The sequence below is a fragment of the Paenibacillus sp. YYML68 genome (genome assembly GCF_027923405.1).
GTDB lineage: Bacteria > Bacillota > Bacilli > Paenibacillales > NBRC-103111 > Paenibacillus_G.
The window spans coordinates 3,994,536-4,052,206 of the sequence record NZ_BQYI01000001.1; the positions used below are offsets into that span (position 1 = coordinate 3,994,536).

Annotated in this window: 44 protein-coding genes (2 of these 44 cut by a window edge); 12 read left to right on the plus strand and 32 right to left on the minus strand. The window is 54.3% G+C overall.

From position 1 onward, the window contains the following. The 5 genes from PAE68_RS17910 to pdxR all read right to left on the minus strand — a co-directional run. A protein-coding gene (locus tag PAE68_RS17910; RefSeq protein ID WP_281889229.1) for an ABC transporter substrate-binding protein crosses the window boundary here: on the minus strand, nucleotides 1-204 show its start. It extends 1,155 nt beyond the left edge of the window; 204 of the gene's 1,359 nt are visible here — the first part of the coding sequence; it begins with the start codon at nucleotides 202-204; its stop codon lies off the left edge, out of view. 43 nt (nucleotides 205-247) lie between these two features. Beyond that, nucleotides 248-1,072, minus strand: coding sequence for a carbohydrate ABC transporter permease (locus PAE68_RS17915; RefSeq protein WP_281889231.1), 825 nt, complete (start codon nucleotides 1,070-1,072; stop codon nucleotides 248-250). A gap of 22 nt (nucleotides 1,073-1,094) precedes the next feature. Then, nucleotides 1,095-1,994: a carbohydrate ABC transporter permease gene (locus tag PAE68_RS17920; protein WP_281889233.1), complete on the minus strand. Its 900-nt coding sequence runs from the start codon at nucleotides 1,992-1,994 to the stop codon at nucleotides 1,095-1,097. After that, nucleotides 1,991-3,076, minus strand: coding sequence for an ABC transporter ATP-binding protein (locus tag PAE68_RS17925; RefSeq protein ID WP_281889235.1), 1,086 nt, complete (start codon nucleotides 3,074-3,076; stop codon nucleotides 1,991-1,993). The genes PAE68_RS17920 and PAE68_RS17925 overlap by 4 nt, the downstream gene beginning before the upstream one ends. Nucleotides 3,077-3,191: 115 nt before the next feature. After that, complete coding sequence (pdxR, locus tag PAE68_RS17930; protein ID WP_281889237.1) at nucleotides 3,192-4,742, minus strand: MocR-like pyridoxine biosynthesis transcription factor PdxR; 1,551 nt, start codon at nucleotides 4,740-4,742, stop codon at nucleotides 3,192-3,194. A 130-nt stretch (nucleotides 4,743-4,872) separates the two neighbouring features. Between pdxR and PAE68_RS17935 the strand changes: the two genes are divergently transcribed. Next, nucleotides 4,873-5,496, plus strand: a complete 624-nt coding sequence (locus PAE68_RS17935) for a pyridoxamine 5'-phosphate oxidase family protein (RefSeq protein WP_281889239.1) — start codon at nucleotides 4,873-4,875, stop codon at nucleotides 5,494-5,496. 98 nt (nucleotides 5,497-5,594) lie between these two features. Continuing rightward, nucleotides 5,595-6,539 carry a glutaminase A gene (gene glsA, locus PAE68_RS17940; RefSeq protein WP_281889241.1) on the plus strand — a complete coding sequence of 315 codons (945 nt, stop codon included), beginning with the start codon at nucleotides 5,595-5,597 and terminating at the stop codon, nucleotides 6,537-6,539. 85 nt (nucleotides 6,540-6,624) lie between these two features. On the opposite strand, the gene kduI is transcribed toward glsA, so the two are convergent. Beyond that, nucleotides 6,625-7,458: a 5-dehydro-4-deoxy-D-glucuronate isomerase gene (gene kduI, locus PAE68_RS17945; RefSeq protein ID WP_281889243.1), complete on the minus strand. Its 834-nt coding sequence runs from the start codon at nucleotides 7,456-7,458 to the stop codon at nucleotides 6,625-6,627. Nucleotides 7,459-7,773: 315 nt separating this feature from the next. Between kduI and PAE68_RS17950 the strand changes: the two genes are divergently transcribed. After that, entirely contained in the window at nucleotides 7,774-9,081 is a 1,308-nt protein-coding gene (locus tag PAE68_RS17950) for an aminotransferase class I/II-fold pyridoxal phosphate-dependent enzyme (RefSeq protein ID WP_281891127.1), read from the plus strand. Between the two features lie 116 nt (nucleotides 9,082-9,197). Here PAE68_RS17950 and PAE68_RS17955 read toward each other — a convergent pair whose 3' ends face one another. The 3 genes from PAE68_RS17955 to PAE68_RS17965 form a co-directional block, all read right to left on the minus strand. Then, nucleotides 9,198-9,362, minus strand: a complete 165-nt coding sequence (locus tag PAE68_RS17955) for a hypothetical protein (RefSeq protein WP_281889245.1) — start codon at nucleotides 9,360-9,362, stop codon at nucleotides 9,198-9,200. Nucleotides 9,363-9,399: 37 nt separating this feature from the next. Then, nucleotides 9,400-10,653: a threonine ammonia-lyase IlvA gene (gene ilvA, locus PAE68_RS17960; protein WP_281889247.1), complete on the minus strand. Its 1,254-nt coding sequence runs from the start codon at nucleotides 10,651-10,653 to the stop codon at nucleotides 9,400-9,402. A gap of 170 nt (nucleotides 10,654-10,823) precedes the next feature. Next, nucleotides 10,824-12,092 (minus strand): S-layer homology domain-containing protein, encoded by a 1,269-nt coding sequence (locus PAE68_RS17965; protein ID WP_281889249.1) that lies wholly within the window; start codon nucleotides 12,090-12,092, stop codon nucleotides 10,824-10,826. Between the two features lie 183 nt (nucleotides 12,093-12,275). Between PAE68_RS17965 and PAE68_RS17970 the strand changes: the two genes are divergently transcribed. Next, on the plus strand, nucleotides 12,276-13,961 hold the full coding sequence (locus PAE68_RS17970; RefSeq protein ID WP_281889251.1) for an FAD-dependent oxidoreductase: 1,686 nt from the start codon (nucleotides 12,276-12,278) through the stop codon (nucleotides 13,959-13,961). A gap of 87 nt (nucleotides 13,962-14,048) precedes the next feature. On the opposite strand, the gene PAE68_RS17975 is transcribed toward PAE68_RS17970, so the two are convergent. Together PAE68_RS17975 and PAE68_RS17980 are read right to left on the minus strand one after the other, a co-directional pair. Further along, a complete protein-coding gene (locus PAE68_RS17975) occupies nucleotides 14,049-15,590 on the minus strand; it encodes a DEAD/DEAH box helicase (protein ID WP_281889253.1) in 1,542 nt (513 codons plus the stop codon). A gap of 89 nt (nucleotides 15,591-15,679) precedes the next feature. Beyond that, nucleotides 15,680-16,501, minus strand: a complete 822-nt coding sequence (locus tag PAE68_RS17980; protein ID WP_309299360.1) for an alpha/beta hydrolase family protein — start codon at nucleotides 16,499-16,501, stop codon at nucleotides 15,680-15,682. Between the two features lie 130 nt (nucleotides 16,502-16,631). Between PAE68_RS17980 and PAE68_RS17985 the strand changes: the two genes are divergently transcribed. Then, complete coding sequence (locus PAE68_RS17985; RefSeq protein ID WP_281891129.1) at nucleotides 16,632-16,889, plus strand: DUF2573 family protein; 258 nt, start codon at nucleotides 16,632-16,634, stop codon at nucleotides 16,887-16,889. A gap of 9 nt (nucleotides 16,890-16,898) precedes the next feature. On the opposite strand, the gene PAE68_RS17990 is transcribed toward PAE68_RS17985, so the two are convergent. Together PAE68_RS17990 and PAE68_RS17995 are read right to left on the minus strand one after the other, a co-directional pair. Then, complete coding sequence (locus PAE68_RS17990) at nucleotides 16,899-17,675, minus strand: SDR family NAD(P)-dependent oxidoreductase (protein WP_281889256.1); 777 nt, start codon at nucleotides 17,673-17,675, stop codon at nucleotides 16,899-16,901. A gap of 99 nt (nucleotides 17,676-17,774) precedes the next feature. Next, complete coding sequence (locus tag PAE68_RS17995) at nucleotides 17,775-18,233, minus strand: chemotaxis protein CheX (protein ID WP_281889258.1); 459 nt, start codon at nucleotides 18,231-18,233, stop codon at nucleotides 17,775-17,777. 478 nt (nucleotides 18,234-18,711) lie between these two features. Between PAE68_RS17995 and PAE68_RS18000 the strand changes: the two genes are divergently transcribed. Both PAE68_RS18000 and PAE68_RS18005 read left to right on the plus strand, forming a co-directional pair. Beyond that, nucleotides 18,712-19,599, plus strand: a complete 888-nt coding sequence (locus PAE68_RS18000) for an IS1595 family transposase (protein ID WP_281889260.1) — start codon at nucleotides 18,712-18,714, stop codon at nucleotides 19,597-19,599. Nucleotides 19,600-19,840: 241 nt separating this feature from the next. Next, entirely contained in the window at nucleotides 19,841-20,635 is a 795-nt protein-coding gene (locus PAE68_RS18005; protein WP_281889262.1) for an HAD-IIA family hydrolase, read from the plus strand. 18 nt (nucleotides 20,636-20,653) lie between these two features. Here PAE68_RS18005 and PAE68_RS18010 read toward each other — a convergent pair whose 3' ends face one another. Next, complete coding sequence (locus tag PAE68_RS18010) at nucleotides 20,654-21,226, minus strand: PadR family transcriptional regulator (RefSeq protein WP_281889264.1); 573 nt, start codon at nucleotides 21,224-21,226, stop codon at nucleotides 20,654-20,656. An 11-nt stretch (nucleotides 21,227-21,237) separates the two neighbouring features. After that, nucleotides 21,238-22,809: an MDR family MFS transporter gene (locus PAE68_RS18015; RefSeq protein ID WP_281889265.1), complete on the minus strand. Its 1,572-nt coding sequence runs from the start codon at nucleotides 22,807-22,809 to the stop codon at nucleotides 21,238-21,240. Between the two features lie 242 nt (nucleotides 22,810-23,051). On the opposite strand from PAE68_RS18015, the gene PAE68_RS18020 reads away from it, so the two are divergent. Beyond that, on the plus strand, nucleotides 23,052-23,954 hold the full coding sequence (locus tag PAE68_RS18020; protein WP_281889267.1) for a LysR family transcriptional regulator: 903 nt from the start codon (nucleotides 23,052-23,054) through the stop codon (nucleotides 23,952-23,954). 7 nt (nucleotides 23,955-23,961) lie between these two features. After that, nucleotides 23,962-24,768: a histidinol-phosphatase gene (locus PAE68_RS18025; RefSeq protein WP_281889269.1), complete on the plus strand. Its 807-nt coding sequence runs from the start codon at nucleotides 23,962-23,964 to the stop codon at nucleotides 24,766-24,768. A gap of 79 nt (nucleotides 24,769-24,847) precedes the next feature. Here PAE68_RS18025 and PAE68_RS18030 read toward each other — a convergent pair whose 3' ends face one another. The 12 genes from PAE68_RS18030 to speD all read right to left on the minus strand — a co-directional run bounded on the left by PAE68_RS18030 (nucleotide 24,848) and on the right by speD (nucleotide 47,385). Beyond that, a complete protein-coding gene (locus tag PAE68_RS18030) occupies nucleotides 24,848-25,423 on the minus strand; it encodes a hypothetical protein (protein ID WP_281889271.1) in 576 nt (191 codons plus the stop codon). A 117-nt stretch (nucleotides 25,424-25,540) separates the two neighbouring features. Next, complete coding sequence (gene cyoD / locus PAE68_RS18035; RefSeq protein WP_281889273.1) at nucleotides 25,541-25,876, minus strand: cytochrome o ubiquinol oxidase subunit IV; 336 nt, start codon at nucleotides 25,874-25,876, stop codon at nucleotides 25,541-25,543. A gap of 1 nt (nucleotide 25,877) precedes the next feature. Continuing rightward, the gene (cyoC, locus tag PAE68_RS18040) at nucleotides 25,878-26,546 is read right to left on the minus strand and encodes a cytochrome o ubiquinol oxidase subunit III (protein ID WP_281889275.1); all 669 of its coding nucleotides are present in this window, start codon (nucleotides 26,544-26,546) and stop codon (nucleotides 25,878-25,880) included. Next, nucleotides 26,547-28,604, minus strand: coding sequence for a cbb3-type cytochrome c oxidase subunit I (locus tag PAE68_RS18045; protein WP_281889277.1), 2,058 nt, complete (start codon nucleotides 28,602-28,604; stop codon nucleotides 26,547-26,549). 21 nt (nucleotides 28,605-28,625) lie between these two features. Continuing rightward, entirely contained in the window at nucleotides 28,626-29,549 is a 924-nt protein-coding gene (gene cyoA / locus PAE68_RS18050) for a ubiquinol oxidase subunit II (RefSeq protein WP_281889279.1), read from the minus strand. Nucleotides 29,550-29,806: 257 nt separating this feature from the next. Then, on the minus strand, nucleotides 29,807-30,073 hold the full coding sequence (locus PAE68_RS18055; protein ID WP_281889281.1) for a hypothetical protein: 267 nt from the start codon (nucleotides 30,071-30,073) through the stop codon (nucleotides 29,807-29,809). Between the two features lie 124 nt (nucleotides 30,074-30,197). Then, the gene (locus tag PAE68_RS18060) at nucleotides 30,198-31,925 is read right to left on the minus strand and encodes an S-layer homology domain-containing protein (protein WP_281889283.1); all 1,728 of its coding nucleotides are present in this window, start codon (nucleotides 31,923-31,925) and stop codon (nucleotides 30,198-30,200) included. A 67-nt stretch (nucleotides 31,926-31,992) separates the two neighbouring features. Beyond that, nucleotides 31,993-42,504, minus strand: a complete 10,512-nt coding sequence (locus PAE68_RS18065) for an immunoglobulin-like domain-containing protein (RefSeq protein WP_281889285.1) — start codon at nucleotides 42,502-42,504, stop codon at nucleotides 31,993-31,995. A gap of 56 nt (nucleotides 42,505-42,560) precedes the next feature. Next, nucleotides 42,561-42,983 carry a hypothetical protein gene (locus PAE68_RS18070; RefSeq protein WP_281889287.1) on the minus strand — a complete coding sequence of 141 codons (423 nt, stop codon included), beginning with the start codon at nucleotides 42,981-42,983 and terminating at the stop codon, nucleotides 42,561-42,563. Between the two features lie 29 nt (nucleotides 42,984-43,012). Continuing rightward, a complete protein-coding gene (locus PAE68_RS18075; RefSeq protein ID WP_281889288.1) occupies nucleotides 43,013-43,783 on the minus strand; it encodes a hypothetical protein in 771 nt (256 codons plus the stop codon). Nucleotides 43,784-43,813: 30 nt separating this feature from the next. Next, the gene (locus PAE68_RS18080; protein WP_281889290.1) at nucleotides 43,814-46,201 is read right to left on the minus strand and encodes a preprotein translocase subunit SecA; all 2,388 of its coding nucleotides are present in this window, start codon (nucleotides 46,199-46,201) and stop codon (nucleotides 43,814-43,816) included. 359 nt (nucleotides 46,202-46,560) lie between these two features. Further along, complete coding sequence (speD, locus tag PAE68_RS18085; RefSeq protein WP_281889292.1) at nucleotides 46,561-47,385, minus strand: adenosylmethionine decarboxylase; 825 nt, start codon at nucleotides 47,383-47,385, stop codon at nucleotides 46,561-46,563. 255 nt (nucleotides 47,386-47,640) lie between these two features. Between speD and PAE68_RS18090 the strand changes: the two genes are divergently transcribed. Continuing rightward, the gene (locus PAE68_RS18090; protein ID WP_281889294.1) at nucleotides 47,641-49,764 is read left to right on the plus strand and encodes a methyl-accepting chemotaxis protein; all 2,124 of its coding nucleotides are present in this window, start codon (nucleotides 47,641-47,643) and stop codon (nucleotides 49,762-49,764) included. Between the two features lie 107 nt (nucleotides 49,765-49,871). Here PAE68_RS18090 and PAE68_RS18095 read toward each other — a convergent pair whose 3' ends face one another. Next, on the minus strand, nucleotides 49,872-50,159 hold the full coding sequence (locus PAE68_RS18095; RefSeq protein WP_281889296.1) for a hypothetical protein: 288 nt from the start codon (nucleotides 50,157-50,159) through the stop codon (nucleotides 49,872-49,874). 95 nt (nucleotides 50,160-50,254) lie between these two features. Here PAE68_RS18095 and PAE68_RS18100 point away from each other — a divergent pair, with 95 nt between their 5' ends. Beyond that, nucleotides 50,255-50,980 (plus strand): response regulator transcription factor, encoded by a 726-nt coding sequence (locus tag PAE68_RS18100; protein WP_281889298.1) that lies wholly within the window; start codon nucleotides 50,255-50,257, stop codon nucleotides 50,978-50,980. After that, nucleotides 50,977-52,089, plus strand: coding sequence for a sensor histidine kinase (locus PAE68_RS18105; RefSeq protein ID WP_281889300.1), 1,113 nt, complete (start codon nucleotides 50,977-50,979; stop codon nucleotides 52,087-52,089). The genes PAE68_RS18100 and PAE68_RS18105 overlap by 4 nt, the downstream gene beginning before the upstream one ends. 47 nt (nucleotides 52,090-52,136) lie before the next feature. Here the strand turns inward: PAE68_RS18105 and PAE68_RS18110 are convergent, their stop codons facing one another. The 4 genes from PAE68_RS18110 to PAE68_RS18125 all read right to left on the minus strand — a co-directional run. Then, a complete protein-coding gene (locus PAE68_RS18110) occupies nucleotides 52,137-52,937 on the minus strand; it encodes a DUF4097 family beta strand repeat-containing protein (RefSeq protein WP_281889302.1) in 801 nt (266 codons plus the stop codon). A gap of 5 nt (nucleotides 52,938-52,942) precedes the next feature. Beyond that, on the minus strand, nucleotides 52,943-54,556 hold the full coding sequence (locus PAE68_RS18115) for a hypothetical protein (protein WP_281889303.1): 1,614 nt from the start codon (nucleotides 54,554-54,556) through the stop codon (nucleotides 52,943-52,945). Continuing rightward, on the minus strand, nucleotides 54,553-55,428 hold the full coding sequence (locus PAE68_RS18120; protein WP_281889304.1) for an ABC transporter ATP-binding protein: 876 nt from the start codon (nucleotides 55,426-55,428) through the stop codon (nucleotides 54,553-54,555). Before PAE68_RS18120 ends, PAE68_RS18115 begins: the two co-directional genes overlap by 4 nt. A gap of 196 nt (nucleotides 55,429-55,624) precedes the next feature. Beyond that, a protein-coding gene (locus PAE68_RS18125; RefSeq protein ID WP_281889305.1) for a non-ribosomal peptide synthetase crosses the window boundary here: on the minus strand, nucleotides 55,625-57,671 show its end. The gene runs 5,552 nt beyond the window's last position; 2,047 of the gene's 7,599 nt are visible here — the last part of the coding sequence; its start codon lies beyond the right edge, outside the window — the gene reads right to left on this strand; the stop codon is at nucleotides 55,625-55,627.

A 57,671-nucleotide genomic window follows, 5' to 3' on the forward strand; every position in this document is an offset into this window, starting at 1 on the left:
TTTTTGAAGTGCCTTCTGCTGCTCGCCGGCCATTGCATGCCAGAACTCGATCTCAACTTCCTTGCCCTCCAGCGTCGTCTGAATGCCCTTCGGTGCTTCCTTCTCGGCCTTCTGCTCTCCCGGTGCGCTTCCTTCGCCACTGCAGCCCGTCGCGCTTACAGCGACAGCAGCGGCAAGCAGCATGACGGATAATTGCTTGTTCATCCCATTTCCCTCCGAATTGGTTAATATATATGATTAAGAGCGGTTAGCCCTTTAACCCGCCTCTAGAGATGCCCTCCACGATGTGTCGCTGCAGCAAGGCATACAGCACCATCATCGGCAGCACAATGAACGTGGCCGCAGCCATCATCAGCTCGTAGTCGGTATTCATCTCGGTCGTAAAGGCAGTTAAGCCGACGGGCATCGTCCGCATCTCTTCGGAATTCGTCATGATGAGCGGCCACAGGAACGCATTCCAGGAGCCGATCGCCTTGAACAGCGCCAGCGTCACCAGTGCGGGACGGACAAGAGGCACCATCACCCGCCACAGAAACACCCGGTCTGTCGAGCCGTCGATTCTCGCGGCGTAATACAGCTGCTGCGGCACTCCCAGCATATATTGACGCAATAAGAAAATGGCGTACACCGAAGCAAGCCACGGCACGACCAGCGCCTCATAGCGGTCAATCCAGCCGAGCTGCGCGAGCGTCATGTAGTTCGGGATGAGCAGCAGCTCCTCTGGCACCATCAGCGTCGCCAGCAGCAATGTGAACAGCGTCTCCCTCCCCCAGAACCGCAGCCTCGCGAACGCGTAGCTGGCCAGCACAGCCGTCACGAGCTCGCCGACGGTGCATAGCACGACGACGACGACGCTGTTCAGCAAGTATCGGCCGAACGGCGCAGCTTGCCAGGCTGTGACATAATTGCTCCAATTGAGCTCCGACGGAAGCCAGACCGGCGGTATCGCAGCTACCTCAGACGGAAGCTTCAGGGAGGTGGAGATCATCCACACGAACGGCAGCAGCATGGACAAGCTTCCTGCCGTCAAGACGACGTATGCTGCAGCCTTTGCGATTGAGTCCTTGCTCATCGGCCTCCCCCTCTCCAGCGCATTAATAATGGACACGCTTGCGTCCGATGTACATTTGCAGCAGTGTGAACAGCAGCGTTACGCCAAGCAGTACGTAGGAGGCGGCCGCCGCCATGCCGTACTTGGACTCGCTGTAGAACTTTTCGAATATATAGTACACGATCGTCATCGCACTCCGACCTGGGCCTGCATGACCGCCTAATCCGCCGAACAGCGCGAACACCTCATCGAACACCTTGAACGACACGATAACCGAGACGATGGCGATGTAGAACGTCGTCGGCGACAAGAGCGGCACGGTGATGCGCCAGAAGCGCTGCCAGCTCCTTGCGCCATCCATGCGTGCAGCTATATACATGCTGCGGTCAATGCTCTGCAGCCCCGCGAGAAAGATGATGATGTTATACCCAAGACCCTTCCATATGCACAAAATAATCAGCGACGGCATCGCCCAGTCCGGGCTCGTCAGCCAACCGATCGGTGACACGCCAAGCGAGCCGAGCATCGCGTTGATGAGCCCGTAATCCGTATGGTACATCCAGCGCCATACCATCGAGATCGCGATCACACTGGTAACGACAGGGAGAAAATAGACAGAGCGGAAGAAGGCGCGTCCCTTGATCGAGGACGTCAGCAGCACCGCGATGAACAGCGAGATGGCAATCGTCACCGGAACCGTCCCGAGCACGAGGATGAACGTGTTGCGAAGGGACAGCCAGAACAGCGGATCGTGCACGATCGCTACGTAATTATCGAAGCCGCGTTCGTAGACGATATTCTTGAAGTAGTTGTACTTGGTGTACAGGCTGACATCGAACGCCTTGACGATCGGATACAGCGTGAACACGCCGAGTATCGCGAACGCCGGCGTAAGATACAGCCAGGCATGGAGCGTGGAGCGCAGCGTCGGGCGTTCCTTCATGGGCGCGGCACACCTCCCGCCAGCGCGTAGTCGCCGGCCAGCCGAACACCGCTGGCCGCATCGAACACGTGCGCGGTGCCCGGGCGCACGGCGAGCGCGAGGCGCTCGCCCGGCTGTACGTCCGTCTCCTCCGGGACGTACAGCCGAATGGCCGCGCCGCCGCGTAGGCGGGCGCGCAGCAGCTTATCGCGGCCGATCGTCTCGACGAGCTCTACCGTCGCCCAAGCGACGGTAGAGTCGTCTGCGACCGCGGCCAGCGTCCAATGCTCGGGCCGCACGCCGACCGTGACGGCCGCACCAGCTGCAGCACCGTCTTCGGTCAAGACGACGGTGCGACCGTCCTCGGCGAGTGAAGCGCCGAGCATATTCATCCGCGGCGAGCCGATGAACTCGGCCGCGAAGACGTTCGCAGGCTCGCGATACATCGCCTGCGGAGACGCATCCTGCTGCAGCCTGCCGCCCTCCAGTAGCAGGATGCGGTCGGCGATGCTCATCGCCTCCTCCTGGTCGTGCGTCACGAACACGGTCGTGATGCCGACCTCCTGCTGGATGCGGCGAATTTCCTCGCGCATCTCAAGGCGCAGCCGCGCATCGAGATTAGACAGCGGCTCGTCCAGCAGCAGCAGCCGCGGCTCCTTGACGAGCGCGCGGGCGATGGCGACGCGCTGCTGCTGCCCACCCGACAGCTCGCGCGGCTTGCGGGCGAGCAGCTGCCCGATCTGGACGAGCTCGGCCATCGCTTCCGCACGGGCTCGCGCTTCCTGCTTCGGCACCTTCTTCATCTGCAGCGGAAATAATATATTGTCAAGGACGGTCATATGCGGATATAGGGCATAATTTTGGAACACCATACCGATCTCACGGTCCTCGGGCTCCACCTGATTCATCAGCCTGCCGTCGAACCGGATCTCTCCCCGGGATGGCTTGTAGATGCCAGCCAGCGCGAACAGCGTCGTGCTCTTGCCGCAGCCGCTCGGTCCGAGCAGCGCCGTCAGCTCCCCGCTGCGGAAGTCTACGGTCAAGCCGTCGACCGCCTTCACAGAGCCGAACTCGATCGTTAATTGCTCACACGTTACATTCACGTTCAGGCGCTCCTTTACTATCGAATTGCGTCGAAAGCTTGCCATAACGGACAAATTATACGATGGTATCGTTAAGCACCTGTTAAGCTGATGTTAATATTTTGTAATGAATGTATTAATTTACTCCCTGCATACCCACTATTCGATCTATCGCCTCCCTCATCTCCGCCTCCTCCACATCTGAGAAATGGAAGTAAGCGCCCCAGCGCGCCTCCTCCGTGCCAGCTTCCTGCACCACCGTCTCTGCCCAGTACACGCCTCTGCGCCGACACGCGTCCCGGTAGGCTATATACGCCTGCTCCGTTCCCCGCCACCAGCCGAACAGATGCAGCCCCGCGTCGCTCGGCACCCATTCGAACCGATCGACAAGCCGATCAGACAGCAGGCCGGACAGCGCCTCATACCTACGGCTGTATACGCGCTTCATGCGGCGCAGATGACGTTCGTAGCCCCCGCTGGTCATAAAAGCAGCCAGCGCCTGCTGCTCCAGCGCATTGGCCGGATACGGCTCATACAGTGACTGCCCCATCACGAACGGAGCGACGAGCCGCTCTGGCAGCACGGCATACCCGATCCGTAGGCCCGGCGGCATCGTCTTCGTGAAGGAGCCGACGTAGATGACGCGTCCGTCCCGATCGAGCACCTGCAGCGGCTCAAGGCTGCGCCCCTTATGGCGGAACTCGCTGTCATAGTCATCCTCGACGATGACAGCACCTCGGCGTGCCGCCCACGCGAGCAGCGCCTGCCGTCGCTCCAGACTGAGCACAACACCGGTCGGGAATTGACGGGAAGGAGTGACGAACAATAGACGTGCGTCCCAATCGGCCGGGACGATGCCCTGTTCATCCAGACTCCCCTCCAGCAGTCGTCCGCCCGCTGCGCGTATGGAGCGGCGAATACCGGAATAGCCCGGCGTCTCGACAACAGCCGCGTCCCCCTCCTCCAGCATGAGCTGCACAATCAAAGCGATCGCCTGCATCGACCCGTGAACGATCGCGACCTGCTCAGCCTTGACGCGCATCCCTCTTGCACGCCCCAGATAAGCCGCAATCGCTTCGCGCAGGCTCAGACTGCCTTGAGCCGTCACTTGCTGACGGCTGCTCCTCTCATCATCCGTACGGTGCAGCGAAGCACGCACGGACGTATGCATCCATTTGCTCCATTCGGAGTCGGGAAACAAGCTCATGTCGGTGTGTCCCTTAGAGAAGTCGATCGTCTTCGGACGGCTGGCATGACACGGACTGGCTCCGGTAACTTCAAACACATTAGTAGACAAGGAATCTCCTGTACCTCCGGCGACTCCAGCACGCCCGCCAGCTCTCGCAGCATCGCCGTGCAGACGCTCCAGCCTGCTCGCCCAAGCCGTAAGCCGAAGCTCAGGACGAGCCATCGGCTCTTCAGCACGACCAACTCCACTCTGATACACAATTACGGTACCTTGACCGACCTTAGAGCTCACATAGCCTTCGGCAGCGAGCGTCTCATATACGGCGCTCACCGTTCCGCGCGACAGGGACAGCTGCCCTGCCAGCTCCCTCGTCGACGGTAGCCTCGTCCCTCGGGGCCACACCCCCTCGACGATCCCATCTTTCAACGCATAATACAGTGCGTCAGATTTCGTTGCATACCGTAGACAATAAGAATCGAATGGAACATGGAACTGCATCGATCACTTCACCTCTATAATGGTCTAATGAAAAACACTATAATTGGATCTTATCATAAGCCAATTGATTGACTAAGCTACTTGTAGAGCAATTCATACATTGTCTATGAACTGAAGGAGGCTATGAACGATGCGAAGAATCGATTCAGCTATTGCGGACCAAGAGGAGCTCGAGCTATTCCTTGCCGATATGAGCTATGGAACGCTGGGCACATGGGGAGAGGATGGATGGCCGGAGCTGACGCCGCTTAACTTCGTGTACGACGGTGGCTGTATTTATTTTCACGGAAGTCGAATTGGACAGAAGATGTCCAACCTGAAGGCACAGCCGAGGGTGACGTTCTCCGTCGCCAAGGAGTACGCCATTATTCCGTCCTACTACTTGGACCCGAAGCTCGCCTGCCCCGCGACCGCCTACTTCAAATCGGTACTCATCAAGGGCACCGCGCAGCTCGTTAATGAGCTGGAGGAGAAGGCGCTGGCGCTGGCAGCGTTCATGCGCAAGCTGCAGCCTGAGGGCGGCTATGCGCCGATTGATCCTGCAGACGCAGACTACCTTCCGCAGCTCCGGGCCACGGCTATCGTCAAGATTAACGTAGAGACAATGTCCGCCAAGTTCAAGTTCGGTCAAAATTTGACCGAACCGAAACGCGAGAGCATCATGGACGGCCTCGCACGGCGGGGCGCGGAGCTCGATCACGAGACGATGGAGCTGATGAGGAAATATTGCCCACACCATCGCTCACAGACGTAAGCCCTTACATCTGCAGCTGACGCTTTTCAACCCGGACGATAGCCGTTATGCTAGAAGGAATAGATAACGGGTGGCTACCCGAAGGAGGCGTTAGCCCTATGACGAATGAAGCGCAATGGCAGCACATAACCGCACAGCTTCCCCTGTGGCTCGCCAAGAGCCGCAGCGAAGCGCAGCATGGCCGTCCGGCCAGCTACATCCCCGAGCTCGCCCACGCCCCGGCAGACGCGCTCGGCGCAGTCATCCTGAGCGCCGACGGACGGAAGCTGGAGGCTGGAGACAGCAGCTACGTGTTCACGCTGCAGAGCATCTCGAAGGTGTTCACCCTACTGCTTGCGCTCATGGACCAAGGCGAGGAGCGTGTATTCCGCAAGGTCGGCATGGAGCCGACGGGCGACGATTTCAACTCGATGCTGAAGCTGGAGCTGGTCGAGCCGGGCATTCCGTTCAACCCGCTCATTAACGCGGGAGCGATTACGGTCACCTCGCTCATTGCCGGACAGACGCCAACGGAGAGAACGAGCCGCGTGCTTGCTTTTTTCCGCGAGCTGACGGGTGACCCGGCCTTGACCTACAACGAGACGGTCTATGCTTCGGAGAAAGCAACCGCGCACCGCAACCGTTCGCTCGCTTACTTCCTGAAGGATAACGACGTGCTGGACGCCGATGTGGAGGAGACGCTGGACGTGTACTTCAAGCATTGCTCGATCGAGGCGGACTGCAGTCACCTGGCACGTCTTGCCCTCGTGCTGGCGCTGAACGGCAAGGACCCGCACACCGGGCGTGAGCTCGTGCCGCGCAGATATGTGCAGATCGCGAAGTCGTTCATGATTACGTGCGGCATGTACAACGCGTCGGGCGAATTCGCGATACAGGTCGGTCTGCCTGCGAAGAGCGGCGTCGCCGGCGGCATTCTGGCGCTCGTGCCGGGTCGATACGGCATCGGTGTCGTCGGACCGGCGCTGAATGACAAGGGCAACAGCGTAGCAGGCGTTCACTTGCTCCGTACGATGTCGGAGGCGATGGACTGGAGCATTTTTTAACCGATTCATACACGAGCTTACGCAAAAAAAGGACAGGAGTCTGCAGCACGCAGCGCCTGTCCTTTTACTATTAAATAAGAAGCAATTACTTCAAGTCCTGCATCGCCACATGGTCCATGTCGGAGAACTCCTGGTTCTCGCCAGCCATCGCCCAAATGAACGTGTAGTTACTCGTGCCTACGCCGCTGTGAATCGACCAGCTCGGGCTGATGATTGCTTGCTCATTGCGCACGACTACATGGCGCGTCTCCGTTGGCTCGCCCATCAGATGGAATACGACGCCATCCTCTGGCATATCGAAGTAGAAGTACACCTCGGAGCGGCGGTTGTGCGTGTGGCAAGGCATCGTGTTCCACATGTTGCCCGGCTTCAGCAGCGTCATACCCATGACGAGCTGGCAGCTTTGCACGCCGTTCTGATGGATGTACTTGTAGATGGTGCGCTCGTTCGAGTTCGTGATCGAGCCGAGGTGCGCAGGCTCCGCCTCGCTGATCGCGACCTTCTGCGTCGGATAGTTCTTATGCGCTGGTGTGGAGCTCAGGTAGAAGCGCGCAGGGTTAGCAGGGTCCTGACTCTTGAAGATCACGTCCTTGTTGCCAAGGCCAACGTACAGGCAATCCTTGCTTGCCAGCTCATAATCCGTGCCGTCTACGGACACGATACCCGTAGCACCGACATTGATGATGCCGATCTCGCGGCGCTCGAGGAAGAAGTCCGCGCCCATGTCATGGCGGTCAGCCTCCAGCTTGATTGGGGCAGTCGTTGGAATCGCACCGCCTGTAATGAAGCGGTCGACGTGGCTGTACACGAGCTTCAGCTCGCCTGGCACGAACAGCTGCTCGATCAGGAACTCTTGGCGAAGACGGTTCGTGTCGTAAGCTTTCACTTCGGTTGGGTTCGTTGCGTAACGGATTTCCATAATAGATGGGGCCTCCTTGAGATGATGTATATATTTGTACATACAAGCATGGACACGGCAGCAGCTGAACGAGCAGAACAACCTATGATTGAAACGTTTCAATCATAGTCTAAAGCAAATATCAGCCGTACCACACTTCGCACGTATATATCCTAACATAGCAAACGGTCTATGCCAAGATAGCAATTCGTAACAAGTTGTTGTACTTACAATAGTCGGCCAAGTATATGTAAAAAGCACCGTGACGCTCCCGCGGTAAAGTGGTATAATATTGGCTAATGTCAGCGAAGAAAGAAGATGGAAGGAATGAAGTTCATGAATCCTCTTGCACAAGGATTGAACGACACGATTAATCAAGAGAACAACCACGTCTACGACATGCTGTCCGAGCTCGGACGCCAGATCTATTTCCCGAAGGTCGGCATTCTAAGCCAGTCGGCCGAAGCGAAGGCGAAGGCGAAGAAGTTCAATGCTACGATCGGCACTGCGCTCGAGAACGGCCAGCCGATGCACCTGAAGGTGATACAGGATACGCTGAGCGCTTATGAGCCGAAGGACATCTACGAGTACGCGCCGCCTGCGGGTAAGCCAGAGCTGCGCGCTGCTTGGCGTGCCAAGATGCTGGAGGAGAACCCTTCGCTGCAAGGCAAGAGCGTCGGCAATCCGATCGCTACGAACGCATTGACTCACGGCCTCAGCATTGTCGCTGACCTGTTCGCAGGAGCTGGTGATGCAGTCGTCATTCCGGATAAAAATTGGGAAAATTACGAGCTCACCTTCGGCATCCGCCGCGGTGCCGAGCTCGTCTACTACCCGCTATATAATGAAGCGCGCCGCTTCAACGCCGACGGACTGCGCGACGCACTGCTCGCCCAGAAGGATAAGGGCAAGGCGATCGTCGTGCTGAACTTCCCGAACAACCCGACCGGCTACTCGCCGGATGCAGAGGAGGGCAAGGCCATCGTTGAAGCGATCCGTGACGCAGCGGAGGCTGGCGTCAATGTTGTCGCTGTCACCGACGATGCCTACTTCGGCCTCTTCTTCGAGGATTCGCTGCAGGAATCGCTCGCCGGTCAGCTAGCCGATCTCCATCCGCGCGTACTGTCGATCAAGATCGACGGCGCGACGAAGGAAGAATATGTGTGGGGCTTCCGCGTCGGCTTCATCACGTACGCTGGACAGAGCGAGACGATGCTCGCCGCACTTGAGCAGAAGACGATGGGCATTATCCGCGCGACGATCTCGAGCGGACCGCACCCGTCGCAGACGTTCGTGCTGCACGCACTGCAGTCGCCCGAGTTCAAGGCGCAGAAGGAAGAGAAGTTCAACATCATGAAGGGCCGCGCGAACCGTGTGAAGGCGCTGCTGGACAGCGGCAAGTACGGAGATGTGTGGGAATATTATCCGTTCAACTCCGGCTACTTCATGTGCCTGAAGCTGAAGACCGTGACCGCCGAGGCGCTCCGCACTCACCTGCTCAACCAGTGCGGTGTAGGTACGATAGCCTTGGGCGAGACAGATCTTCGCGTCGCCTTCTCCTGCATCGAGGAAGCGAACATCGACGAGCTGTTCGATACGATCTACCAGGGCGTGCTCGATGTGCAGGGCGTTACAGCGAAGTAAGCAAGACGTTACAGGCTGCAATAAGACGAAAGCCAAGCACCGACTGCGGCGCACACGATGCGCCTATCAGCCGATGCTTGGCTTTTTTTCTCACATCTATCATTCATCCATTCCGACTACAACCGTACCGAGCCTTGACCTCGCCTTGATCCGGACCAGCCGTTGCGGTCACTCGAGCTAGGAGCGGCCAGAGCTGGCGGCTGCCAGCGGTCGTCCTCCTCCAGAAACTCCTCATAATCCTCAATGAACGTATCTGTCATCGGTCCCTGCTTCTGCTCCATAGCTTCTCCCCCCTCGCTCGTCTGCTTCGCCTATAATCTAGATCAGCAAATTGAACAAATTCGGATCCTTGTTAATCTCAACAACCGATAGTCCCCGCTCCTCCATACGCCCGATCAGCGGTCCGTAGTCTTCCTTATGCTTCAGCTCGATGCCGACCAGCGCTGGACCGTTCTCCTTGCTCGTCTTCTTCGTATATTCGAACCGCGTAATGTCATCGTTAGGCCCGAGCACGAATTCGAGAAATTCGCGGAGCGCACCCGCTCGCTGCGGGAAGTTGACGATGAAGTAATGCTTCAGCCCTTCGTAGATCAGACTGCGCTCCTTAATTTCCTGCATCCGATCAATGTCGTTGTTGCCGCCGCTGATGATGCATACTACATTTTTACCTGCGATATGCTCTCGATACAGATCGAGCGCAGCGACCGACAGCGCGCCGGCTGGCTCGGCGACGATCGCGTTCTCATTGTACAGCTCGAGAATCGTCGTGCACACCTTCCCCTCGGGAACGACGACAATGTCGTCCACGACCTCGCGCGCAATCTCATAGTTCAGCTCGCCGACCCGCTTCACCGCCGTGCCATCGACGAACTTGTCGATGTTCGCCAGCGTCACGATGGACCCGGCATCAATCGATTGCCGCATCGAAGGCGCACCAATCGTCTCCACGCCGATGACGCGCGTCGAAGGACTGATGCCCTTCACGTAGGTGCCGACGCCCGACATCATGCCGCCGCCGCCGATACCGCCGAATACGAAGTCGACCGGCTCGCGCATGTCAGCCATCAGCTCCATGCCGATCGTCCCTTGACCGGCAATGACCTGCGGATGGTCGAACGGATGTATGAAGGAGAGCCCTTCCCGTTCCCCGTAGGCGAGCGCCTCGCGCAGCGAGTCGTCGAACGTATCTCCGGTCAGCACGACCTCGACCTGCTCGCCGCCGAACAGCTTCACCTGCGATATTTTTTGACGTGGCGTCGTCGTTGGCATGAAGATCTTCCCCGGTATGCCGAGCGCCTTGCAGGAGTACGCCACCCCTTGGGCATGGTTGCCGGCGCTCGCGCATACGACGCCCTTCACCAGCTGCTCCTCGGGCAGCATACGAATTCGATAGTACGCACCGCGAATTTTGAACGAGCGAACGACCTGCAGATCCTCGCGCTTCAAGTACACGTTGCAGCCGTACCGCTCAGACAGGATGAAGTTTTTTTGTAGCGGCGTATGATGGACGACATCCTTCAGCAGATGGCTCGCCAGCATGATGTCCTCCAGCTTGATTCGATTAGATGTCATCGGATATCCTCTTTGCGCATTTTTCTACTAATTATACACGTCCTCATGGAAAAGAACAGCCCTTCCGGACACCGTCCGCATCCGAACGAACGTTCCTGGAAAGGCTGTTCCTTGTATCCGCGCCGTAACGCTAACCTTTATCATATCTGGACAGCTATCGCTGTCTCTATTTATTTAATAATGATCGTGTGTACAACAGACTGCTTGCCTCTCAGCTCAACGGTGCGGCCGCTCGTAAGCAGGCTCACATCGCCGGAGATGTACAAGTTCGACGACAGGCTGTAGACCGCAGTCTGCACACCTTCATACACCGCTTGATTCACCGAGATCGTCGCCAGCTGACCTTGTGAGTTCAGCGTATAGCCGTTCAACGTGCCGTTTACTGTAAAATCAACCGTTTGATCCGGGGCATTCACAACGTCTGCACGCTTCGTTACTTCGATGAAGATCGCTTTGCCGTTATATGTGCGGATGAGCACCTCGTCACCGGCCTTCAGCTCAGCGGCACCGACTCGCGTGCCATTGCGGAACACGTAGACGCCTCCGTCAAGCTCAATGTTGACGACCGAGCCGTTCGCCGTGCGCACTTGGACGATGTTGCTCGACACAGCGGCCGTCACACTGCCCTTCACGGCTGCCTGGTCTGGCAGCTGGTTGCCTGTGCGATCGAGCAACGCGGCCAGCTCGGCGCGTGTTACAGGCTGGTTCGGACGGAACGTGTTATCCTCGTAGCCGTCGATCAGCTTCTTCTCCAGCGCAACTGCGACATAGCCAACGGCACCCGCTGGAATCTTGTTCTCATCCTTGAACGGAAGCTGGGCGTTCATTCTCGTCTTCGCCTCGCCCTGCAGCTTGAGCGCCTTCACGAGCAGCGTCGTCGCCCACAGTCGGTCCGCCTCCTTCTCAGGCTGCACCGCGAAGTCCGTCTCCGCGAACAAGTCGTTCTCGAGTGCAACTGCGACGTAGCCGACTGCCCACGGATACTTGTCCTTCACCTTCTCGGCATCGGAGAAATTCAGGTTCGTCTGCTTCGCAGCTGTCGACTCGGCTTGCTCACGCAGTCCCATTAAGCGGACAGCCGCCGTAATGGCTTCGATGCGTGTAATCGTTTTGCGCGGCTGGAACGTTCCGTCCTCATACCCCTCGAACACTTGCTTGGAGGCAAGGCTTGCTATGTATCTGGCTGCCCACTCTACGTCCTTGCCCTTCAGGTCGTCGAAGCTCAGCTTAATTTCGATTTTGCCATCCTTCGATTCGAACTTTATGCCTCCTGTGGCACTCGCCGAATTACGCTGATTGTGCTGGCTGCCGGAGTTTTTCCCCTTATCATGGCTCTTGCCCTTGCGATCATCACTATCAGCCCATGCCGAAGCCGAACCACCAAGCACCATAGCCAGTGTCAATGCGGATACAATCGATCTCTTGAAAGCTTTGTTCATGTTCATTTCTCCTTCATATGTAGAATAAGTGGATAATGAATCATTGAGAACCTTCGCGAAGTGTTCCTTGATTTACTACAGGTTTCGGCACTCCACAATTGTTTGCGGGGGTGCACTTACTCAATTTATAAAATAATGGTAGACTTGTTCATAGCCATAAATAAAGGAGAGATCAGAAAGCCGATGAAACATACAACGAAACGGATGATGGCCGTGCTCATCGCTGCAGCCTTCGCGCTGCTTGCTGTCATCTACGTATTCACGAATCAGAATGAGACGAAGTCTGGTACAGACGGAAGCTCCCCCGCCGCACAATCGTCACAGCCGAACGGGAACGCTCCTGGTGCAGACGGCCAGACCGACAAGCAAGCCGGAGCCAACGGAGCAGCCCCCTCTGCAGACAGCAAGACGAAGCCTGCGCCACAGGACGAATTACAGCCTCCCGCAGAGAAGCTCGACGTCCTCGTCATCGGCAGCGAGCTAGAGGGACTATACCTCGCCCGAGCTGCTGCAGACGAAGGCTTGAAGGTGAAGGTGATTGATCCTCGAGCCGCCTTCGGCGGTCAGGTGCTTCAAGGCGAGATGCTGTTCCTCGACGAGACACGCGACGACCAACACCGCCTGCTCGTCCAAGGCCGGGCGAAGGAGCTGTTTGACGGCTTCCGTCAAGGCAAGATACGTAAGCTGAACGAATTCGAGCAATATTTCGCTAAGCTGACGCAAGGGATTCCGGTCGAGCAAGGCGTCAAGCTGGAGGCCGTCGACGTTCAGCCCGGACAGTTCGACGGTGGCGAAGCCGTCAAGAGACTGACCTATCGCACGAAGGAAGGGCAGCTCCGCAAGGTCGAGGCCGCCTACTGGGTCGAGAATACCGACTACGCCGCCTTCGCAAGTAAGCTGAAGGTGAAGCGACTGCCCGGACTTGAAGCATTTTACGGACAATCCAATATCGAATATATGAGTGCAGGCATGATGCTGAAGTTCAAGAATGTAGACTGGGCGAGGTTCCAGCAGACGTTCAACTCGATGCCTACAGAGGAGCGGAGAGCGAAGTACGGATGGGGCTCCATCGATAACAGCTTCGCCATCGGCTTGACTGGAATGACGAACAAGTACAAGCCGACCAGCGACCGATTGTTCCTCCGCGGCTTGAATGCGGTCCATCAACGCGACGGCGAGGTGCTGATTAACGCCTTCCTCGTCTATACCGTCAATCCAGCGGACGATGCTTCCGTTAAGGAGGCGATGGAGCTCACGAAGAAGGAGCTGCCGCTCATCCTGAAGCACTTCAGAGAGCATGCCATCGGCTGGGAGAAGGCGGAGTTGAACGATACGCCGAATTACTTGTACATTCGTGAGTACGATCATTACGAGACTGACTATGTATTGAAGCCATCCGATATGCTCGGCGCGAAGATGTTCTGGGACAACGTCAGCATCGGCGGCTATCCGCTCGACCTGCAAGGCACCAGCGCGAACAAGTGGGGCATCGAGATGGGCCGCCCGGACAAGTACGGCATGCCGCTGCGCAGCTTCATGCTGAAGGGCTACGATAACGTGCTGCTCGCTGGCAAGAACGTTGGAGCGTCCGCGATCGCCTACGGCAGTGCCCGCATTCAGCCGAATACGAGCCTTGCCGCCGAGTCCATCGGCGTCATTCTCGGCCAGATTCACGGGAAGAAGCAGCTGCGGGAGCTGAAGGAAGCAGACATGCCTGCTCTGCACAGCTACCTGGCATCGAAGTACAGCATCAAGCTGACTGGAGTAACCGGCAACAACAAGCTGACCGGCTGGACAGCAGACGAAATTGCGAAGCTCGATACAGGGGAGATTGTGTACGCGCAATATGTGAAGAAGAAGCAGAAGTAATCACTTTTCTACAATAATAAAGGATGCCTCCTTACGTGTATGTATATAACGGTAAGGAGGCATCCTTTTATTTTATCGCTTGCATTTCTACTTGTTAGGCGTCGTTCGATCTGGCTTCGCCTTCAGCCACTTCGGCGCACCCTTGTTTTTGCGGTCGCGTTCCTTCTCACGCTCGAGCGCACGATTGCTTGGAGCAGGAGGCTGTGCCGCCTTCTTCCCGCCTCCCTGCGATTGCTTACCTCCAGACGCTTGACCCGATTTCGCCGCGTTCCCATTAGACTTCGCTGCACGACCTGAAGTGCCCTGAGCGCCGGAAGGCTGCTGGCGAACCGAATGACCACCAGGCAATCCGTTGGAACGACGCTCACCACCAGTCTCGGCATCCACCTGTGCATCTGTCCCTGACCCGTTCTGCTCCTGTCGAGCAGGCTGAACCTTGACCAGCTTCCTCGCGTTACCAGCTTCCGCACCAGCGGCAAGACGACTATTTTCACGAGGATCGAACAGCTTGCCATGGCTTAATATTTTACGTTGAATGACGATGTCCAGTGCCTTCTCGAACTTCTCCATAATGAATTTCTGCTTATGCGTAATGATCGATATCGCTAGCCCTCGGCGGCCCATTCGTCCCGTGCGACCGACACGATGAACATAATGGTCAGCATCGATCGGCGGGTCGAGATTGAACACATGCGTCACCTGCGGGAGATCGAGACCGCGAGCAGCGATATCGGTTGCAACCAGCAGCTGGAAGCGTCCGGCGCGGAACGCCTGCATCGCCTTCGCTCTCTCCTGCTTGAACGAGTCTCCGTACAAGCCCTCGGCTGACAGCCCCGCATACTTCAGCTTATGCACAGCCTCCCCGATATCGTCGGTATCATTAATGAAGACGATAGCTGCCTTCGGATTTTCGAGCCGCACCAGGCGCCGCAGCGTATCGATCTTATCCCGCTCCTCGCACATTACATACAGATGCTCGAGCGTCTCAGCTGTTCGCTGAGACGGATTAACCCGTACATATTCGGGCTCATTCATCCACGTATCGATGACAGCCTGCGTCTGCGGAGGGAACGTCGCGGAGAAGAACAACATTTGCCGATCTCTCAGCATTCCCTTCAGCAGCGCAACGACCTCCTTCATGGAGCCCAGCTCGAACACTTGATCGACTTCATCGACGACTAATGTGCGAATACCGGTCAGCTTCAGCTTCCGCATCGCAGCCAGCTCCTGAACCCGTCCCGGCGTGCCGACTACGATGTGCGGCTTAGTCCGCAGCTTATCGATTTGCCTCTCGATCGATGCGCCACCGATCAGCTGCTGCACCCGTATATCCGTACCTTCCGTAAGCTGCTCCAGCGTATGAACAATCTGCATGCCAAGCTCCCGCGTCGGCACGAGCACCATCGCTTGCACCTCACGCAGCGTTGGTTCAATATGGTGAAGGATTGGAAGCACATAAGCCAGCGTCTTCCCTGTACCCGTCTGAGATTGAGCAACAATATCTTTTTTTTGCAACGCGACAGGAATCGCCTCCGCCTGAATCGGCGACGGCTCCGTAATCTCAAGCTCCTCCAGCCGCTGTACATATATCGGATCAATACCTAACTGTCCAAAGCCCGAATCTACCATTTACATCATCCCTTTGTGCTTAATCTATCTAGTATAACAGGTTGAATTCGAATGAACAAAGCAGACTGTCCTTACAGCCCACAGCGCTACTACGCCTCCGCCATCTCCTCCCGCTTCCGCTCAATCCATCGGAATACAGCATTCAACGCTCGTTCATCCTCATCTCTTGGAAAACGATGCTTCAGCCCATCATATAGCTCCATCGCATAATCATGACTTGCCGCTTCAAGCGCATGTGCAAGCTTCCGGGCTTGCTCCACGCTCACTTGGTCATCCTCCGTCCCGTGAATGATGAGAACTGGCACTCGGATTTGATCAATCCAATATATAGGCGACCGATCCTCATACGCCTCGGCCTGCTTCTTCGGATGACCGACGACTCGCTTCAGCATCCGTCGCAGGTCTACACGCTCCTCGTACGTATCGAACAGGCTGCTTACCCCGCCCCAGACGACGACAGGTCCAGCCTCCGGACACTCCTTGGCCGCCAGCAGCGCCATGAGCGCCCCCCGTGAGAAGCCGATCAATGGTACGGGGCCTGGCTCTACTTCAGGAAGCTGCAGCACCATGGAGATCGCATGGCATACGTCGAAGCGGTCCTCACCTCCGAAGTCCTCCCGCCCCTCCCCACCTTCGTTGCCTCGGTAAAAAGGTGCGAATATGACGAAGCCCCGCTTCGCCATCGACATGATTCTGCGCTTACGCACCATACCAACCTTACGAATTCCGCCGCGGCAGTAGATGACAGCAGGAACTGGCCTTCCCATATCCGGAACAGCCAAGTAGCCCTTTACCTTCAGCCCTTGGCTTAGATAGGTGATTAGGAATAATGATATACCGCGTACAAAGCTTCTCAGCTCTTGTCGTTCAAGCAGTTGACCATCGCTTTCTGCCGTACTGCAGAGCTCCATCTCGATTGACTGCTTTGCTCCTGCTGGCTTCCCCTCAACCTGTACCATCATACCACCCCAATTTTGACACATACTGACTACAACGTTACACTTACGTTATTATGACCGGAAAGGTGGACATTCAATGAACATGGAGCAATCGTTCGTAACCGAATTCGAGGCGCTTGTCGAGAAGTTTTCAGAGCTGCTAACTGGAGACACTTCACCGGAAATGCTGGAGAAGATCAAAGTATGGGCCATTTACAGCCACATACACAAGACGATGCCCGCACTGGCCAGCCACTGGAATCAATCACATCCGGAAGGCAAGGCTGCCATTCGCGTCCTGTTCGAGGAAGTACGGGAGCTTAACCTGAAGCTCAAGGAAGCCAACAAAACGGAGGCGTAAAGCCCCCGTTTATTTATTGCTGAGCAGCTTGTACGCAATCTTGTCAAACAGTCTCGGAAACAGCTGATACAGCTTCACGCTTGCCGCAGCGGTGAATGGCAGGTCCACCTCGGCCTTGCGCTGTTCAATCGCTCGCAGCATGTGCGACACGACCTGCTCCGGCTTGAGCATAAACCACTTCACGTTCTTCACATAGTTGCCTCCAGGGTCTGCAAGGTCGAAGAACGGCGTATCGACTGGACCCGGATTAATAGCTGTAATCGACACTCCAGTTCCCACCAGCTCCTGGCGCAAGCTATTTGTCAGCCCTAGCACCGCGTGCTTCGTAGCTGTATAGCCGCTTGACTTGGCAGAGCCGACCTTGCCAGCCATCGAAGCGACGTTCACGATATGACCGCTGCCTTGCTTCAGCATATAAGGAAGCACTGCCTTCGTACAGCGAACCGTTCCCATATAATTGACATCCATCATACTCTCGAACTGCTCTAAGGGAGCTTCAGCGAACTTCTCGAAGACGCCGTAGCCGGCATTATTGATAAGAATATCAATCCGCCCATATTGCTGAATCACTTGCTCGACAACTGCTTGCACCTGCTCGGTCTTCGTCACGTCCAGCACATATGTGCCGTGAAGCCCATGAATGCTTGCTGCAGCCTCCGACAGCTTCGACTCAGAGCGCGCAGCCAAGATCGGGATGCCGCCACGCTCCGCAACCATTCGCGCAGTTAGAGCGCCAATTCCGCTAGAAGCCCCTGTAATCACCACAATCTTATCTCGAACAAACATCTTGTATGTACCCCCGCATGAACATTTTTTCTGAATAGTTACAACTAAAAGAAGCGAAAGTGCTCTGTTTCACTACACAGAACAGCTATCGCTTCTAGCTTAAGAAATAAGTACTTGAATGTCCAGCTCACCAATACCTTCCATAATAAGTGGAATGGTCAACGCTTTCTTAGCGTCAATACCGTCTGAGCTAGACGAATGAAGCATCTTGGGCGGCGTAATGTCTACCCGAACACCTTGGTTGAACAGCATCGTGCTCGCATTACCACTAATCATATTGCTCAGCTCAGATATAGCGCTCTTGCTCATATCATCCATCTCGCTAATCGGATACCCGCCCATCATGGCCGACACGACCTTGAGTGCGACATCTTCCTTCAGACCGAACACGATATCTCCTTGCATCTGGCCTGTCATACCAATTTGTATCCATATGTAATTATCAATAAATATCACGTCTTTGACACCAAGCTCGCCTGTAGAGGGCCGGACATTAGCAACTTGTTCAATAACGATTCTCGCGGATTCCAAGAATGGATTTATTAGCTCTGCTTTCATGAAATGACAGGTCCCCTTTTCGACAAAATCCTTCTGATCCGTAGGACTTAATGTTATTTCATTATACCCAATATTATGCCCGCCGTATAGGAGGAATTCAGCATCGAAGCTCTAAAAAATATTGGTAATATTGCATAAATCGACTGTCTGGCTCAATGGATATCCAATTAGTTAGATAGATCGTAGGCTACAACTACTTCGAACCGTTATAACTGCTCTCTACCGTGATAACCGCTCTCTAACGTTATAACTGCTCTCTACCTTTACAGCTCCTTTTGACCATTATCCCCCTTGCTCAGTATGCACGTCGGACCCATTTCTCCTTCGAAACCACGATTCTGAAAATCCTTCGCCCCAATTTCTCTCCATATGTTCAATATCATTAATTCCATTATTATGAAATACACCGTTGACACAGGAACTTATGTTCGATATAATTTTAGTTATAAGAACAGCAGTTTGGTATGGAGGGGCTCACATGCAGGCATCCGGCAAGGGCAAGGATGATATTAATTTCATTTACAAGTCGGATGCACAATGCCAGGAAGAATTGTTCCGCAACAAGTGGCCTAACGGCTTCCAATGCTCGCAGTGCGGTCACCGTTCTGCCTACACCATTCGTTCTCGCAAGCTTCCGTTATATGAGTGCAGCCAATGCTCGCATCAGCATTCCTTGTTAACCGGAACTATTATGGAGAAGAGCCGCACTCCTCTGTATAAATGGTTTGCCGCAATGCATCTCGTCTCACAACATGGCATCAGTGCCACGCGATTAAGTGTTATGATTCAGGTTACCTACAAAACGGCCTGGCTCATGCTACAAAAAATACGGCACGCCATCAGCGACGCAAATCAGCATTCAAAATTATCAGGTGCTGTTTACATACAAAGTGCTTACTATGGAAATCCATTCGTCAGCAAGCTGCAGGCTCATCCTAGCAGACATCCTTTACTTGTCGGAGCCTCAATGCACGACCCGTCTACACCGATGCAGGTCACTATTCAACAGATCGGATACGAGTATTTAAGATACAATCAACTTATTCCAACAGGCATGCAATGGTTTAAAGATCATTTTACCCTTCCAACAAGATGTAACTACGAATGCGTTACTGCTCTTTTCAGTACTACGAAAAAAGTCGCTCTTCTTCAAATTGCTGCTCAAGCTTCATCTTGGCTGAACAATACGTTCCGAGGAATAGGCTCTAAGCACCTGCAGGTGTATCTTGATGAATTTTGCTTTACGCTCAACTACTCACTACAAGGCATTGATAGCTACCCAGCCCTGCTACAGCTTTGCTCACAATCGACTCATCGGACCTACATGTCAATCGTGAATAAAGCTTGCCTCAAGCTGGCCGCATAATAGCTACGATGTAGCCTCATTATCAACAGGAAGGCGCACGTCTACGGCACTTAGTTTGATCAAGTCAGTGGAGATCATGCTGCCTTTCTCCTTGCCTATTTCCTGAGTCGAGGGGATAATGATTCAATGGAGGCTTCGGGATATGCTCCACCCTCCAGACTTGCAGACTTGAGATGCTTCGAATTTTCGCAGTGTAGTTTAAGGCTCGAATCTAAATGAACAAGTAGGAGTTGCTCATCTTATGCCGGGGTTTTTGCTCGATTTAGACGGAACACTTTATAATGGGGATCAACCAATTCCATATGCTGCGGAGTTTATTCGTTTTTTGCGTGAAAGACAGTATCCGTTTTTGTTCGTCACGAACAACTCCTCTCGTACACCAGCAGAGGTGGCCGAGCATCTGATACGTACTGGAATCGAGGCCGACGAACGTGAGGTGCTAACATCTGCTCAGGCAGCAGCACATTATTTAGGCACACTGGAGCTCCCTGCACGCCTTGTATACTGCATCGGAGAGCGCGGATTACGATTAGCACTGGAAGAGGCCGGATTTGAGCTGCTTAACGAAGCTGAGACGAGCAGGAGCGCGGCGGCTGTCGTGCAAGGTATTGATCGAGCTCTTACCTATAACAAGCTGCTGGAGGCCGTCAGTCACATCCGGAACGGTGCAGCTTCGATCTTGACGAATCCGGATCATCTGCTTCCCTGGAACGGCGTGCTGACCCCAGGGGCCGGGGCCATCGCTGCCTCCATCGAGAAGGCTTCGGGAGTAGCCCCACTCGTTATCGGCAAGCCCTCACCCATTATTATGCAGTTAGCTGCATCGCGCGTGGGATTAGCCCCATCGCAGCTATGGACCGTCGGGGATAATATGCTAACCGATATTCGCGGTGGTCTCGACGCTGGAACAAGAACTGCACTTGTGCTGACAGGTCTTGTGACGGAACAAACATTGGAAATGCATGTCGAGCAAGCTGGTGTAAGACCGGAGCTCGTATGCCGGCACTTGATGGAGCTCGCGGGCCAATTCGGTTAACTAAGGGTTGCATTAAGGTTACATCGCCCCAGCATCGTCAATCGGCTCGCCCTTCATCTTCAATCGATCTGCAGCTGCATCTGCAGATAGCCGCTCCAGCCAGCGAAGCTCCACTACGGCGTGCTCCAATCGTCCCTTCATCATATGGAGCACGGCTCGCGGCACATCGTGAATGTGACTCTCGTACAAGTCCTTCAAGTGAGTCACAATGCGTTGCTGCTCCATAATCTGATGTTGTAGCAGCTCGTGAATGCGGCTTGCTCTTCCGTGCTTGGCGAATGCCAACGCTGCATACAACGGATGATGAATATGCTTGCTCTCCGCAAACTGAGCATCCAGAAGCTCATGAAACAACTCGGTCCCCCTCTCCGTTATCCGGTATATGGTACGGTCCCGTTTCCCGCCTAACTGAACCTTCGCGACAACTTCAACATAAGCCTCCTGCGCCAGCTTGTCGATTGCATAATAGAGCGAGCCTTCCTCCATCTTAATATAGTGCAGCATGGCTCGCTCCTTCATCTTCTGCATCAGCTCGTACGGATGGCTGTCACACTCCATTAGCAAACCCAATATGACTAGCTTCATCGACATGAGTGCACCTCCTACAAGGACCCGAGCTGAGAACCATGAGTATCGTCATTGTCGTCCTTAGAGGGACGGCCAGCATGATCCTTGCTGTTACTACTTAGCTCAAGCCTCGCATTACCCATGAGCAGCACGAATAGGAAAGCCGCGGCAGCCATCGAGATCGACACCTGGAACACGAAGGCGATCGATTCGGCGAGTCCCATAATCAATTGATCCATAACGGGCTTCGGTACAGAGGCACGAAACTGCTCGCTCAGCAGTACGTGAGGATCTACTGGAGCAGAGTCGCTGCTCCCGTTCATTGATTCTCGTAGCTTGTCGTTCAATGCATAGCTCTGAACCATACCAAGAATCGTCACGCCTACAGCTGAGCCAATCGATCGGAAAAAAGTAGTCAGACTCGTCACAACGCCGCGAAATTCGAAGCTTACACTTTGGACGGAAGAAATGGATACGACAGGAAATGATGTTCCAATCGATAAACCAAGCATGATCATGTACATGGTCACAAGCCATCGCGGTGTATCAGTTGTCAACGTTCCAAGAAGCACGGTTGCAACGAGCAGCATGGATACCGAGACGAGCATGATGCTGCGGTAAGAGGTCTTGCCTATGAAGCGACCTCCGATCATGCTGCTCGCCACTACTCCAAGCATCATCGGGGTGAGTACAAGACCGGAAGCTGTAGCAGTACCTTGGAATACGCCTTGAATATAGAGCGGTATATACGTAGCAGCAGAGATCATCAATGCGCCGTAGAAGAAGCTCATTCCCATATTGGCCGTAAACAGTCGCTTACGGAACAGATGCAGCGGCACGATTGGCGACACCGCCTTCTTCTCGACTAGCAGGAACAACACGAACAGTGCCACGGTAGCGGCGAACAGTCCAATGATTGTTACAGATGCCCATGGGTATCCTTCCTTACCCCCGAGCTCAAGTCCCAGCATGAGACTGATGACTGAAGCACCGAATACTAGTGTGCCGAGCCAGTCGACTCGCTGATTCGGATTCGAGGGGAGCGCCGGGTGGTAGAACAAGGCGATCAGAATGAACGCAATAACCCCTAGCGGCAGGTTAATATAAAAGATCCACTGCCAATTCACATAATCCGTGAAATATGCGCCGGCCAGCGGACCTAACACACTGGAGATGCCGAATACGGCGCCGAACAGCCCTTGCATCTTGCCCCGCTTCTCAGGAGGAAAAATATCGAAAACGATCGCAAATGTAATCGGCATAAGCGCTCCGCCCCCGATTCCTTGCACCGCCCGGTAAATGATAAGCTGCAGCATCGTCTCCGCTGTCCCGCAAAGCGCAGAGCCCACCATAAATACGATAAGCCCTATCATAAAAAACAGCTTCCGCCCATACATGTCGCCGAGCTTGCCGAAGATTGGCATCGCTACGACGTTCGCGATCAAGTAAGCCGAAAACACCCAAACAAACTGCTCCAGACCGCCCAGTTCACCAAGAATCGTCGGCATCGCCGTCGATACGATCGTCTGGTCAAGCGCCGCGAGCAGCAGCGCAAGCATAAGACCCGCAACAGTCCACGTAATATTGGAAGCTCTCTTATTGGTCATCTTGCATCCCGCCTTTTTTTAAGTAAGGTACATCACCAATTCATTATACTCAAATTTGAGTATGTCTCAATCTAGTCCATTAAATATTTACAAAAGCTCATGAAGCTAAGTTTGCCCTTCCCTACTTCGTGTCATATAATGAGGAGTGAGAAATTTATTTTATACCTCATATGCAATATGAAGAAAAACTCTATCAATCAGCAGAGCGTGTGCACGTTCACACCTTGGAGAGGAGGAACGACGTGAACCTTAATCAGCTGGAGACGTTAATTACCATCTCGAAGACGATGAGTTTTCGAAAGGCTGGGGAAATTCTAAACTTAACACAACCAGCCGTATCCGCCCAAATCAAAAGCTTGGAGGACGAATTTAAAACCGTCTTAATCGATCGTAACCAGCCGGTTACGTTAACCGATAGCGGGCGTGTGTTTCTGGAGCATGCGGAGATGATATTGCAAACAGTCGATGATCTGAAGCAAAGACTCGCAGACCTGAACCAGACGCCTCAAGGTCATATTCATTTAGGCACAACGACTTCCATCGCGATGCAAATATTGCCTCGCGTATTGTCCTATTTCCAAAATCAGTTCCCGCTTATTAAGACAACTATACATTCAATGTCGACTGCGACAATTATGCAAAGCGTGGAAAACGGCTCAATCGATATCGGTATCACTTATTTATTCGATAAGCTGCCTTCCCTCAGCAGCTCTGTGCTGTACTTCGATACGTTCGAGCTTGTGGTGGCGCCGGAGCATCCGCTGGCCAGATTCGCGCACATCCCGATTGAGCGTCTACATGACCTGCCCCTTATTATGCTGTCGCCGGAAACAGCAGGACGACGGTTTATTGATCAGATTTTCAAGCAGCTCTACATTACACCGCAAATTGTCATGGAGCTGTCCAGCAGCGAAGAGGTAAAGCGGATGGTTGAGCTCGATCTCGGAGCGGCGATTATTTCGAAGATGTCGATTCAGAATGAGCTCAGACTCGGTACGTTAAAGATGATCAAAGTCAATGAGCTGGAAACAAGTCATCCGGTCGGTGTCGTGTACAAGTCCGGCAGATATTTAAGCTCGGCTCTTCATCAGTTTTTACAAGACTTGAAGGGAATGCAGGAAATCCAATTCATCGGTTCGGAGTGATATAACCATGAAATTCGATTTACATACGCATCATGAACGGTGCGGACATGCAACAGGGACGATTCGCCATTACATCGAAGCCGCGATGAAACGGGGGCTGCATGTGATCGGAATCAGCGATCACTCGCCGTATTTCGGCAGCGACAAGGAGCATGCTCAGCCCGGCATCGCGATGGCCAAGAGCGAATTCGCCCTGTATGTGGACGAGGTGCTGAAGCTGAAGGCCGAGTACGCGGGGCGTATCGACGTCTTGCTCGGCGTAGAATCCGACTTCTTCCCGGAGCATGCGGAGCTGTACCGCGGCATCTACGCTCAATATCCGTTCGACTATATTATCGGCTCCGTCCATCTGTCGGGAGGAGTCAGCATATTCAACAAGAAGCGCTGGAACGGCTTGACGACCAAGCAACAGGTCGAGCAGAAGGAGCTCTATTACGACCTCATCGAGCAATCTGCCCGCAGCGGAATGTTCCAGATCCTCGGTCACATTGATGCGATGCGCGGCTTCTATCCGGCCTTCTCAGATATCGAGACCGATGCGGTGGATAAGACGCTGAAGACGATTGCTGAGGAAGGCATTGCCATCGAGATCAACACATCCGGCAAGACGAAGGATTGCGGCGGCTGGTACCCGATTGACGCCGTTCTTGAACGTGCTTGCTACTACGGAGTTCAGGTAACATTCGGCTCAGACGCGCATGTTCCAGAGCGTGTAGGTGACGATTGGGACGAGGTAGCCGCTCGGCTGAAGGAAATCGGTTACCGCGAATGGGTATATTTCAAAGAAAAGAAGCCGCAGGTTGTACCGTTATAATCTAAGACGAGTAGCACAAAAAAACCGTCCCAGCTCCAAATAAACTTGGAGCTGGGACGGTTTTATTAAGATCATATTCTTATCGGTTGGAGGTACGACCTGGTCTGCGCTGCCTGTTGGCACGTTCTGCTGCACTGCTTGCCTTACGGCGCTGGCGGTTGCCGACTCTGGCGGGCCGCAGCGCGGACGTCTGCGCCTGCGGGGCCCCACCTGTCATCGCCCCTGGACCACCCAGACTGCCAATTCCTGCCCCAAGGCCGCCTATCCCCCCGACGAGCTTAAACACAGGGCTCATCGACTTCATGAAGCCGACGACCTTCTGAATCTTCCCCATCGTTGCAATGATGCCGTCGAGTCCGCCGACCCGATTGTACAGCTCGAGAAAGCTCGGACCGCCACCGAGTCCAGCACCTGCCGCGCCGCCGGCAGGCAGGCCGGACTGAAGGCCTGCGCCAAGACCTGCGTCCATGCCACCGTACGGCGACGACCAGCCCTGTACTTCCACGGCAGCTGACTCTACTGCCGGCTGCGGTCTTGCGACGCGGGGCTTCGATATACGCCCCTTCGTCCGGTGCTTACTCGCAAGCCGTACTTCCGCTCGGCGGCTTGCGCTTCTGCTTATTCCACCCGAATATGAACGTGTAATCTTGCTCATGCAGCACACCTGCCCTTCCGTCATCTATGATGCTGGCAATCTACTTGCTACACATTATGTCCAGCGATGTACGGGCGATTGGGTTCGTTTCCCAGCCTCTGCAAAATAGGCAGGCTATTAGTGAGCAACCTGATTATAGGTCATAATCCAAATGGAGCCGGAGACGATTGTAAGCAAAATAATCAATCCGAGCACAAGTGCAAGCATGTTCCATCGTGCATCCTTACCTTCCTTCAGATGCATGAAGAACACAAGCTGCACAGCAAACTGCAGGACAGCCATCGCTAAGATCAGCACGATCGTCGCGGTCTCGCTCAACAGCTTATTCATGACGGCTACAAGCGGAATAATCGTGAGAATGATTGACAGGGCGAATCCGATCACATACGATTTCAACGAGCCGTGTCCCGCTGACGAGGTATGCCCCGCCGCTCCTGAGTTCATACGTTCCATCCTACATCACCCCCATCAAGTACACGACCGTGAATACGAAGATCCACACAACATCCAAGAAGTGCCAATATAAGCTGATGACCTCTACCTTGCGCTTCGTTACGGGCGTAATGCCTCTTCTCCGAAGCTGAAGCATTAAGCCAACCATCCATACGAGACCGATGGATACGTGCAGTCCGTGCGTACCTACTAGTGTGAAGAAGGCCGACAGGAAGGCGCTCGTACCGATCGTTGCCCCTTCGTGAACCATCGTCACGAACTCGGCGATCTCCAGACTGATGAAGGCCGCCCCCAGTAATGCTGTTACGCCGAGCCAGCCGATGAGCGCCTTCTTGTTCCCTTGGTGCATCGCCAGCACCGCAAGGCCGCTCGTGAAGCTGCTCGTAAGCAAGATGAACGTCTCAGCGATAATACCCGGCATATGGAACAGCTCTTCTGGTGTAGGTCCACCGTTCGTGTTCGCCCTCAGGACGACGTAGACGGCGAACAGTGTCCCGAACAGGATGCAGTCGGTTATTAGGAAGATCCAGAAGCCGAACGTCTTGAGCGATTCGTGCTCATGCTCATGCTCCTCGGAATGGCTGTCATGTCCGTGACCGTGTGCATTCGGATGAGCTGAAGCTTGCCCAGCCGCGGCTATGGAGCCGCTCGAATTCACTGCATGTGCCATCTAGACGCCCCCCTTTCGTAAGGCGATGTCGCCTTCTATTTGTTCAATCTCGGAGACCGGAATATAGTAGTCGGTGTCATAGGTAAACGAACGGACGATCATGCAGATTGCTACACCGATCAAGGCTGGAATGGCCATCCACATCCAATGCCAGACGAAGCCGAAGCCGACGAAAAACCATAGCGTCGATTTGATGAACGGCAGGCCTGAGTTTTTCGGCATATGGATCGGCTCGTACTTCGGCTTAGTAGCTGCAATCTCCTCGGCAGTCTGCTTCGCCGCTTCAGACGCAGGAGTCAGAGCTGACGCCTCTGAAGCTGATGTAGAGCCAGCAGCCAGGCTCGCCGCCTTCTCCTGCTTGCGCTCCCACCAATCATCGACAGCCTTGATCTCCGGCAGCACCGCGAAGTTGTAGACTGGCGCTGGTGAAGGCGTCGACCATTCGAGCGTACGTCCATCCCATGCGTCTCCGGTGACATCCTTCTTATGCTGCTTGATGCTATAGGCAATCTGCCACACTTGGAAAATGAAGCCGATACCCATCAGGAAACCGCCAACAGTGGACACGAGATTAAGCGGCCCCCACCCCATGTCGAAATCGTACGTGTACATACGGCGCGTCATGCCCATCAAGCCGAGAATGTACTGCGGCATGAAGCAGACGTAGAAGCCGATGTTCCACAGCCAGAACGCCCATTTGCCCAGATGCTCGTTCAGCGTGAAGCCGAACATCTTCGGCCACCAGTAATAGAGGCCAGCGAAGAAGCCGAACGCCACACCGCCGATCAATACTTGATGGAAGTGCGCAATGAGGAAGTAGCTGTTGTGGAACTGAAAGTCTGCAGGCGCTACGGACAGCAGCACACCGGTCATCCCGCCGACGACGAAGCAGGGGATGAAGGCGATCGTCCACAGCATCGGCGTCTTGAACTGTATGCGGCCGCGGTACATTGTGAACAGCCAGTTGAACACCTTGACCCCCGTCGGGATCGCAATCGCCATCGTCGTGAGGGCGAAGAACGCATTGACATCGGCGCCCGAGCCCATTGTGAAGAAGTGGTGGGCCCACGTGAAGAACGACAGGACGCTGATGATCAGCATCGCGAACACCATCGACTTGTAGCCGAACAGCTTTTTGCGGGAGAAGGTGGCGACGATCTCCGAGAATATGCCGAACGCTGGCAGGATGACGATATATACCTCGGGATGTCCCCACATCCAGATCATGTTGATATACATCATCGGATTGCCGCCGCCATCGAGCGTGAAGAAATGTGTCCCCGCGAAGCGGTCGAGGAACAGCAGCGCCAATGTAATCGTCAAGATCGGGAAGGCGAAGATAATGATAATACAGCTCGACAGCACGGACCAGGTGAACATCGGCAAGCGCATGAGCGTCATGCCTGGCGCGCGCATTTTGAGAATCGTGACAATAAAGTTAATGCCCGTCGCCAAGCTTCCGATTCCGGACACCTGAATGCCCCAGATGTAGAAGTCTTGCCCGACACCAGGGCTGAACTCAAGACCGGACAGCGGCGGATAAGCAAGCCAGCCTGCATCCGGCGAGCCGCCGATGACGAACGAGACGTTGAACAGCATCGCGCCCCAGAAGAACAGCCAGAAGCTGAGCGAGTTCAGGAACGGGTAGGCGACATCGCGTGCGCCGATCTGCAGCGGAATAATGATATTGAACAAGCCGAACATGAGCGGCATCGCCATGAATAAGATCATAATGACACCGTGTGTCGTGAAGATCTGGTTATAGTGCTCGGCGTGGAGGAACTCTACATTGGGCAGCGCGAGCTGCAGTCGCATGAGCAGCGCGTCGACGCCGCCGCGGAACAGCATGAGAAGGGCGCAGATAATATACATAATACCGATGCGCTTATGATCGACGGTAGTCAGCCACTCGCGCCACAGCCAGCCCCACTTACGGAAGTACGTAAGCACGAAGATGATTGTAACCATAGCAATGGCGATGCTGACCTGTGCTCCTAATATTAGCGGATCGCCGGTGACGAAAAACTCGGAAGCAAACTGTTTAATCGAATCGAGCATGTTCCGACATCCTTTCTCTTTCTATTTAGTGGCCGATTCGGCCGGAATGTTAGGCTGTGCGTGTCCCCCATGGGCTCCATGGCCTGTAGGTGCATACTTGGTGACGATGCGCTGGAACAGTCCATCAGGGAACGACGAATACGACTTGCGCTCGGCGGTGCCCTTCTCCGCCAGTGCCTCATAGCCCTGCTCGGTCAGCTGTGGCGCCTGCTTCTTCAGCTGCGCGACCCACTGCTCGAACTGCTCAGACGATTCGGCATGGACGTCGAACCGCATATCGGCGAAATGCTCGCCACTGAAGTTCGCCCCTGATCCGTAATAAATACCGGGCTCATCCGCTTGCAGGAACAGCGTCATCGCCATCCCAGACATCGTATACATCTGACCGCCGAGCTGCGGAATCCAGAACGAGTTCATCGGTGCGTCCGAGGTGAGCTCGAACTTAATCGGCACATCCTCCGGAATGTGAATATAATTGACGGTCGCAATTCCGTGCTCCGGATACGTGAACAACCACTTCCAGTCCAGTGAGGTCGCCTGGATCGTAATCGGCTTAGCCTCGGATTCGAGCGGCTTCGAGGGCTCCAGCTCATACGTATACCGAACGGTAACAACGCCCAATATAGCGATGATGACAATTGGTATTGCCCACCATATCGTCTCGAGCGACGTGCTGTGGGACCATTCGGGCTTGTAGGACGCCTTGCTGTCGGGCTTGTCGCGATACCTCCACACGATGAAGGCCGTCAGCAATAGCACTGGCACCAGAATGACGCCGCAAAGCAATGAGGCGATCAGTATCAAGTCCTTCTGGCTCTGCCCGATCGGTCCCTTCGGGTCGAGCACGATGATCTGCTCGGTGCAGCCGGTCAGCAGAACAGCCGAGACGAGCAGCAGCAGCCACACGGCCGCGTGCTTGGCCTTCGCCTTTCTTAATCGATTCATAGGAATCCTCCTCTTCCTCTCTATAAAGCCAATCATTGAATCTATGCATAGAAGCTAACGAATCTTAACGATCTGCTTCGTATATTCAACATATCAGATTTGTTGACGCTTGGGACCGGGGTTAACAAATACGTCAAACGATCGCCTTACTCCTGTAAAACAAAAGACACGAAGTTGCCGCAATTGAATCTCTGCACAATATAAATACCCCCTTTCAGCTTGTTCTGAAAGGGGGTATCCGGAATAACTAGCAGGAATTACTGAGTTGCATCCGTGCGATTCATCGCTTGACGAGAATGTACGAGATGAATCGCTGTACGTATCACATAAATATGAACGCTGCCGACCATGAAGCCAAGACCGACCATAAGAGGCGTATTCGTATCGCTGAAATGCTGAAGATTGATGAGACACATCAGTGTGCCGATCGCGAGCACGACCCAAGCGGCCGCTGTCATCATCGTTACAAGACGGTTCACATCGCGTTCCTTATGAGGAGCTGCTGTCATTGTTTTTGTCGTCATCCTGATCACTCCAAACTCATGAAACTGCTTACTTATTGAACATTATACCACAGCTTCGTCATTTATGTTCAAGAAATATTCACGATTCGGCCAAAGTTCAGACAAATTCAGGAGCAGCTCTTCGTTAATTAATAAAGTTCAACGCCTTCATCATGCGGTACAAAATGGTCGCGCTCTGCGCGCGGTCTGCCGTCTCACCCGGCGCGAAGCGATCGTTGTCCATCCCGCTTACGATCTTCTCCTGAATCGCCGCGGCTGCCGCCTCCTGTGCCCAAGCCGGAACGTCGCCTTGATCCGAGAAACGCTTCAGCAGCTCGCTCGATGCTTCCTTCGTGAGGCTGGACGAGTAGCCTGCGGACTTCATCGCGTTGTACATCAGCTGCACCATCTCTTGACGGCTGATGCGCTGCTCCGGACGGAACGTATTGTCCTCGTAGCCGTTGACTAGCTTCTCCTTCACCGCGATCGACACAGCGCCTGCGAACCATTGGTCCGGCTGCACGTCGGTGAAGCCGACAGCTCCGCTCTTGTCTGGCACTAGACCGAGGCTGCGCGTCAGCATCGTGATGAACTCGGCACGAGTGACCGACTTCTCCGGACGGAAGGTACCGTCCTCGAAGCCGTTCAAGAAGTACTTGGACGCCAGCGTCTCCACGACATCACTCGCGTAGCTTCCGGACATGTCCGTGAACTGCTTCTTATTTTTCACAACGGTATAGATGGAGTTGCCCTTACGCAAGATCGTACCATCCAATTGACCGCTACCGCTGACATTGAACATCGTTGGCATCGGATAGTAGCTATTCGTTAGAGGGTCTACATATACGCCTGTCATGTACTTGTAATCAGCTTGTGGAACGGAAGGCATGTATACGGTGTGCTCCAAATAAGCATCAAACCCGTTCATTTCAGTCGTAGTGCCTGTTGATGTAACCTCAATCGTGAACTCGACAGGTGAGACGATCGTATTGCCTGTGCCGAGCATCGATTCAACGAGTGTTGTCGACGAAGCATCCGCCTTCGTCACCTTAATTTGAACTGGGGTTTCGCTTGTCAAACCGATCTCCTGCGCCTTACTGCTGATCGATTTCGTTGGAATACTCAGCGCTCCAAGCTCGGTCTTAATCTGCAGCGACGCTTGCTCCGATTGCTGCTGCAGCGTCTGGAATGTACCGATCTGCAGCGTTGCCTGTACTTGATCTCCCTTGCCCGGGACATCGATGACGACAACCGGCTTCGGTTGATTCGCTGCACTCGTTTTCGCTATGGTCGCAATGTAGTCCTGCAGCTTCTTATTGTCCACAACGGCCTTCAGCACCTGCTTGCCGTTCTCGGTTACTGGCGTGACGACAGTAGCATCCTTCGGCGCTTGGTAAGTAGCTACTTTGCCTGTCGTGACTGGCGTAGCTGGCGGTGTTACAGGTGTAGGCGGCGGAGGTGGTGGAGTCGAACCAGTCGGCCCTGTTGGGCCTCCTCCACCAGTCTGTTGAGCTACATATTGAAAGCCCGCGGTCTGAACCGTTGTGCCTTGACCGACGACGACCGTGTAGCTCCCTACTGGCGCCCCTGAACGTAGATGGAAGCTCGTTTGATACTCGCCGTTTTGGACCGCGACGGAGTCGAAATACTCAACTAGATCATTCGTATTATTAATGACCTTCACCAGCACCGTAGGCAGAGTTGCCGTTCCTTTAATGACGATAGCTTGTCCTGCCGTAACATTCGCTGACGTTTGAACGGTAATCGTAGACAAGGCGGTTGCTTGAGCAGTCGGCAAGGGCCACACGATTCCCGAAACAGGCAGGGTCAGAATGACGGCCGCCGCGACAGTCTGTAACCATTTATTCTTCACGCGTTCACCACTCCTGAATGACGCAGTCGAGCTTGGCGAGCAAGCCCGACCGCGATCGTAATTGGTCTTACTGCTTAGACACGGTTACCGCTTCAGCCAAGGACGTGCCCAAATCGGTGATAGAAGTATCGAACTTATCGATCAGGAACACTTTAACCGTATGCTGTGCAGTCAAGGTGCGGTTGAAGATCGCTGATAGCTGAGCCGCCTCGTTGCTGTTGAATTGAACGACGCTAATGCTCTCCGCTGTCGTACCGTTCATGAGCTGGAACACGACATACTTCTCACCTCCGACCACGATGCCCGCAGTCGGTGTAATGGTCGCCTTCGCCGTAATCCCGTTGTCGTTCGTGAGCTGTGCTGCGACCACATACGGCTTCGCGTTCTCAGCAGCGAACACCGCCGCAGTCTTGGCACTCTCATCCTTGCCAGGTGCCTGTACACTGACGCTGATCGAGCCGTTCTGCACACCGAGCTGTGTGACCTGCACAGAAGCCGTCGTGCTTCCGACAGGTACGATGACCGATCCGTGAAGCGTCGTTCCTGCCGCATCGTACACCTTAACCATATGGCCCGCTTGAACGTTCTTCACCGTTACCGTATCCGCTTGACCTGCCGCGTTATTCGTTACAGTAATATCGCTCGCGAGCGGAGCTGCGGTCACATTCTGCTTCAGCACCTTCACAACGAATGACTTCGTAACCGAAGCGGAGCCTTTCTGAATCACGGCTGTCAATGTCACGATCGTATCACCCTGGGACAGACTCGGGCGTACTACAGTTCCGTTCGCTGTGACGATCGATTGATCGGACGACCATGTGACTGTTGTTCCAGCCGCGCCCGTGGTCGGGAGCGTCAAGCTCTGTGTCACGCTGCTCGCTGTATCCGAGCCGGTATACCCAACCGTTAACGCTGCCGATGCCGCTGCAACAGCTTCCGAATCGGTCTGTACTTGCTTCACTACGTTGACCAGGAACACCTTCGTCGTTGTCTCGGTACCCTTCGTGATCGTAGCTGTCAACGTGACTGCCTTGTCTCCCTGAGAGAAAGCAGGACGCTGAACGGCTCCAGTCGCTGCGTTAACCGTCGTGTCGCTCGTGCTCCAGCTGATCGTTGTACCGTCTGCTCCAGTGGTGACAAGAGTCAGTGACTGCGTCACGCTAGCCATGCTGTCGCTTCCGGTATAGATGACATCAAGCGCCTGCTTCGCGGCTGCTACTGCCTCAACATCGGATTGCGTCTTCTTCAGCACGTTGATCAGGAACGTCTTCGTCGCTGTCTCCGTACCCTTCGTAATCGTAGCCGTCAGCGTTACACTCATGTCGCCTGCAGCATAGGCTGGTCGCGTTACTGCTCCAGTGGATACATCTACAGCAGGCTTATCCGAGCTCCATGTGATCGCAGTGCCGTCTGCACCTGCAGCTGGCAGCGTAAGAGACTGCGTCACACCATTGATGCTGTCGCCCATCGCATAGCCAATCTCTAGAGCCTGCTTCGCGGCAGCTACCGCTTCGACATCGGATTGTGTCTTCTTCAGCACGTTGATCAGGAACGTCTTCGTCGCTGTCTCCGTACCCTTCGTAATCGTAGCCGTCAGCGTTACACTCATGTCGCCTGCAGCATAGGCTGGTCGTGTCACTGCTCCGGTGGACACATCCACTGCTGGCTTATCCGAGCTCCATGTGATCGTAGTGCCGTCAGCACCCGCAGCTGGCAGTGTGAGAGCCTGTGTCACACCATTGATGCTGTCGCCCATTGCATAGCCAATCTCCAGAGCCTGCTTCGCGGCTGCTACCGCCTCAACATCGTTCTGCGCTTCCTTCAGCACCTTGACGAGGAACGTCTTCGTCGCCGTCTCCGTACCCTTCTTAATCGTCGCCGTCAGCGTCACACTCACATCGCCGTAGCTGTACATCGGACGAGTCACAATTCCAGTCGCTGCCTCTATGAGCATGCTGTCCGTGCTCCACTCGATGGACGTACCATCAACTCCCGCAGCTGGCAGCGTAAGAGCCTGTGTCACACCATTGATGCTGTCGCCCACTGCATAGCCAATCTCCAGAGCCTGCTTCGCGGCTGCTACCGCCTCAACATCGTTCTGGGCTACCTTCAGCACCTTGACGAGGAACGTCTTCGTCGCCGTCTCGGCACCCTTCGTGATCGTCGCCGTCAATGTTACACTTGCATCGCCTGTACTGAAGGCTGGACGAATGACCGTACCATTGGACTTCACGACCTCATCATCGCTGGAGCTCCAGCTGATGCTTGTGCCATCTACCCCAGTCGAAGGCAGCGTCAAGCTCTGTGTCACATGGTCAATGCTGTCACTTAACGCATACTCCACCTCAAGCGCCTTCTTCGCCGCAGCTACTGCTTCTGCATGCGTCTGCGTCTCCTTCAGCACCTTGATTAAGAACGACTTCGTTGAAATCTCTGTTCCCTTCGTAATCGTCGCCGTCAACGCGACGCTAACATCACCTTCGCTATAAGCAGGTCGTACGACTCCACCCGTGTTCGCATTCACAGCTGTGCTGTCCGAGCTCCAGCTGATCGTCGTACCATCAATACCTGTGTTCGCCAACGTAAGTGGCTGTGTAACACCGTTCATACCTTCATCTGTCGCGTAGCCGATCATCAACGCCTGCGCAGCTGCCGCTACCGCTTCAGCATCGGTCTGTGTCTGCTTGAGCACTTTGACAACAAATACCTTCGTATCTACTTCTACACCCTTCGTAATCGTCGCAGTCAGCACCACAGTCGCGTCACCGGCACTGTACAACGGTCGTGTCACATGTCCGAAGCTGTCGATAACAAGAGGTTGATCCGATGACCAGCTTATCGCAGTACCATCGACACCTGTGTCTGGCAAGCCGAGAACGGTCGTCACACCCGTGCTGCTCTCACCTGGCTCATACGTAATGACAAGAGCGGACTTCGCTACCGCTACCGCCTCGATATCGGTCACCGGCTGCTTCAGCACCTTCACGACGAATATCTTCGTCTTACTGAACGAACCCTTCTGAATCGTCGCCGTCAGCGTGACCGCTTGATCGCCATCGATGTAGGCCGGACGTGTAACGATGCCGTTCGCTGCAATATAGTCAGGCTTATCGCTGGACCAAGTAACCGTCGAGCCCAAATTCGCACTTACAGGCAGTGTCAAGTCGCTAGTTACGGCAGCGATCGTTTCCATAGCATGCAGTCCGAGCTCTACCGTATACTTGTCCCCTTCAACTGCAACGATATCGTCGAAGATCGTCAGAATTGCCGCTTGACTCGAGTATCCTTCGCTTGGACGAGAGCTGATGACCGATTGTGCAACAGCATCCTGATTGTCCGTCGACATCGCATTGTAGTACGTCAGATCCAGTCCGAGCGCTACGTTCGTCAGAGCAGCTTGCATGGACGTAACATCCACTGCATCATTTACTGCTTCAACGGCTGCGACCGCTGCAACTTGTGCATCCAGCTCAATCTGAATATTCGACGCACTAGCGTAACCAATGACAGGTCGGTTCGTCAGCATCTCCTGAAGCACTACATTTCGATTCGCTAGTGACAAGCTGTTATATACCGTCAGGTCTAATGCAAGATCCGGATCAGTCAGTGCAGAATGCATGGAGCTAGCATCCATCGCATCATTCACATATTCCACAAACATATTAACTAGAATAGCATTGCCCAACAAATTCTGAATAACCTCTTGTCCCGCGTATCCGTTGAATGGGCGATACGTGAGCATGGTTTGAGCTACATTGTTCTGACTTGCAACTGTCAAAGTTTGGTAGCTACTAAGATCAAGTCCGAGTGCCACATCCGTCAACGCTGCCTGCATCGATGGGATATCTACGGCATCGTTCACAGCCTCGACCGGAATATTGGCCGTTATGGCAAGATTCAGCGCCGTCTGTACGGCAGACTGATCTACATAACCATCTGTAGGACGATGATCAAGAACATCCTGTGCGACGATGATCTTGCTCGCTGTAGTCAGTGCATCGTACGCGACCAAGTCAAGTCCGAGCACCACATTCGTCAATGCCATCTGCATATCGGTCGTATCCGCAGCATCGTTCACCGCTTCCACAGAGCCTACTGCCGTCACCGCTGTATTCAGCTCCGTCTGTACGGTGCTGGTCAACGAATAGCCGTCTACCGGTCTTGCCGACAGGATTGCATCCGCAACAGCATTCTGGCTTGCTGTAGACAAGGTGTTGTAAGCAGTCAGATCCAAGCTAAGCGCTACGTCACTGACAGCTGCCTTCATCTCCGTCACGTCGCTCGCATCATTCACAGCCTCGAGCGGTACATTCGCCGCTACAGCACTGTCAAGCGCCGCTTGAATCGCTGCAAAATCGACATAGCCATCAGCAGGACGTGCGCTCAGCACAGCCTGTGCGACGACATCCTTGCTCGCATTCGTCAATGCTGTATACGCCGTTAAATCAAGTCCGAGCGTGATATCTGTCAGCGCCGTCTGCATCGTCATCACATCTACAGCATCGTTGACCGCCTCTACTGGTGCGTTCGTTGCTACCGCTGCATCCAGCGCGGTCTGCACAGCGGCCTGATCCGCATAACCATCAGCAGGACGGCTAGCCAGCACGTCAGCTGCTACCGCATTTTGACTCGCAACCGTCAGATCGTTATATGCAGTCAAGGTCAGACCCAGCGCCATATTCGTCAGCGCCGACTGTGTCGTAGCGACATCCGTCGCGTCGTTCACAGCTTCTACAGCTGCTACCGCAGTTACCGCTGTATTCAGCTCCGTCTGCACGGTGCTCGCCAACGAATAGCCGTCTGCTGGTCTTGCCGACAGGATCGCACTCGCAGCTGCATTCTTGTTCGCTGTTGACAAGTCGTTATAGTCTGTCAGATTCAAGCCAAGCGCTAAGTCACTGACAGCTGCCTTCATCTCCGTCACGTCGCTCGCATCATTCACAGCCTCGAGCGGTGCATTCGCTACTACAGCACTGTCAAGCGCCGCTTGAATCGCCGCAATATCCACGTAGCCATCAGCAGGACGTGCGCTCAGCACTGACTGTGCAACAACATCCTTGCTCGCATTCGTCAATGCTGTATACGCCGTCAAATCAAGTCCGAGCGTCATATCTGTCAGCGCCGTCTGCATCGTCATCACATCTACAGCATCGTTGACCGCCTCTACTGGTGCGTTCGTTGCTACCGCAGCATCCAGCGCGGTCTGCACAGCGGTCTGATCCGCATAGCCATCAGCAGGACGGCTAGCCAGCACGTCAGCTGCTACCGCATTTTGACTCGCAACCGTCAGATCGTTATATGCAGTCAAGGTCAGGCCAAGTGCCATATTCGTCAGTGCAGCCTGTGTCGTAGCGACATCCGTCGCGTCGTTCACAGCTTCTACAGCTGCTACCGCAGTTACCGCTGTATTCAGCTCCGTCTGCACGGTGCTCGCCAACGAATAGCCGTCTGCTGGTCTTGCCGACAGGATCGCACTCGCTACTGCATTCTGGTTCGCCACAGACAAGTCGTTGTATGCGGTCAGGTCAAGACCCAGGGCAACATCGCTTACTGCTGCCTTCATCTCCGTCACGTCGCTCGCATCATTCACAGCCTCGAGCGGTGCATTCGCTACTACAGCACTGTCAAGCGCCGCTTGAATCGCTGCAAGATCGACATAGCCATCAGCAGGACGTGCGCTCAGCACAGCCTGTGCGACGACATCCTTGCTCGCATTCGTCAATGCTGTATACGCCGTCAAATCAAGTCCGAGCGTCATATCTGTCAGCGCCGTCTGCATCGTCATCACATCTACAGCATCGTTGACCGCCTCTACTGGTGCGTTCGTTGCTACCGCTGCATCCAGCGCGGTCTGCACAGCGGTCTGATCCGCATAGCCATCAGCAGGACGGCTAGCCAGCACGTCAGCTGCTACCGCATTTTGACTCGCAACCGTCAGGCCGTTATATGCAGTCAAGGTCAGACCCAGCGCCACATTCGTCAGCGCCGACTGTGTCGTAGCGACATCCGTCGCGTCGTTCACAGCTTCTACAGCTGCTACCGCAGTTACCGCTGTATTCAGCTCCGTCTGCACGGTGCTCGCCAACGAGTAGCCGTCTGCTGGTCTTGCCGACAAGATCGAAGTCGCTACTGCATTCTGGTTCGCCACAGACAAGTCGTTGTATGCGGTCAGGTCAAGACCCAGGGCAACATCGCTTACTGCTGCCTTCATCTCCGTCACGTCGCTCGCATCATTCACAGCCTCGAGCGGCACATTCGCCGCTACAGCACTGTCAAGCGCCGCTTGAATCGCTACAAGATCGACATAGCCATCAGCAGGACGTGCGCTCAGCACAGCCTGTGCGACGACATCCTTGCTCGCATTCGTCAATGCTGTATACGCCGTTAAATCAAGTCCGAGCGTCATATCTGTCAGCGCCGTCTGCATCGTCATCACATCTACAGCATCGTTAACAGCCTCGATCGGTCCGTTCAATGCGATCGCAGCATCCAGCGCGGTCTGCACAGCCGTCTGATCCGCATAGCCATCAGCAGGACGGTTAGCCAGCACGTCAGCTGCTACCGCATTTTGACTCGCAACCGTCAGGCCGTTATATGCAGTCAAGGTCAGACCCAGCGCCACATTCGTCAGCGCCGACTGTGTCGTAGCGACATCCGTCGCGTCGTTCACAGCTTCTACAGCTGCTACCGCAGTTACCGCTGTATTCAGCTCCGTCTGCACAGTGCTCACCAACGAATAGCCGTCTGCTGGTCTTGCCGACAGGATCGCACTCGCTACTGCATTCTGGTTCGCCACAGACAAGTCGTTGTATGCTGTTAGATTCAAGCCAAGCGCTAAGTCACTGACAGCTGCCTTCATCTCCGTAATGTCGCTCGCGTCATTCACAGCCTCGAGCGGTGCATTCAGTGCAACCTCAGCGTCAAGCACCGTTTGCAGCGAGGTTACATCCGCGTATCCGTCAGCAGGACGAGCGTTCAACACAGCCTGTGCGACAACATCCTTGCTCGCATTCGTCAATGCTGTGTACGTCGTCAAATTCAGTCCGAGCGCATTATCCGTCAACGCTACTTGTATGGCGGCCAGGTCGGCCGCGTCGTTCACAGCCTCTAGCGGTGCGTTAACCGCTACAGCAGCATCCAGAGCAGCCTGCACATCCGCTTGTAGAGCATATCCGTCCGATGGACGATTCGCCAGAACGTGATCGGCAACTGCAGCCTGGCTCGCCACTGTGAGTGCGTTATAGGCTGTCAGATTCAGAGCTAGTGCAACATCGATCAGTGCCGCCTGCATCCCCGACACATCGAGCGCATCGTTCACCGCTTCAACGGCCATGACGTCTGTCACCGCACCATCAAGCTCTGACTGAATCGCAGACACTAGAGAGTAACCGTCAATCGGTCTTGCCGATAAAATCGCGTTCGCCACATAGTTCTGGTTAGCCACCGACAAATCGTTGTATGCACTCAGATTCAGACCAAGCGCAACGTCAGCCACAGCCGCTTTCATCGTTGTAACATCACTCGCATCGTTCACTGCTTCTAATGGAATGTTGGCCGCAACCTCAGCGTCCAGAGAAGTCTGGATCGCCTCAGCATCGGCATAGCCGTCCACAGGACGAGCATTCAGCACAGCCTGAGCGACGATATCTTTACTTGCATTGGTCAATGCATTGTACGCCGTCAAATCCAATCCGATCGCGTGATCGGTCAGCGCCGCTTGAATAGCAGCAAGGTCAGCAGCATCGTTGACAGCCTCAACTGGAACGTTAGCTGTGATTGCAGCATCCAATGCAGCTTGCACCGCTGTCGCATCCGCATAGCCGTCTGCGGGACGAGTTATCAGTATATCAGAAGCAACAGCCGCTTGGCTCGCAACGGTCAATGCGTTGTAGGCTGTCAGATCCAGACTAAGCGCAACATCGGTCAACGCCGCCTGCATCCCCGTCACGTTGAGCGCATCGTTCACCGCTTCCACAGCTGCTACAGCTGTAATGGCATTGTTCAGCTCCGTCTGAACGATGCTTGTCAGCGTATACCCGTCAGCCGGTCTTGCCGATAGAACCGCATGAGCTACTGCGTTCTGGTTCGCCACAGATAGATCAGCGTACGCTGTCAGATTGAGCCCCAGCTGGATGTCCGTTATGGCGAGCTTCATCGACGCGATATCAGCTGCATCATTGACCGCTTCAAGCGGCGCATTCGTCACGATGGCGCTGTCAAGCGAGCCTTGAACGTCCGTTGCAGATGCATAGCCGTCTGCAGGGCGTGCATCCAGCACCGCTTGTGCGACGTTGTCTTTACTCGCATTCGTCAGAGCAGTGTAATCACCAAGCGTCAGTCCAAGCGTTACATCCGTCAACGCTGTTTGCATTGCCGTGACGTTGCCGGCATCGTTCACAGCCTCCAGCGGTGTATACGTCACAATCGCCGTATCTAACGAAGCCTGGATCGCCGCTTGGTCGACATAGCCGCCTACAGGACGTGCCGCCAGTACAGCAGCAGCCACGGCATTCTGACTCGCAATCGTGAAGCTATTGTAAGTGGTCAATGTTAGGCCAAGTGCAACATCCGTCAGCGCTGTCTTCATCCCGGCCACCTCTGCAGCCTGGTTGACAGCCGCAACCGGTGCATTGATGGCAATAGCGCTATCCAAGGCGGCTTGAATCGCCGCTTTATCGGCATAGCCAGCGCCACGTCCGGCCAGCACCATACCCGCTACTGCCGATTGGTCCGCATCGCTTAGAGCGCTGTACACCATCACATCGAGCAGTAAATCCGACGATACAAGAGCAGTTCTCATGGCCGCAGCGTCTGCGGCAACATCAACAGCCGCTTTACCTGCATTCAACGCCGCTACCGCATTCGTTACTGCTGTCTGAATGGCACCTTGATCGGCATAGCTCGCACCACGTCCTGTGAGCACTCTCAAGCCGATATCCAGTTTATCCGATGCGGAGAGGGCTTGATAGCCATTCGCCGTCAGCTCCAAAGTAAGATTCACTTGCTCGAGCGCAGTCTGCATGCTGCCTGCGTCCGAAGCTGCATTGACCGCTGCAATAGCCACGACTACATCAATGACTGCCGTATTCACCGCTGCTTGAATAGCGTACTGATCCGCATAGCCGCCACCCTTACGATTCATCACGAGCGTCGCAACGGCCAGCCTGTCAGCTGCGCTGATGGAATTGTAGCCATTCCCGGTCAGATCCAGACCCAGCCCTGTAGCTTCTATTGCGCTCTTCGTCGTATTCACGTCCGAAGCTGTATTCAGCACTTCGACGGCCTGCCTCACCGTCTCCACAGCAACAGCTGCGTCCAACTGAGTCTGAACATCCGCTTGATAGACGAAATCACCATTGCTGTTACGATAGCCGAGTACGGTGGTAGCGACTGCATTCTTATATGCTGTAGTCAGTCGATAGTAATCAATCAGATTAAGCGCAAGCCCTGACTGCTCCAGAGCCGATCTCATTGCAGTCGCGTTAGCCGCACTGTTCACCACATCGACATACGGCTTGAACGCTTCATAGTTAGAGCGATCTGTAACGTATGTATTGAATCGCGTCTGGATCGCAGACTTGCCGGCATACGCACCATTCGCAATACGGTAAGCGCGCACTTGTCCAGCGACCCACAGCTTGCCATCTGCCGACAGACTGTTGTAGGAGGTCAGAATGAGTCCAAGCATCGGATCCTCAAGCGCCGTCTGTGCATCGGCATCCGAAGCTGCATTGTTCACATTGTCAACGTATAGAGCATCCCATTCCGCCTGCACCGCATTGTTCAAGGCTGTCTGGATCACTGACTTGTTCGCATAGCCTGCACCGCGTGCGGTAAGAACTCGCCCTGCTGCACGCAGACGCATCGCATCGTCGACGAGCGCATTATAGCCGTTCAGCACAAGTCCAAGCTCCGGTGCGCTCAGCGCGTCATGCATGTCACTGTTGGTCCCGGCAGCATTGACATTCGCCAGCGCGGCAGCGGCAGCATCCGCATCCATTTGCAACGACACCTGATTGTTGAGCATCGTCTGGATCGCGTTCTTATCTGCATAGCCACCACCGCGATTGTCGATCATCTTCTGGGAAACAGCCAGTCGGCTCGCATCCGATGTCAGCGCATTATAGCTTGCGAGAATAAGTCCAAGGTGAGTTGAGCGAAGAGCTGTATTCATATCGGCTGCACTCGCCGCATTGTTCACATTCGCCAGCGCGTTCTCCATGTTCTCTACGTTTTGGCGCGCAGTAACTTCTGTATTCAGCTGCGTCTGGATCACCGATGAGCTGGCATAATTGCCGTTCGAATTCCGGTAGTTGAGCAAGTTCTGCGCAACAATATCTTTACCTGTTGAGCTCAAGCTGTTGTAGCCGGTCAAGTTCAGAGCCATATCGACGCGCGTCAGCGCAGCCTGCATCTCAGCTACGGATGCTGCACTGTTCGCTGCGGCGACTGCGGCCGCTTCGTCTGCGTTCGCCACAGAAGCCGGAAGGACCGACAGCACCGACGTAGCTGCCATCGTCGCGGAGAGTACGGTTGCGATTCCTTTTACTAACGGCTTATCGTTTTTCTTTTTCGGCATGTTGTAACCTCTCTCATGAACAATTTAGTGAATAGAATCGACTCAATTCCTTCATGCTACACAGGCTTGATCTGAAACACTCGCCACTCGTCACCGGCAAACCGGACAAGGCTGATGATGTAGCTCCGCTTTCTCTCCCCACCTGCTGTCTGGAAATAATATTCCATATTAGCGCGGTATACGGTATCCTCGCCTTGCGATACGAATATGTCGTTCTGCAAAAAGAACCCCTTCAGCAGCCCGGCCTCAGGCTGACTAGCCTCCTGCATATAGTGCTGCATATATAAATCGCCGACACGGATCATCTGAAGCTGCTCCGATAGCTCAATGCGCTCAATCGATTGTGACACCTCATCGGCTTGGGGCGCTTCCGGTTCATCGAGAACCGGCTCCGCTTCGTACTTATGTATAGAACGTTGGAATACGGCTTGGTAAATGGCGCGAATAAAATCCGGCATCCTCTGAAGTCTGCTCATCATAGAGTCCTTATCCAATGTACGTCGGACTTCTAGTTCGCTGCTTGAAGCTGGATCACTGCAACGACTGCCTTCTTGAAGGCGGTCTGAACAGCGCCCCGGTCTGTGAAGCCCTCAGACGGCACAGCGTTCTTCACCGCATCTGCAACCTGCAGCTTCGCTTCATCTGTCATCGTACGGTAGCCGACCATGACAAGACCGAGGTACGGAGACTCGAGCGCCTCCTTCATCGATGCTGCATCGGCAGCCTGACTGACAGCCGCAATCGCGTTGCGAAGCGCTGCGACATCCCGCTGTGCCGCTACTGCCGCGTCCAGAGCTGTCTGCAGCTCAAGCGTGCTGCCGAACTGTCCGGCTATGTTGAGCTTCACAAGCTCCGCCGCCACCGCAGTCTGGTCCTCCGCTGCGAGCTCTTCAAGCAAGCTCAGGTTCAATGCCAGCTCAGGAGCACCCAGTACCGCCTTCATGCTCGAGGCGTCAGCTGCCTGACTCAGGAGCTGAAGAGCAGCCTCGACTCCCGCTACAGGAGCTTGTACAGGGGCGACCACTACTGGCGGCGCGACAACTGGCGGCGTCACCGGAGGCTGCTCGACTTGCACCTCATACACAGACTCGGTAACGGTCGGCTCTGCCTTCTCCTCATAGACGGAATCGGTCACCGTCGTCTCGGTCTGCCCGGCATCCTGAAGGAAATCTGTGCCGAGTGATGCCGCCGACACTACCGTTACAATCGTTGAGGCGGCCATGGTTGCTGTAAGCACCTTAGCTACGCTCTTCTTTGAATCACTCTTCTTCTTAGTCATCTGAATCCCTCGCTTTGGCTTGTAATCGTATTAAAAGCTTGCAGCATATATGGAAGCAGCCTGGTCTGATGGGAATGACGGCTGCAAGGTAAACGTCTTGACTTCCTCGGACAGCATAGATCCGATTCTCCGGCTCACTCTGTCTTTAAGCTCGTTCAGCAGATGAATGGCCTCCTCCTCGAAGGCGTCGACAGGATCGCGCTTCTCAATCGCACGGAAATGAATCGCCTGCTTCAAGTATTGAAGCTGCTCCATATGATCTTGCCAGTAGCGATCCATCGTCATCAAGCAATCGACTCTCCAGCGCTCCTTCCACTGAGCATCGAGCCACTCCGACTCCAAGCAGGCCAGCGCTTCGCTCCAGCGATTGCGGACAAGCCGCTGGACATCGTCCAGCTCCAGCATCTCATTCAGCTTCAGCTCAGCGCCTAATGCCAGCTCCTGCTGTAGACGGCGCACATCCCACTCCTCGTACAGCTGGTGCTGCGGACAATAGGCTGCAGTCTGTTCATCCAGCCAGTATTGCAAGCAATCCTTCAGCAGCTCGCTTGCCTTACTGCTCTCCAGCAGCTCACTGCGATACGTGTAGTACCACTCCCGCTGGCGATGAATGACACAGTCGAAGCGGTACACGAGCGAGCGAATGTCGAACATATGGCGCTCTGCCCTTCGCTGTACGTGCTCAACGAAGCTGTTGAGCGGCTTGTGGAGCACCCCTTCTTCCCCCCAAGCCCACTGGCGAATCCATCGCTCTGCTTCCTCCTCCGCGAAGCGCTGGAACAGCTCGTCCTCAAGCGAGACGAAAAACTGGCTCCGCCCAGGACTGCCCTGCCGTCCCGATCTGCCGCGAAGCTGAAGATCGATACGCCGGCTCTCGTGACGCTCAAGACCTATAACATGCAAGCCTCCAAGCTCCTCGACGCCTGCTCCAAGCCGAATATCGGCGCCTCGTCCGGCCATGTTCGTCGCGATCGTGACCGCACCGCGCTGCCCAGCCCTTCCGATGATGTCGGCCTCCTCGCGTTCAGTCCTTGCATTCAGCACCTGACACGGTATGCCTGCTGCTTGCAGCCGTTCGGCGACCTCATAGGACTGCTGAACACTCGTCGTCCCAACCAGCACCGGCGTGCCCCGTGCATGAAGCTCCTGCACAGCAGTCTGCAGCCCTCGATATTTCGCCTCCTTGCTGACGAATACGAGATCGGGCGCATCGACACGCTGCACAGGACGATGCGTCGGAACAGACAGCACCTCTAGTCCGTAGATGCGAGCGAGCTCCTCCTGATCCGTCTCGATGGTGCCTGTCATGCCCAGCAGCCTGCGGTACAACCCGAAAAACTTCTGGACCGTAATCGAAGCGTTGGCGCGCGTCTCGGCACTTAATGAAAGCCCTTCCTTAACCTCGATCGCTTGATGGAGCCCATCGCTGAATTCCCGGCCTTTCATCATACGACCGGTAAACGCATCGATAATGTTCACCTTGCCCTCAGATACGAGGTAATCCCGGTCATGCTGCATCAGCTTGTGAGCTCGAAGACTTTGAAGTAAATAATGGTATACCGTTGTATTATCGAGATGGAACAAATTATCCACCATAAAGGTCGACTCTACCTTACGTATGCCAGCCTCAGTGAACATCACTTGCATCGTCTCGCGGTCAATCTCATAATCGCGGTCTTCCTTCAGTCCACGAACAAACTTATCGCATATATAATACAGATCCGGCGCACCCTTCGTCTTGCCGGCTATAAGAATAGGCGTTCTCGCCTCATCAATCAGCACGCTGTCAATCTCATCGATCACCGCACAAGCGAGCGGGCGCTGCACCTGTCGGTCCGGGTCATAGACGAGTCGGTCGCGCAAATAATCAAAGCCGAACTCAGACCAGGTGCCGTAAGTAATATCTTGAAGGTAGGCCTGCTTCTTCTCCTCGGGATTAAGCTCCGAATGATTCAGCGCAACGGTCATTCCGAGTCGTCCGAGAACGTTCCGTGCCTGCTCGCAATCGCGCTCCGCCAAATACCGGTTCACCGTGATCATATGCACTCCCTCACCCTGAAGACCAAACCAGTACAACGGTAGCAGCGACACGACGGTCTTGCCTTCACCAGTCCGCATCTCGGCCACATGCCCCTGGAGCATGGCCCAGCCTCCGATCAGCTGCTCGGGATGCAGCCGAATGCCCGACTCCCTGCGCACAGCCTCCTTCACGAGGGCGAACGCCGTCAGCGCCGCATTGGTCGGAGCCTTGCCCAGCCGCACACGCTGTCTCAGCAGCTCTCCTTCTCTCAGCAGCTCGGCGTCATCCATCCGCATCAGCAGCTCGACCTGCTTCTCCACGCGGTGAAGCTGCTTACGAATATTGTTCAGAGTCTTCTGTGAAGATCCAGTTATCCAGTTACGTACTGCAGCAAGCAATGGATCACCCCCGCCAGTGGTCTTAATCCGATAGTCTTAATTTGTCATATAAAATAGTCCCTATGTAATGATATGTAGCATTATATCACGACTCACCAGCTAGGAATATGTAGAATTATACCAAATGAAGCGAAATCCCCCCTGTGCGCACTGATTTTTTTAGCGAATAACAAAGAATTATGTCGAACTTATAGCTCTATATTACATTGTATCCTCCTGATTGAAAAGAAGGTAATATATTGAAATAATATTATTCTGAAAAAACAAAAAACTCTCGTCTCCCATCCGCAGACAGTGCGAATAGAGACGAGAGACTCGAGACACAGCTTCTTCGTACACCCGATATAGGCGCCATATAGCTAGTGGGAGCCGACCAGGTTTTTACCATAATAAATTTCGTCCATCTCCAGCTTGAGACGCTTCGCAATCGTCTCCTGCTCTTGACGGGACAACGATTCCTTCGTATAGCCGAACAAGTAATTGTTCAGGTCGAATTGCCTAAGCTTACACTTCGTATGGAAGATGTTCTCTTGATACACGTTGACATCGATCATATCGAAGAGCTCCTTCACTTCATCGGGGATATAATTCTGAATCGAGCTAATCTCATGATCAATGAACAGCTTATAGCCGTGTATATCGCGCGTGAAGCCTCGTACCCGGTAATCGATCGTCATGATGTCTGTGTCGAACGAGCGGATCAAATAATTGAGCGCCTTGAGTGGCGATATTTCTCCGCAGGTGGATACATCGATGTCGGCGCGGAACGTGCTGATCTCTTCATCAGGATGGTACTCCGGATACGTATGAACTGTAACATGGCTTTTGTCCAGCTGCATCACAACGGAATCAGGCAACGGTCCTGGCGATTCCTCATACGACTCCGTCGGCACCTCCACGATCGGCCCCTCAGAGACGAGCATCGTCACGCTGGCGCCCTGCGGCACATAGTCTTGCTTCGCAATGTTCAGAACGTTGGCACCGATGATGTCCGCCACCGTCTTTAATATCTTCGTCAGCCGATCGGCGTTATATTGTTCATCGATGTACGTAATATACGCCTCGCGTTCCTCCTTCGTCTTCGTATAGCATACGTCATACATGTTGAAGCTGAGCGACTTCGTCAAATTATTGAAGCCGTGCAGTTCAATGACCTGCTCCTGCAATGGCGCTGTCTGCTGCATATCCATCTCCCCTTATATATGGATTGGCGTTATTGCCATCAATTGCTTATATCTGAACATAACGTTCCCCGTTTGCATACATTTAATGCCTTCAAGCCTTAACAACTCCGATGTATTCATAGTTCACAATTTGGAAACAATTAAGAGCGCTTACTTAACAAAATAACACCTCATGTTTGTTTACCTCACATCATACTCTGTAGTATACTAGCTTCATACATTTTTCGACAAAACGAATATTAGGAGTGTACAGCCATGACCTGGATCCGGACACTATTGAAGCCATCCTCCTCGCTCATGAACAGACTGCAGTATGGAAAGAAATTTCTCGTGATCACGCTGCTGTTCCTCAGCGCCCTCTCGTTCATGATGTACAACGCTGTCAAAGAAATACAAGCGGACCGACAATTCGCCGAGAAGGAGCGTCTCGGTGTTCGTTATAATGAAGGCTTGCTCAAGGTTATGCTTCAGTTCCAGCAGCACCGCGGGCTGGCGAACGGTTACCTGAACGGTGACCCTTCACTGGAGACGGCAATGAAGGAGAAGGCATCGCAGGCCGACGAAGCAATCAAGCAGATGGAGACGCTGGAGGCCGAGCTTGGCGCTCAGCTCGACACAACAGCCGGCTGGCTTGCTGTGAAGGATAAGTGGATGAAGCTGCGTGACGGGACAGCCAGCATGACGGCGGCGCAAAGCTTCGAGGTACATTCCGGTTTGGTAGACGACACGATTCATTTGATCAAGCACGCAGCCGATATGTCGAACCTGACCTTGGACCCGGATCTCGACTCCTATTACTTAATGGACTTAACAGTGAACAACCTTCCGACACTCATGGAGAAGCTCGGACAGGCGCGAGGCAAAGGTACCGGAATTGCTGCCTCACAGAAGCTGACGCCTGAGCAGAAGCTCGAGCTCTTGATCTTCACGGATTCTATCCGAACTAATTCTGCAGACGTGAACAAAAAAGCGGGTATCGTCTTCAAGCACAACGCCTCAATCCGAGCTGATCTTCATCCGCTCGCCACAGGCACCGTAGGTGCGGCAGACGAATTCGTCAAAACATTGGATACGAAGCTGCTGAATGCCGAGACGATCAACATCGCGCCTGCTGAGCTGTTCGAACAAGGGACGAAGGCCATCGAAGGCACGAGCGCCATGTACGTCAAATCAGCGGAGAAGCTGGATCTCCTCCTCCAGCAGCGTGTTCAACGTCTGACCGACAAGCTCAACACTGTGCTGATCACGAACATCGTCATCGTCCTGCTAGCTTGCTACATGTTCACCGGCTTCTATATGTCTGTGAAGGGAACGATCAGCCAGCTTCGCCGCGCTGCGCGGACGATGGCTGGCGGAGACTTGACTGTAGATGCGAGCTTGACGACACGCGATGAGCTTCGCGAGGTCGGCGAAGCGTTCACGACGATGGCTCAGCAGATGAGCCGCATGCTGCAGCGCAACAAGGAGCTTGCTGACCGTGTCGCCGCCTCGTCGACGGACTTGACGGCCGTTGCAGAGCAGACATCGCGCACGACCGAGCAGATCGCGGAGGCGATGCAGCAGATTGCAGCCGGCTCGGAGCTGCAGGTGCGCAGCAGCGAGGAGACCGCCAATGCGATGAACGAGATGGCCATCGGCATCCAGCGCATTGCCGAGAACGCCAGCACTGTCTCCGAGGCGTCTATGGATACAACCAAGCTAGCACGCAACGGAAGCGAATCGGTGCAGCGCGCTGTCGAGCAGATGCAGACGGTTCGCGACAAGGCGCTGTTGACCGCCGGTACGATGAAGGTGCTCAGCGACAAGTCGGATGAGATCGGTACGATCATCTCCGCCATCAGCGACATTACAGCCCAGACGAACCTGCTCGCGCTCAATGCCTCGATCGAGGCTGCACGCGCCGGAGAGCACGGACGAGGCTTCGCGGTCGTGGCAGGCGAGATTCGCAAGCTAGCGGATCAATCGAACACGTCCGCGGCTATGATACAGACGTTAGTTGCAGATATTCAAGCCTCTGCCCATGAAGCCAAGATATCGATGGACGCTGGTGTACAGGAGGCTGAGCTCGGCTCGCAGGTCATTATGGAGACGAACGAGGCATTCGGAGCTATTCGCGCCTCCATCGAGCAAGTCACCGAGCAGATTCAGGAAATATCTGCCGCCTCTGAGCAGATGTCGGCAGGCAGTGAGCAAATTACAGCCTCCGTAGACGAAATGCTCCAGATCGCCACGAGAACGATGAGCCAGACGCAGACCGTGTACGCCTCCACCGAGGAGCAGACCGCCTCTGTCGAGGAAATTACCGCTTCCGCGGAGACGCTAAGCGCCACAGCCGTTCAGCTGAAGGAAGAGCTGCAGAAGTTCAAGACGAAGGCATAGCCTGTTTGCCTTACCGGCATTACACCAAAAAAGCTTCATTCCCCGTCCTAAGCAAAGGACGGCGGAATGAAGCTTTTTTTGACATACAAGTGAGCGAGGGTTGTCAGCTATAGCGCTGGGCCTGCATGCTGCACAACCAACGCTTGCTGCTTGCGCTCCAGACGGCGAAGACTAGCGTACAGCACCGTCAGCTCGATCGGCGCTCCGACAGCAGCCGTCAGGCCGGCTAACGCTCCATTGAGCTCGGGCACAGTGACGACGAGCATGAGCAGCAGCACCATCGAGGTGACCACCATCGTCAGCTTACTCACCATGATGGGTCGTGTCTGTCCGGCGAGCATGCATCTGCCTGCTAAGTAATCGATCCACGGGAACAGGAAGCTCTGAACAGCCAAGAAGAGCAGCACTCAATTATTTTGAACTTACTGGAAAATAAGGTTATTATTATATCAGCTATCAGCTATCCATGTAATAGTTAGGAGGAGCCGCCTTGCAGAAGCCTGAACGCATCTTGCTAGCCGATGACGAAGAAGGAATATTAACCTTGCTGGAGATTACATTAAAGAAGGAGCGGTTCATGCACATCACAAGCTGCATGACCGGCCGCGAAGCGCTGGCGCTCGTGCAGCAGAACAGCTACGATCTGATCGTGCTCGACGTGATGCTCCCGGACATGAACGGCTTCGACCTGTGCAGCCGTATTCGCCGCCACACGACAGCCCCGATCATCTTCATTACATCCTGCGCAAGCGACTTGGATAAAATAACCGGTCTTGGGATCGGAGGAGACGATTATATTACGAAGCCATTCAATCCGCTTGAGGTTGTCGCTAGAATCCAGGCACTGCTCAGACGGCAGAGTATGCTGAAGTCGGGGCCGGATGGTCAACCGGAGGCCAAGGAGTATCGCTTTGGCTCCTTCTTACTGAAGCCGGATATTGCCAAGCTGATCATCGACGGCAAGGAGCTCGATTGCACAGCTAAGGAGCTGCAGCTGCTCATCTTTTTTTGCAGCAATCCGAACCGCATCTTTACGGCCTCCCAAATTTACGAATACGTATGGGGCGAGCCCGGATTCGGCGTAGAAAAGACGATCGCTATGCACATCTCCAATCTTCGCAAAAAAATCGAGTCAAACCCGAAGGAACCTGCCACAATCATGAACCTGAGAGGTATTGGCTATAAGTTCGTGCCTCCCGGTGAGAGATGCCCATGAAGACACGGCTCCGATTCACGTTGCATTATATCGTCGGTCTGATCGTCTGGATGCTCAGTCTCGGGATGACGCTGCTGCTAGCCGTTGAGGTGCTGTTTCCTCTGCTCGGACTTGAGGAGGAGAATCCTCATTACGACCTGTTCGTCATCCTTGTCTTTACTGCGAATGTCATATGGAGCAGCTTCTTATTCAGCTGGTACTTCGGTGGTCCACTGTGGTTCATCGTCTCTCGAATTTCACAGCTGTCCAGCGGGATGTACGAGGCCCCTCCGCAGCATCAGCAGCTGTATCGCAGGAACAACAAGCTGAAGCTCCCCTATTCATTGTACGAAGAAGTGATTCAGAATCTCGAGTCGCTAGCTGCCTCCTTACAGGCTGCCCGCCGGGAACGCTTGATCGTAGAGGAGTCGAAGAAGGATTGGATTGCTGGCATCTCACACGATCTGAAGACTCCCTTAACTTATATTACTGGCTACTCTTCATTGCTGCTCATGGAGGACTATGAATGGAACGATCAGGAAAGATACACGTTTATTACCGAGATCCAGAAAAAGAGCTTACATATGGAAGCGTTAATTCAGGATCTGAGCTTGACCATGCAGCTCAACAACGCCCAGTCCCCTCTACCCCTTCAGGTGGAGCCCCGCGATCTGATCGAATTTCTGAAGAAGCTGATCGCTGACGCCGCGAGCGATCCGCGTGCAGTGGTATGCGAATTCAGCTTTCATTCGGAATGCGAGGCTCTCCATGTTCCATTCGATGACCGGCTTCTGTACCGCGCGCTGCAAAATATCATGATGAATGCTATCCTTCATAACCCTCCAGGGACAAGCATAGCGGTTACTGTTACCGAAAATCGAAGCTCTCAGGTGATTATACAAATCGCGGATGACGGACAAGGGATGGACGAGCAGACGCTCAGCAACGTATTCACCAAGTATTACCGCGGCAAGCCTACGAGCTCCTCCGAATTCGGCACCGGCCTCGGGATGGCGATCGTACGAAGTCTCATCGAAGCGCATGGCGGACACATTACGGTAGACAGCACTGTCGGCCAAGGAACCACCTTCACCGTCATTATTCCGAAGCATGGAAAGCCAGACTCCTGAAGGAGTCTGGCTTTATTTAGTGCGCCTGATGCAGTGTTATAGAAGCGTTATTTCAATGTAATGTGACCCGAGGAGGTCATGATGGTTAAGGTCGGTGCCTGGGAGCTGTTGCTGCCAATAGCAGCGGTCAGCTTCTGACCTGCCCCCTTCGAGGTCACGTCCGACTCCGACGTGAGCGACGATTGAATTTTCCCGGATTCAGACGAAGCATTCAGCTGCAAGCCTTGCGGCTTATTCAGAAACGACAGCTCAATCTTGCCCGTGCTCGTACGAATGCTGCTGTTTGCCTTTACATTTCCTTTATGTGAAATTTTCACATGACCCGTATCGTTATCGATAGCGAGCGCTCCATCGACCTGATTCAAGCTCATATCCCCTGCAACAAGCTCGCTGCGCAGCAATCCTCCCTCGAAGCCGTTCATTTCAATGTTCCCTGAATCGGCCTGCAGCACAAGCTCTTCAGCCTTCACATTATTCCCTGTAATCGAGCCCGAGCTTGATTTCAAGCTGATCTTCCGATACATCTTCTCTGGCAAATCAACGAAAACTGTCCCCGTCTTAAAGTTAATGATCCCCGAGGAAGCCGCGGCATCAATCGTCAGAACGCTGCCACTCATTTGAACAGGCAGCTCCTTACCACTGTCCGTACTAACCTTCAGCTCTGTGCTCTTAGACGGACGCACCTGGATGTTCTGTCCTTCTGTCGTGAGCTTAATCTCTTGCACTTGCTCTGCGTCAAAAGACTGCTCTTGTTGTCCGGAGACCGCATTCGAGCTGCAGCCAACGATCGTAAGAACGAGGCCTGCCGCACATATCAACATCATCAGCTTTCTTTTCGCTTGGTTCATTTCCATTACACTCTCCCTTTTACGTGTACGATTTTTCGAGCGTGAGCAGCCTGCTTCCGATACGTGAACAGCTGCTGACCTGCCAGTGATACGAGCAAGAACATGAGAGTCATTAGCAAGTACAGCCATGGATAACTCGAGGATGCTCCAAGGAAATCCAGATATGGAATATCATTGATCGGTCCAAGATACCACCATAGCATATACAGCACCTCGAACAGCTTTCTTGAGCCACTGAAGCCTCCTAGCGCAAGCGCCATGGTCGGGACAAATACGACGCCGACAAGCCAGGTCTGGAGGTCGAGCCAAAGCCCGCTTGATGCGAATTGAATGAGCGCCCCGGAGGAGAAGAGCAGCGTCACAGCGATCCCGGATATCCATACCGCCATCCATTTGAAGATCGGAGGACAGCTAGCCTTCATCAGCTCCTGTGTGAAGTAATGTCGATCTCTCGTTCCCATCTGCGACCAGATCGCAATAGGCCACACCATCACCACCGGCAGCCAGCTGCGCACATACTCCAGTGGAACAAGCAGACTGAGCGCGAGCAGCGCAGCTGCACAGCCATACCACCAGATGGAATACCCCTTAAGCATTAGCTTGAGCTCCGCCGTGATGAGACGGCTCAACGCTATGCGCTTCGTTCGCTCGAGCGGCGACAGCTTATACTCATGCTTGGCCTCCATCCGAGGCTTGACGGCCCCTTTCTCCTCGAACAGTGGAAGCTTGAACCCGCTGTCCCCGGACTTCTGCTTCTTGAAGCGATTGAACAGCAAGGCGGTCAGCAGGACGAGAACGGCAGCCAGCATCACCCAGATTAGCCTCTGCATGAGCAGCTGGATGCTCCAGTCGACCCCTTGCCATACGAAGGTCGGCACAGCCCCTTCCACCGGATAATAGCCGAAGCTTCCCCCCTCCTCGCTGTTCGCAATGAATTCGTACGTGAGCGCCGCCTCCTGAACCATGTCGGATCGAATGACATCAAGACCGAACAAGTCCCAGAACGCATTCGGAGCCGCAATGGACATCACGCTGAAAAAAATCCACAGTACAAAAAACATAATGTTGCCGACTACGCCCTGCAGGCCTGGACATACATCAAAAAACACAGTCAACGCAGCAAGAACAATCAAGGACGGAAGTGCTAAATACAGGAAGGGAAGTAAGTAATGGTGCATGCTTACATACATCTCTTCGCCGCGAAGCAACTGCATAGCCATAAAGCCGACTATCAAGATGAGCTCAATCACGAGAAGCACTACGAGATTCGAGAGCGCCTTGATTGTGATATAACGCAGATTGCTGATCGGTGTCGCCGCAATGATCTGCCCGATGCGAAGTCTCCCGTCCTCGGAGATCTGACTGCGCAGCATGTAGAAGCCGAACAGCCAGAGCAGAAGCGTCGACAGCATCGCGACCATCCCGCCAAGCCAAGCGGAATTGTAAATCCCCCTAACTCCGCCAATATAGAACACCTCATACCCGGCTGTAGCAGCTGGCACGCAGGCATAGCTGAGAAACAAACTGAGTCCGACGACGATCAGGAAGGCGTAGCTCCTCATCTGCCTGATCAAGCCTGTGCGAATTAAGCAAAGAAAGGATTCAGCGAATGAAATCATGTCAGCACTCCTAATCTGGACACCGAGAACAGATACGCATCCTCCAGCGATGGAGGCAGCGGCACCGCGTTCGAAGCCGGACGAGACTTAGACACAATTCGAGCATGCACACCGTCCTGACGATGAATAGCACTGCTCACGGTGTACTTCTCCTGCAGCTCTTGATATTGGTTAGCGGGAATAACACAATGCCACACGTGATGATCGACGCTCTGAATGAGCTTCTCCGGGGTTGTATACGTAACTAGCTCGCCCCTTGACAAGATGGCGATATGTGGAGCAATCGATTCGATATCTGTCACAATGTGCGTAGATAGAATGACGATACGGTCCGAGGCCAGCGTTGAGAGCAGGTTTCGGAATCGAATCCGCTCCTCGGGATCAAGCCCAACCGTCGGCTCATCGACGATTAATAACGAAGGATCGTTAAGCAGAGACTGTGCGATCCCGACCCGCTGCTTCATGCCGCCAGAGAAGCCTCCCAGCATCCGCTTGCGATGCTCGGTTAAATTCAGAATGTCCAGCAGCTCATCTATACGCTTACGAGCCGACCTCGATGAGATCCCCTTCATGGCTGCCATATACTCGAGGAACTCAATCGGAGTCATGTTCGGATACACACCGAAATCTTGAGGCAAATAGCCTAATTGCCGCCGAAGTTCATCAGGGTGTTTCCCTATATCGACGCCGTTCCAGCTAACTGCCCCCGATGTCGGCTGCTCAATCGTGGACAGAATACGCATGAGCGTCGATTTGCCGGCACCATTCGGTCCGAGCAGACCGAGTATGCCTTCGTTCAACGTAACGTGTACATCACGAAGCGCTTGCTTCGCGCCATAGTTTTTAGATACGTGCTGAATGTTTAGCTCCAATTCGAACTCCTCCATGGAATGTAATGTACGAACAGCTTGATGCTGTGTCTTACCAGCTCTGATACCATTGTAGACAACGAAAGTAAAAACAAAGCAAAGAGGTGGCAAAGCTTACGCAACATTTCATAAGCAGACTCAGGCACGGGCCATCGAGCCAAAATGCCCTTGCACTCAGCAAGGGCACGGGATGGATGCGCTATGGACGAACCAGCTCTTGCTTCAGGCCATGTCCCGCCATCATCAGCAATTGCTGCTTAAGCTGCTCACCTAGCTGACACATGAGCGTATATTCGAACAGATGATGATTGTAACGAATGCTGTAATGCAGGCAGCTGTTCACGATGTGAGCGTTCAGCTCCAGCTGATACGGCCAAGGCATATCGCCATCAATGAGGTCACCCACCGGCATATCAGATACCGAGATCGACTCATCCCGGACGCCGTCCTCGAATTGGCCCAAATAATTGAATAATAGATCAGGCATGACCTTGAACGTCATACCTTGGGTGTAGGCTGGTTCAGTCATAAACCGCAATAGCGTATAGCCAAGGCCTCTGATCGGAACGCTCTGATTAGCCCGGGCTACAGACACGATCTGAACGGATATCTCCTCATCCTCCAGCTCATATACGACGGGATAGCACGCTGTAAACCACCCGACCGTGCGTGTCAGGTCCAGCCGCTCGGCGAACTCATAACGGCCGTGACCCTCCAAATCGATCGCAATGCGCCGCTGCCCTGTCCAAGTCTTGATCGTTCTTGTCCATGCGGCGAGCAGAAGATCCTGGAACTCAGACTGATACGCTGCAGGGGCTTCGCGCAGAAGCTGCTCCGTCTGCTCGCGAGTCAGCTGGCTCTCCAGCTCCATCATATCGGAGAAGGTATGCCGCGGCGGCTCTTCCCCTACCGTATGCTCCGTTAGTCGAGCACTCGGAATAGCCTGCAGCACCTGGCTCCAGTAAGGCTGTTGCTCTATAATTTCCCTGCTGCTTGCATAATGCGACAGCTGCTCGCTCCAGCTTCGGAACGACGTTGACTTAGCCGGGAGCAAGAGCGCCCGATCCTCCCGCATACAGCCGTACGCCTGTGCGAAGTCCTCCAGAATAATGCGCCACGATACGGCATCAATAACGAGGTGATGAACGATGATCAGCAGGTGGTCTCCTGTTCCCGTATGGAACAGTCCGAGCTTGACCAGCGGTCCAGTCTCTAATTGTATACTGCGCTGAAGCCTGTTTGCTTCCTGAAGAATGATCCGCTCGACCTCCGATTGCTCCTGCAATTGAAATACGTCTAGCTCGAAGCAATCGCTGCCAACCGCTCTGTTAAACTGTCTGATGCCATATTCATCTCGCGTATAAATCATCCGTAGCGCATCGTGATGCTCCGTCAAATGCCTGAAGGCTCGACGGACCTCATGCTCCTGCCAGCCTTCGGCGTGCTTCAGCATGATAGCCTGATTCCAGTGTGACGGCTGCTCCTGAAGAGCGAACACCCATTGCTGAACGGGCGTCAACGGCACCTCGCCTGTAACCTCATCGGGGCACTCCTGAGCTCCAGCCTCCCTAGTCAGCTTCGGAGCTACCTCCATAATAGTAGGAGAGTCGAATAGCTGCTTGACCTTGAGCTGATAGTTCAGCTTGGCAAGCTTGGCGCATATTTGCAGCGCCTTGATCGAATCGCCGCCCAATTCGAAGTATGGCTCATCTATCCCAATCTCCGCTATGCCCAGCACGTCCATCCATACTTGTACTAGCACCTCTTCCTCCTGATTACGCGGTCTCACCTTCGCCTTATCAGACATGGACGGCTCCGGAAGGCGCTTCACATCGATCTTGCCATTCGCTGTTAATGGCAGCTCGGTCAGTTGGATGAAGCAAGAGGGGATCATGTACTCGGGAAGCCGTGCAGCCATGTAGGATCGCAGCGTAGAAGCAGCCAGCTCTACATCGTAGACGCTCGACGAATAATAGGCGGCAAGCGCTACTGTACCGTCCTCACGAGCAGGGGCCACAACGATGGCTTCATGGAGATCCGGATGCCCCAGCAGACAAGCTGTGACTTCCCCCAGCTCGACCCGGTGCCCTCTCACCTTAACCTGATGATCCAGTCTCCCCATATACTCAATGGTGCCGTCCGGTAGCCAGCGAGCCAAATCCCCGGTTCGATACAGACGCGCCCCCACCTTGAACGGATGAGCGATGAAGGAGCGCTCTGTCAATTGCGGCCTATTGAGATAGCCT

Coding starts and splice junctions, on each gene's coding strand:
- PAE68_RS17915 (WP_281889231.1), bottom strand. CDS start 1,072: ATGAGCAAGGACTCAATCGCAAAGGCTGCAGCATACGTCGTCTTGACG.
- PAE68_RS17920 (WP_281889233.1), bottom strand. CDS start 1,994: ATGAAGGAACGCCCGACGCTGCGCTCCACGCTCCATGCCTGGCTGTAT.
- pdxR (WP_281889237.1), bottom strand. CDS start 4,742: ATGCAGTTCCATGTTCCATTCGATTCTTATTGTCTACGGTATGCAACG.
- PAE68_RS17935 (WP_281889239.1), top strand. CDS start 4,873: ATGCGAAGAATCGATTCAGCTATTGCGGACCAAGAGGAGCTCGAGCTA.
- glsA (WP_281889241.1), top strand. CDS start 5,595: ATGACGAATGAAGCGCAATGGCAGCACATAACCGCACAGCTTCCCCTG.
- kduI (WP_281889243.1), bottom strand. CDS start 7,458: ATGGAAATCCGTTACGCAACGAACCCAACCGAAGTGAAAGCTTACGAC.
- PAE68_RS17950 (WP_281891127.1), top strand. CDS start 7,774: ATGAATCCTCTTGCACAAGGATTGAACGACACGATTAATCAAGAGAAC.
- PAE68_RS17955 (WP_281889245.1), bottom strand. CDS start 9,362: ATGGAGCAGAAGCAGGGACCGATGACAGATACGTTCATTGAGGATTAT.
- ilvA (WP_281889247.1), bottom strand. CDS start 10,653: ATGACATCTAATCGAATCAAGCTGGAGGACATCATGCTGGCGAGCCAT.
- PAE68_RS17965 (WP_281889249.1), bottom strand. CDS start 12,092: ATGAACAAAGCTTTCAAGAGATCGATTGTATCCGCATTGACACTGGCT.
- PAE68_RS17970 (WP_281889251.1), top strand. CDS start 12,276: ATGAAACATACAACGAAACGGATGATGGCCGTGCTCATCGCTGCAGCC.
- PAE68_RS17975 (WP_281889253.1), bottom strand. CDS start 15,590: ATGGTAGATTCGGGCTTTGGACAGTTAGGTATTGATCCGATATATGTA.
- PAE68_RS17980 (WP_309299360.1), bottom strand. CDS start 16,501: ATGGAGCTCTGCAGTACGGCAGAAAGCGATGGTCAACTGCTTGAACGA.
- PAE68_RS17985 (WP_281891129.1), top strand. CDS start 16,632: ATGGAGCAATCGTTCGTAACCGAATTCGAGGCGCTTGTCGAGAAGTTT.
- PAE68_RS17990 (WP_281889256.1), bottom strand. CDS start 17,675: ATGTTTGTTCGAGATAAGATTGTGGTGATTACAGGGGCTTCTAGCGGA.
- PAE68_RS17995 (WP_281889258.1), bottom strand. CDS start 18,233: ATGAAAGCAGAGCTAATAAATCCATTCTTGGAATCCGCGAGAATCGTT.
- PAE68_RS18000 (WP_281889260.1), top strand. CDS start 18,712: ATGCAGGCATCCGGCAAGGGCAAGGATGATATTAATTTCATTTACAAG.
- PAE68_RS18005 (WP_281889262.1), top strand. CDS start 19,841: ATGCCGGGGTTTTTGCTCGATTTAGACGGAACACTTTATAATGGGGAT.
- PAE68_RS18010 (WP_281889264.1), bottom strand. CDS start 21,226: ATGTCGATGAAGCTAGTCATATTGGGTTTGCTAATGGAGTGTGACAGC.
- PAE68_RS18015 (WP_281889265.1), bottom strand. CDS start 22,809: ATGACCAATAAGAGAGCTTCCAATATTACGTGGACTGTTGCGGGTCTT.
- PAE68_RS18025 (WP_281889269.1), top strand. CDS start 23,962: ATGAAATTCGATTTACATACGCATCATGAACGGTGCGGACATGCAACA.
- PAE68_RS18030 (WP_281889271.1), bottom strand. CDS start 25,423: ATGAGCAAGATTACACGTTCATATTCGGGTGGAATAAGCAGAAGCGCA.
- cyoD (WP_281889273.1), bottom strand. CDS start 25,876: ATGGAACGTATGAACTCAGGAGCGGCGGGGCATACCTCGTCAGCGGGA.
- cyoC (WP_281889275.1), bottom strand. CDS start 26,546: ATGGCACATGCAGTGAATTCGAGCGGCTCCATAGCCGCGGCTGGGCAA.
- PAE68_RS18045 (WP_281889277.1), bottom strand. CDS start 28,604: ATGCTCGATTCGATTAAACAGTTTGCTTCCGAGTTTTTCGTCACCGGC.
- cyoA (WP_281889279.1), bottom strand. CDS start 29,549: ATGAATCGATTAAGAAAGGCGAAGGCCAAGCACGCGGCCGTGTGGCTG.
- PAE68_RS18055 (WP_281889281.1), bottom strand. CDS start 30,073: ATGACGACAAAAACAATGACAGCAGCTCCTCATAAGGAACGCGATGTG.
- PAE68_RS18065 (WP_281889285.1), bottom strand. CDS start 42,504: ATGCCGAAAAAGAAAAACGATAAGCCGTTAGTAAAAGGAATCGCAACC.
- PAE68_RS18070 (WP_281889287.1), bottom strand. CDS start 42,983: ATGATGAGCAGACTTCAGAGGATGCCGGATTTTATTCGCGCCATTTAC.
- PAE68_RS18075 (WP_281889288.1), bottom strand. CDS start 43,783: ATGACTAAGAAGAAGAGTGATTCAAAGAAGAGCGTAGCTAAGGTGCTT.
- speD (WP_281889292.1), bottom strand. CDS start 47,385: ATGCAGCAGACAGCGCCATTGCAGGAGCAGGTCATTGAACTGCACGGC.
- PAE68_RS18090 (WP_281889294.1), top strand. CDS start 47,641: ATGACCTGGATCCGGACACTATTGAAGCCATCCTCCTCGCTCATGAAC.
- PAE68_RS18105 (WP_281889300.1), top strand. CDS start 50,977: ATGAAGACACGGCTCCGATTCACGTTGCATTATATCGTCGGTCTGATC.
- PAE68_RS18110 (WP_281889302.1), bottom strand. CDS start 52,937: ATGAACCAAGCGAAAAGAAAGCTGATGATGTTGATATGTGCGGCAGGC.
- PAE68_RS18115 (WP_281889303.1), bottom strand. CDS start 54,556: ATGATTTCATTCGCTGAATCCTTTCTTTGCTTAATTCGCACAGGCTTG.